Genomic DNA, 40,681 nt, shown 5'->3' on the forward strand with positions numbered 1-40,681 from the left:
ATTGCTTGTATGATATTCCTTGTTTTCGTTTCTTGTAAATTTCGATTTTTTGTTCTCTTGTAAGCTTTCCCATAAAGAAAATGAACCTCCTTAATTGGAAGTCCAATTTTTGGGGTTCATTTCAAAAAAACATATTTCCTTTTATTTTATTTATACAGGGAAATACTTTTACAAAGATAAATTATATAGAATTGATGTGTCAAATCGTGTTTGTCAGGCAGAAAAAGCACAATTGAATTTTACATATTATCCAGTTTATGATGTATTGAAAAAATCTAAATTTCGTGCTTCTTTTCATTTAAAAGAATATGATCAACAATATATAAAAGAAAAGGGAATGGATGTAATGACTAGACATGCCTATGATTTTATTGTTCAGAGATTGAAGTATAAATTGATCAATGATGGAAAACAGACGCCAATGAAAGGGCATCCGGTTTTTATTGCGATGCATGCATGTGCCTGCTGCTGCAGAGGATGCTTACATAAATGGCATCATATTGATTCAAACATGGTTTTAGAAGAAGAACAGATAAATACAATTGTTTCAATTTTAATCAATTGGATCGTTTTAGAATTAGAATGCATATAAAAAATGAGAATATTTGTAGGAAAGGGCTTTAAAAAATTAAAAAAAAACAATATAATTAATTTGTATGTGAAAATAATAAGGAGGAAGTTATTATCATGCCTAGAGCAAGAAAATCGATGGATGGAAATCAGGCTGCGGCTCATGTTGCGTATGCATATACAGAAGTGGCTGCGATTTATCCAATCACTCCATCAAGTCCAATGGCTGACTTTGTGGATCAATGGTCTGCTGCTGGATTAAAAAACATTTTTGGTAATCAGGTTGTTGTCAGTGAATTACAATCTGAAGCCGGAGCTGCTGGTGCCGTACATGGTTCATTGGCAACAGGTGCTTTAACAACTACATTCACTGCATCTCAAGGATTATTATTAATGATTCCTAACATGTATAAAATTGCAGCTGAACAATTACCTTGTGTATTTGATGTATCAGCTCGTACAGTTTCTACACATGCATTAAATATTTTTGGAGATCATTCCGATGTTTATGCTTGTCGTCAGACTGGTTTTGCGATGTTATGTGAAACAAACCCACAGGAAGTTATGGATTTAAGTCCAGTGGCACATTTGGCTGCCTTAGAAGGAAAAGTTCCTTTTATCAACTTCTTTGATGGATTCCGTACATCTCATGAAATTCAGAAAATTGAAGAATGGGATTACCAGGATTTAAAAGAAATGTGTCCAATGGATGCTGTTAAAGCATTCCGTGAACATGCTTTAAACCCAGAACACCCAACAATGCGTGGTTCTCATGAAAATGGAGATATTTTCTTCCAGCACCGTGAAGCATGCAATAGCACATACGATGCTTTACCAGCTGTTGTTGAAAAATACATGGGTAAAATCAATGAAAAATTAGGAACAAATTATGATTTGTTCAATTATTATGGAGCACCAGATGCTGACCGTGTAATCGTTGCAATGGGTTCTATCAATGACGTAATTGAAGAAGTTATTGATTACTTAACAGCTAAAGGTGAAAAAGTTGGTGTGATCAAAGTTCGTTTATATCGTCCTTGGTCATCTAAACACTTGTTGAAAGTATTGCCTGCTACAGCTAAAAAGGTGGCTGTATTAGACCGTACAAAAGAACCTGGTTCATTAGGAGATCCTTTATATCTGGATGTTGCCACAACTTTACGTGAAGCAGGATTAAATGACATCGTATTAAATGGTGGTCGTTATGGATTGGGATCAAAAGATACTCCTCCTTCAAGTGTATTCGCAATTTATGAAGAACTGAAGAAAGACAATCCAAGACCTCGTTTCACAATTGGTATCGTTGACGATGTCACAAACTTATCTTTACCAGAAGTAAAACCAGCTCCAATCACTTCTGCACCTGGAACCGTAGAATGTAAATTCTGGGGATTAGGTGGAGATGGTACAGTTGGTGCCAACAAAAACTCTACAAAGATCATTGGTGACCATACAGATAAATATATCCAGGCTTATTTCCAGTATGACTCTAAGAAAACAGGAGGAATCACAATTTCTCACTTACGTTTTGGAGATAACCCAATTCGTTCACCATATTACATCAATCAGGCTGACTTTGTAGCTTGTCATAACCCTTCTTATGTTGTTAAAGGATATAAGATGGTTCAGGATGTTAAACCTGGTGGGGTATTCATGATCAACTGTCAGTGGTCAGATGAAGAACTGGAAAAGAATTTGAATGCAGAAGCAAAAAAATATATTGCCGACAACAACATTCAGCTGTATACAATCAATGCCATTGATAAAGCCATTGAAATTGGAATGGGTAAACGTACAAATACAATCTTACAGGCTGCATTCTTTAAATTAGCTAATGTAATGCCAATTGATCAGGCTGTAGATTATATGAAACAGGCAGCTAAAAAATCTTATTCGAAAAAAGGTGATGCTGTCGTAGAAATGAACTATCGTGCTATTGATGCCGGTGTTGATGCGACTCATAAAGTGGAAGTACCAGCTTCATGGTCTAATCCAGCTCCAGATGCTGCACCTGCAGAATTAAGCGGACGTCCTAAGACAGTTAAACTGGTAAAAGACATTATGAATCCGGTTGGAATCATGGATGGAGATTCTTTACCAGTATCGGCTTTCGTTGAAAATGCGGATGGACAATGGGAAACAGGAGCTTCTGCTTACGAAAAACGTGGAACAGCCGTTATGGTTCCTGCATGGGATGCTTCTAAATGTATTCAATGTAACCAGTGTGCTTTTGTATGTTCACATGCGACAATTCGTCCATTCTTATTAACAGACCAGGAAGTTGCCAATGGTCCTGAAAATATGGTCGTTGCCGATCTGAAACCAAAAGCTGGTCAATACAAATACATTATGTCTGTTTCACCATTAGACTGTATGGGATGTGGTGAATGTATCACTGTATGTCCTACAAAAGCCATCGAAATGGTACCTCAGGCAGATCAGGCAGATCAGCAACCAGTATTTGATTACTTAGTAGCAAATATTTCTAAGAAAGATTCTGGATTTGCCGATACAACAGTTAAAGGTTCTCAATATAACCAGCCATTGTTAGAATTCTCTGGTTCTTGTGCTGGATGTGCTGAAACTTCATACGCTCGTTTAGTAACACAATTATTTGGTGAACAAATGTATATTTCAAACGCAACTGGATGTTCTTCTATCTGGGGTGGACCAGCTGCAACAAGTCCATATACAGTAAATAAAGACACATTAAAAGGACCTGCATGGTCTAACTCATTGTTCGAAGACAATGCGGAACATGGTTTCGGTATGGCTTTAGGACAAAAAGTATTGCGTGAACAGACAATTGAAAAAGTAGCTGAATTAGCAGAAAACGGTTCTGAAGAATTAAAAGCAGCTTTTGCTAAATTCCTGGAAACAAAAGACGATACAAAAGCCAATACACCAGCTACAGCTGCATTGGTAGCTGAAATTGAAAAAGCAGATTCACCACTGGCAAGTGAAATTCTTGAAAAGAAAGATTACTTAGCTAAGAAATCTGTATGGATCTTTGGTGGAGATGGTTGGGCTTATGACATCGGATTCGGTGGATTAGACCACGTATTAGCTTCTGGTGAAAACGTAAACGTTATGGTATTCGATACAGAAATGTATTCCAATACTGGTGGACAGGCTTCTAAAGCATCTAACGTTGGAGAAGTATGTCAGTTTGCTGCGGCTGGTAAAGAAATGAAGAAAAAATCTTTATCAGAAATCGCAATGAGTTACGGATATGTTTATGTAGCTCAGATTGCATTAGGAGCTAACCCTGCTCAGGCAGTTAAATGTATTGCTGAAGCAGAAGCTTACAATGGACCTTCATTAATCATCGGATACGCTCCATGTGAATTACATGGTATTGCCAAAGGTGGAATGAACCACTGTCAGGATGAAATGAAGAAAGCCGTTGCTGCTGGTTACTGGAACTTATTCTCATTTGACCCAGCTAAGAAAGCACAAGGAAAGAACCCATTCACATTAACTTCTAAAGAAGGTAAGTGGGAAGATTACCGTGCATTCTTAATGAATGAAGCTCGTTACGCTCGTTTAGTAAAACCATTCCCAGAAAGAGCTGAAAGATTGTTCACTAAGAACGAAGAATTAGCTAAAGAACGTTACGAACACTTACAAAAACTTGTTGAATTATATAAATAAAGTTTTATGCCTGTAGATTCTACAGGCTTTTTTTTGTATTATTAAAAAGGTGAGATTATGAAATTTATGTTTGATTGTGATGACACTTTATACAATTGTCAACAGCCATTTATAAATGCTGTTGAAACTGTATTGCCAGAATTGTTAAAAATGGATATTTCTTCTTTATATGATTTATATCGTAAAAAAGGAGATGAAATGTTTGATTCCATTCAGGATGGTTCACTGAATCCTTATACAGCAGGTATTTATCGTATATTGAATACTTTAAAGGATATACAGATTGATATTCCCTATTCAAAAGCAGAAACGTTTCAGAAAATATATAAAGAGAATCAGTATCGTATTCAAATGGATCCAGAATTTAAAGAATATCTTATAAATCATAAACATCAGTATGCGATATTAACCAATGGAGAAAATAATCATCAGAGAAATAAATGTAAAGCTTTGCAGGTGGAAGATTTTGTGGATCCACTAAATATTTTTACTTCTGGTCAGATTGGTTATGCCAAACCGGATGTTAGAGCTTTTCATAAAGTATTGGAAGCAATGAATGAAAAAAGTGAAGACTGGTATTATATAGGAGACAATTATAAAAATGATATGGAGGGTGCTAAAAAAGCAGGACTGAAAACCATTCATTTCAATCGTCATCATACATTAGAAGGTCCATGCAGTGATTATGTTGTATATTCAGAACTTGAATTAATGAAGCTAATGGATACATTCAATCGATTTTAATTATAAAATATGATATATTAATAATCTGAAAGGATAAAATTATGTATATTTCAACCATTCATCAATTTGAATCTATACCGATATTAAAACAAAATGGAATTGATGCGATTATTGTAGGAATTCCAGATTTTTCAATAAGAAACTGTAATACCGTTTCTTTAGAAGATCTGAAGATCTGGAAAAAGGAATGTGATCGAAACAATTTAAAATTATATATCAATTTTCTTAAACTGATTCATGAACAGGAATTAGAAGAAGTAGAATTGACTTTGTCTTATTTAAAGGAAATAAAGGTGGATGGAATCTACTTTGCGGATGAAGGGATTTTGTATATCGCAAAAAAGCTTCATATGGAATCCATTTGTATTTACCAGCCAGAAACATTGATTACCAATTCAAATGATATTTTATTTTATTTAAATGAGGGAATACAAAGTGTCAGTCTGGCTCATGAATTATCTTTAGAAGAAATAAGAAAAATTGCTTCAAAAAATCATTCATTTGAAATATTAATATCTGGATATTATTCCATTTTATATTCCAGAAGACCTTTGATTTCGAATTATTTTAAAGCCATTCAAAAAGAAAAAGAGAAAGAACAATATACCCTTATTGAATCCACTCGTACTGGTAAAATGCCAATAGTGGAAGATGAAAATGGAACATATATTTTTAGTGAACAGCCTGTTGAAAGCTATGATCAGCTTGAAGAATTAAAGAAATTGAATATAGAACGTTTCCGTATCGATTCTATCTTCTTTGATGATCAGTGGACCATTGATGTATTAAGATCTTATCTTGAAAAGAAAAATTATATACCTGGATGTTCAAAATGGTATTACCAGGAATCTATAAAAAAGAAGGAGAAAAAAGATGAATAAAATTGAACTGTTAGCTCCTGCTGGAAACCTGGAAAAAGCGAAAATTGCGATTTTATATGGAGCCGATGCGGTTTATATTGGAGGCAAACAATTCTCTTTGCGTTCCAGGGCTTCTAATTTTTCATTGGGAGAAATTAAAGAACTAGTGGATTTTGCCAATGCACATCATTCACACGTTCATGTTACGGTTAATATGCTGCCTCATGAAGACGATCTGGATGGGTTAGAAGAATATTTAAAAAAATTAGATGAAATTGGTATTCATGCCATTATTGTAGCCAGTCCTTCGATTATGATGCTGGCAAAAAGATTAAATGTGTCTTACCAGGTACATGTCTCTACACAGCATTCATCAACCAATTCCAAAGCGGTATCTTTCTGGAAAGAAAAAGGAATGGATAGAGTGGTACTGGCAAGAGAATGTCAAATGGAACAGATTGAAGAAATCTGTAAAAAAAATATATTGCCAATTGAAGTTTTTATTCATGGAGGTATGTGTATTTCTTATTCAGGTAGATGTGTTTTAAGCAATCATATGACATTAAGAGATGCCAATCGGGGAGGTTGTGCACAAAGCTGTCGATGGAAATATCATTTAATGGATTCAAACAGGGAAGTCAGTGATCCTCATAATTTATTTTCAATGAGTTCAAAAGACTTGCAGGCCGTTGATTTTATTGAATCGTTTATAAAAATGGGCGTTGCTTCTTTAAAAATTGAAGGAAGAATGAAATCCAGTTATTATCTGGCAACTGTTGTTTCTTCTTATCGGCGTTTAATTGATTCCATTTATGAAAATGGCTATGCTTCAAAAGATATTATTGAACAGACAAAAAGAGAAATCGCAAAAGCGGAAAATCGTATGACCGGGCCTGGATTTTATAAAGGAATTCCAGATGAGAAAGTACAGCTTTATCAGGATCATGATGAAACGGTTACACAGGAATATGTGGCCTATGTACTGGATTATGATACAGATTCAAATTTTGCGACTTTACAGGTAAAAAATCATTTTGTTCCGGAGGGAACCTTTGAAATATTTGGACCTCATATTGTATCTACAAAAGTTTATATAGGAAGTGTATACGATGATAAAGATCAGCTTGTGGATATATGTAATAAACCAATGCAGATTGTGAAAACGAAATGGTCAGGTCCAATTGAAAAATATGCGATGATTCGAAAGATTCGATAGAAAGAAGGTAATTATGAAATTAAGCAAAAGTTTTTTTTATACATTAAGAGAAAATGCGAAAGATGAAGACAGCATTTCCAGTAATTTACTGGTGCGTTCGGGTATGATCAAAAAAACATCTAATGGGATCTATATGATTATGCCAATGGGAAAGAAAGTACTTTCTAAAATAGAAAACATAATTCGTGAAGAAATGGATGCCAAAGAGGCACAGGAACTTTTGATGCCTGCTTTAATTCCAGAAGATGTATATATTCAATCTGGAAGAAGAGAAGCTTTTGGTTCCAATATGTTCAGTTTAAACGATCGTTATGATAAACGATATGTATTAGGACCAACACATGAAGAATTGTTTACTTTAGCAGCTTCTATGAATGGAAAAAGCTATAAAGATTTTCCTTATAATTTATATCAGATTCAGACTAAATATCGAGATGAAACAAGACCTCGCTATGGTCTGATACGTGTACGTGAATTCATTATGAAAGATGCATATTCTTTTGATATAGATTCAAATGGACTGGATGAATCTTATGTGAAAATGTACGATGCTTATTGTCGTATTTTTGATCGACTGAGATTAAATTATAAAATTGTAAAGGCCGATACAGGGGCAATGGGTGGATTATTAAGTGAAGAATACCAGGCAATCAGTCAGATTGGAGAAGATGTAGTTGTAGGATGCCAAAACTGTGACTTTTCAAGCAATTTGGAGATTACAGAAGTTTTAGACGTGATGGAAGATGATCCGGCTCAAATGTTAGAAAAAGAAGTTGTATACACACCCGATGCGAAAACCATTGAAGAAGTGGCTGCTTTCTTTGGGAAAAGCACAAAAGATTTTGTCAAGACACTGGTTTATAGTGTGGATGGAAAAACATATGCTTTCTGTATTCCTGGAAATCGCGAATTAAATGAAACAAAAGTATTAAAGGCTTTGCATGCCAATGAAATGGAACTGGCTTCTTTTGAAGAAGTGGAAAGAGTAACGCATGCAAAAGTAGGCTTTGCAGGCCCTGTAGGAATTGATTGTCCAGTTTATATGGATCGTCAGATTACACATATGAAAAACTTTATCGTAGGGGCCAATAAAAGTGACCATCATATGATCAATGTAAACTGTAAAGATTTTGAACCTGTTTCTATTTTGGATTTATGTCAGGTACAGGAAGGAGATATCTGTCCAAAATGTCATAAGAAATTGATTTTTGATCATGGAATTGAAGTGGGAAATTTATTTAAACTAGGTACAAAGTATTCAAAAACAATGAATTTATATTACACTGACCAGAATAACCAGTTACAGCCTGTTTGGATGGGATGTTATGGAATTGGATTGGAAAGATGTATGGCAGCTGTAGTGGAACAGCATCATGATGAAGCAGGAATTATCTGGCCTGAAGAAATTGCTCCTTTTAAAGTTGCCATTGTACAGATTTCAGATAAAGATGAAAATCAGTGTAAAGTAGCCAGTGAAATGTATGATTATTGTATTTCAAAAGGATATGATGTATTATATGATGACCGTAAAGAAAGACCGGGCGTTAAATTCAAAGATATGGAATTAATTGGAATCCCTTATCGTTTTACGGTAGGAAGAAAAGCCAGTGAAGGAATTGTTGAATTTGTTTCTCGTTATGATAATGAGAAAAAAGAAATGACAATTCCGGAAGCTCTTCAATTTTTAGATGAAAAATATAAATAGAAAGAAGTGATTGTATGAATGAGAATACATGGAATTCTCGTGTATCACAACATTCTCTTGTTGTGACTTTTGTCTGGATGGTAATTGGATTGCTGATTAGTGCCATTACATCCATTGTCTTTATTTCATCTGGATTTGTTTATTATTTCTTTACTTCAGGATTTTTAAGTATATTGCTGATGGTTGCTCAGATTGCTATCGTCATTGCCTTTAGTGCGCTTTTATATAGAGCCAGTTCTTCAACTTTAAAAGGACTGTTTATCTTATATTCGTTTACATTAGGAATTTCATTGACTCCAACTTTTCTATATTATGGATTAGGGATGGCTTATATTGCCTTTATTGTTACAGCTATCTATTTTGGATCTCTTGCAATCATTGGTTTTACAACAAAAAAAGATCTGACAAGTCTGGGTGTAATCTGTACCGGTGCTTTGATGGCATTGATTCTTTCCCAATTGATTTTAATGATTTTCCATGTTGCTGCTTTTGAAAGAGTCATCTGTTTTATTGGACTTCTGATATTTACAGGAATCACAATATGGGATATGAAACGTTTAAATCAATTGCTGTATTACAATGGTGGTATGGTTAGTGATGATTCAATTTCCATCTTTATGGCATTGCAGCTGTATTTGGATTTTATCAATATTTTCTTATATGTTTTAAGATTATTGGGAAGTCGAAGAAACAATTAAGCAGAAGAAATTCTGCTTTTTTTAATTTTTTTTGTTGCATTATAGATGGAGTTTGGATATAATAAATAGGCAGTTAATTAACTGTACATGGTTCCGTAGCCAAGTGGCTAAGGCAATAGACTGCAACTCTGTGACCATCGGTTCGAATCCGATCGGAACCTCCATCTTATGGGGTCGTGGCGGAATAGGCAGACGCAACGGACTTAAAATCCGTTGGTGGTAACACCGTGAGGGTTCAAGTCCCTCCGTCCCCACCATTTTAAAATTAAGCTGATAAATAATCAGCTTTTTTTTTTGCGTTTTTTAATACTTTTACGTATATAGTATACAGGAGGTAAGAATTTTGAAATATAAACGACGGTATAAATGTAAGGAGATTTTAAATGAAAAAATATAAATGGATCCTAATGATATGTGTTTTATTATTTGTGACATCCTTGCCAATTGAAGCAAAACAGGGAAATATTGATTTTTCCACTTCGAAAGGATCTATGTCTGTAAGCAAGCAAGAATTGGATATTCTAAACGAATATAAAAATGGAAATACAGATAAATATATCCTTCAAAGAAAAGAAATTGTTTCTCAAATCAATGCCTATTCTTATGTTGATGATCAGTATTTTATTACCGATCGTTATTATGATGACTATGATTCCATTTCTATGCTGATCCCATTACAGGCTGCTATTTTAATACCACCGGATTTTACTTATGAAGAAAGTTTAAACGGCATCCAATTTTACTCTTTAACACCAACGGTAACATATTTCTGGGAAAGTTCGATTGTATCCATTAAAACCCAATATGGAACTCTTACGATGAATGGTGGATTATGGGAAGTGGATGGAAAAAGAGCATTCTGTGGCAATGCCAATTTATCTCCTCCCAGACTGGGATATTCTTTGAATCAGCCAATAGATGTATCCTCCAATGAAAACTTAAGAAAAATCATGTATTATGGATATCTGTGTCCCCGGAGATCGTATTTTAGCTTCTGTTAATAATGATAAAAATAAAGCAGTAGTAATTACAAATGAGCTGGTATCCTATGCGTATTCAAAAACAACGGTTGCAGGAACTGCCACCAATGGAAATCATATGATAGTTAATGAATACAATTGGATTTTTAATTTACCCTCTCCTCCTTCAAATTTCAAAATCTATGCTGCAAGCTGTAATCAGACAGGAACAAACTGGCAAGGAATTACGACAAGTTGTCAGACTTTAATTTATTGGGAAATAGAAAATAAAGGAACAGTCACTTTAGAAAAAAATTCCTTGCTTCCTTCCATCACAGAAAATAACGATTGTTATTTTTTAGAACAAGCTGTATATGGAATATATACCGATGCAGCCTGTACAACTCTATTCACAACCATTTCACCCAATGAAACTCTCTCTTTAGATTCCAATACTTATTATTTAAAAGAAATAGAAGCTGGAAATGGATACGAAATCAATGAAGAAATCCTGTCTTTTACAGTTGAAAATAATACAGATAATAAAGTAAAAGTACACGATAAACCATTCTATCATAATAGTCCCCTTATTTTAAAAAAGAGAGACAGTCAAACTTATAATGGCATCTGTGATACTCAATTTAAAATTCAGTTTTATGGATTTAATTCTTATTCCTTGGAAGAATGTGAACAGATGGAACCTTTAAAAACATGGGTCTTTAAAACCGATTCGAATGGTTGTCTTTATTTTGATGAAGATCATTTTGTGAGTGGAGATGAAATCTATAAAGATGATGAAAACAACCCGATCCTTCCTTTGGGTACTCTCATTCTGGAAGAAAAAAAACCGGCACAAGGTTATCTAAAACAGGAACGAAAAGTACTGAAAAACATTTGTGATACGGAATTCTTTTCTTATTCCATTTTTTATAATGATAAAAATGAATTCACAATTTATAAATATCAGGATCATACTCCGATTCCAATTAAAGATACTGTATTTGTTCATACCTTTAATGAAAAGGAAGAAAGACTGATAACGGATGAAAATGGCTGCATTCATATGGAAGGTTTAGAAATTGGAATGCATAGTTTACAGGAAGAAAAGGCGAATAAGCATTATCAGAATGAAAATATAAAATTAGATTTTGAAGTAAAAGAAGATGGAATCTATTTAGAAGATGAAAAAGTAAACCAGGTAATATTTGAAAATAAAGTCAAAGATTTTTCTTTACAGATTCATAAAACCGATCCATTCCAAATGGATTTAGAAAACGTTACATTCACATTATTTAAAGATGAAGACTGTACACAGATCATGGATATACAAACAACAGATGAAAAGGGAATTTGTACATTTGAAGGTTTAGAAAACAATATGGTCTATTACTGTAAAGAAACACAAGGACTGGATGGTTATGAAGAAAATAATAATATATATGTCATTCGATTGAATTGTGTTCCTGTGTATGATCAATATGATATTACAATCAATACAAATATTACTGATATTGATATAGAGAATCATATTATCCGAATGAATGTACTGAATACACCTGTAAAAAAATTACCAGTAACCGGTAATAATGGACAATTGATGATTTTTTGTACAGGTACATTTTTAATGATTATTGTTTTAAGGAGAAAAAGAAATGAAAAAGAAAAATATAATTAAAAAAATCGCAATTGCCTCTACTCTACAACTTAGTTTAGGTGGTTGTATTCTAAACGCATTGAATACTTATCCGATCTGTGCCTATGAGAATATAAATACAGTCAATGGAATCGTAGACTACAATAATGGACAGGCTAAAATTCGTATTTTACCAAATGGAAATCAGAGCCTTGTTTCAAAGCAGTTTGCCGTCTATAAACTGTTTCAGGCACAAATTTCAAATACTTCTATCAATTATTTCTATAATGAAGAATATAAAGATGTTATAGAGGATGTGGTTTCAAATCGACTTAATAAAGATTCTATCAGTGAATACGAAGTAATTGATTATATTCAGTCATTAGAAGATCATTCCTCCTCATTAAGAGAATTGATTGAAGAAATCCGTGATCAGCTTGTATCCCAGGGCTATTCCAGTGATACATTTACAGTAACGAATACTTTAGAAGATGGTTCGATTGAAATTCAGGGATTGCAGCCAGGTTATTACATGATTGATGAAATTACCAGTGTACAAGATACACACAGTGCAGCTTCTTTAATTTTACTGGATACTGCGGATGATTCTTGTGATATTCAGATTAAATCGGATTATCCTTCTATCATTAAAAAAATAGAAGAGGACGATTTAAATATTGGATGGAATGATATAGGGGATTATGAAATAGGGCAAAGTATTCCTTATAAATATGAAACATACATTCCTGATATCAAAGCCTATAATACGTATAAAATGATTTTCCATGATATCATGGATGAAGCTTTAACTTTTGATTCAGATTCTGTACAGATTCAGATTTCAGATTCTGAAAAAACATATACAGTACCATCCAATCAATACTCAATTGTAGAAAATACAGACAATGAAAGCTTTATTGTTCAGATTTCAGACATTAAGTCCATTATTGATCAGCAGTTTTCTAATGGATATGGACAGAAAGTATTGTTTACCTATAATGCTTATCTGAATGAAAAGGCAAAAGACAGATCTGGAAGAGCTGGATTTGAAAATAAGGTCGCATTGGAATTTTCAAACAATCCAGATACAGATGGAACCAATGATACCGGTATGACACCATGGGATAGTGTTGTATGTTTCACTTACCAGATCAATGCAGTCAAAACCAATGAAGAGAATCAGTCTTTACAAGGTGCAAAATTTCGCTTATATAGAGATGAAAATGGAACGCAGGAAATTAAATTAAAAAAAGTAGAGAATGTTTATGTAGTTATGAATGAAGACTATCTGTCCAATGCGGAATCGGATGAAATGATTTCTGATGAAAATGGTCTGTTTAATATTTCCGGGTTAGATCAGGGAACGTATTATTTAAAAGAAACACAGGCTCCAGATGGATATCGTAAAATTCAGGATTCTATAAAAATTGTAATTACACCAGAATTTACAACCGATCGTAACAGTTATTATGAAAATCAGGGAGCCAGTGACCAGGTATTAGAAACACTCAGTGCAAACTGTGAGATTAAACAATTTTTGAATGGACTGTTAAATAGTGGCAGCAAAGCTTTACAGACGGATGTTCAAACAGGTTCTATCCAACTAAAGATTGTTAACCAGACAGGTTCAAAATTACCTGTAACGGGTTCTAGTATGACACTTATATTATTGGCAGGAGGAAGTTTACTGATGATTGCTGGTCTTTACAATTTGCGAAAACAGAAAAATGAAAAGCTGGATTAATCGTATCCTCATTTTATCTGGTTTTATCCTTTGTATGTTTCCATTTTTCAGTTCTATTTTCCAGAATATAAATCAGTCAAAGGTTATATCTACCTATTTTAAAGAAATTGAAGATTTCGATCCAAATGAAATCGCAAAACAGATTCAAAAAGCCAGAGCGTATAATGAATCTTTTTACAATGGATATAGAATGGATTATGAATCAATCTTGAATTTTACATCAAATGGAATGATGGGGCAGATTGAAATTCCAAAAATACAATTATCTTTACCGATATATCATGGGGTAAATGAAGATGTTCTCTCCATTGGAGCTGGGCATCTTCCATCCTCCTCATTTCCAGTGGGTGGAACCAGTACAAGAAGCATTTTAACAGGTCATACCGGATTGGCCAGTGCAAAATTATTTACCCGACTGGATGAATTAGAGAAGGGAGACCTGTTTTATATTTATGTAGGAAAAGAAGTTCTTGCGTATAAAGTAAAAGATATTCAGGTTATTGAACCAGAACAATTAGATCAGCTGGAAATTATAGAAGGATTTGACATAGTTTCTTTAGTTACATGCACTCCATATGGAATTAATACCCATCGTCTTGTTATCAATGGATATCGTACAGATTATCAGAAGAAACAGAAAGAAAATATAAAAAAGAAATGGATATCCAATCGAGAAACGATATTTGTTCTGATACCTGCTGTTTTACTGCTTTTTTATATAAGGTATGGGAAACATTATGAAAACATTTAAAATTCTGATCGCAAGTTTACTTTGTATTGTATCCATATATGGACAATCCAACTTGTTTCTGTCGGTAGATTTTACTGGTATTGAGTCGAATACTTTTGGTATGTATAAAATCGCATCTTTTCAAAAGAATCAATTTATATCTTTTGAAACCGGTTTGGATCTGAATCAGACTTTTACCAGCAATGAATTAGAAAATCTGGCAAGAGAATTATGGAATCCAGATAAAATAGAATATATTTTTGACAAAAACAATCCCAAATATGCTCTTGAAAAAGGCGTTTATCTTTTTAATTCTATAGAAGGAAAGAATGAACCGATTCTAATTTTTCTAAAAGATCGGGATGTGACCATTCATCCAAAAATAAAACAGGACTATCCTATTTTAAAAGTAATAAAAGTAGATGAAAATGGAAATCGAATAAGGAAATCAGCTGTCTTTTCTTTATGTGATGGAGATATTTGTATAGAATCAAAAAAGACAATTGATGGGATGGCCTCTTTTACGATTCCAAAGGGATCCTATATTCTTAAAGAAGTAAAAGCACCTGATGGTTATGTTTTATGTTCCGATAATATTTCAATTGAATGGGATGGTATCCAGTTTAAAGTGAATGATCAGATACAAAACAGAGAAGCAACCGTTTCTGTAATCAATGAGAGAAATAAAGTATCTACTTCTGTTTTTATTCCTTTCGGTCTCTGGATGTTATATGGCATAGGAAGCATAATATTTTTAATTTCTCTGTCTTTTCTATATAATAAAATCAGGTGATGAATATGGAAAGAATATTTAAATTTGAATCAAAACAGGATGGTCTGGAATTAGAAGGTATTTACATGGAACCTGAAAACAAGAAGAAAGCCATTATTCAGATTGTTCATGGTATGGCAGAACATAAAGAACGATATTTGCCTTTTATGCGGTATCTATGTAATCAGGGATATGTAGTTGTGATTCATGATCATAGAGGACATGGACAAAGTATCAAGCATACAGATGATCTGGGTTATTTTTATGATGAAACAGGTACATACATTTATTTAGATGCTCATGATATAGGGATGAAGTTTAAAAAAGAATACAACCTTCCTCTTTATTTAATGGGGCATTCTATGGGTTCTTTAGTAGTTCGAGAAGTTTGTAAATACTTTGATAAAGACATTGATAAATTGATTGTATGTGGTTCTCCTTCAAAAAATGATGCGATTGAATCGGCAATCACATTAACGAAATTTTTAATGAAACTGTAGGGTAAGAAACACAGAAGTTCATTGATTCAACATATCGCATTTTCTTCTTATTCAAAAAGATTTAATGATTCATTAGAAAATACATGGTTAAGTGAAAATAAAGAAAATGTATATACATACAATGAAGATCCTTTATGTGGTTTTACTTTTACCTTAAATGGATTTTTAAATTTATTTTCATTAATGAATGATGTTTATAATGCCAGTCAGTGGAAATGTGATCATAAAGAACTGCCAATTCTATTTATTGCAGGAGAAAAGGATCCTTGTATTGATACAAAAGAAAAATGGATCGAAGCCCAGAACTTTTTAAAACAGTTGGGATATCAATCCATTCAAAATCATTTATATGAAAATATGAGACATGAAATCTTAAATGAAAAAGAACATGAAATCGTATATAAAGATATACTTGATTTTTTAGAATCAGAATAATCTGATTCTTTTTTTATAGAAGAATCATCAGTATGCCAGATAAGACAGCTGTAATATATAAAATAATAAATACTTTTACTATATTTTCTTTACTGGCACCATATCGAATCAGACATACCAGACCTAAGCCGGCATTCGTGATTAGACCAGCTAGTAGAGATCCAAAGGATATACCGGAAATTGTATAAAGCTGTGCCAGTATAACGGTAATGGCACAATTGGGAATGAATCCAAATAAGGCGGTAATAAAAGGCTGGAAAATCGATTTTGATAAAAGTATCGTCTCCATTTTCTCCACTCCGATTGCTTCAATGCACAGTGTTAATACTAAAGAAGTAATAAATATAAATATATAAATTTTTAAAGATCTTATTAATGCACTGATGTATAAAGGATATTGTGTATAACAGCAGGGACATGCATTACTGGTATCGTCTTCTTCATAGTCTTCTTCCTCTTCCATGGTTTCAAAACGAATAATTTTCTGTTTTCGAACAAGAATAAAGTCCACAATGTATCCTACAGTTACTGCAATCACAAATTTACAGAGAATCAGCTTTATTAGGGATGAAAATAAAGAAGGATTGGATAATAATACCGGAATGGCTTCATCACTGGTTGCGATCATTACAGCAATCAAAGTACCCATAGTGATATTCTTTTGAAGAAAGAGCATACTGGCCAGTATACTGAATCCACACTGGGGAATCAAACCCAATATTGCGCCAAATAAGGGTCCATATTTCTGTAAAGAATAAAACATGGAATCATCACTTGTTTCTTTTCTTTCAAATATTTCAAGTATACAGTATGTTATATATAATAAAGGAAGCATGATCCATGTATCATGGATAATTTCTAAAAATATTTCCAAAATATCACCTCGGATTTATTTTACACAAAACTATAGAAAAATCAAAAATAAAGAATAAAAAAAGAGCTTACGCTCTTAAGAAGAAATGATTTTCTTTTTCTGTTTTAATTTCAGCTCGGTATATTCTTTTATTGTAGTATAAATCAGGGCAAAAACAGGAACACCTAAAAACATTCCTAAAACACCAAATAGACCACCACCAACGGTAACCGAGAATAAGATCCAGAATCCATTGATTCCTAACTGGTCTCCTAAAACAATTGGTTTAATGATATTTCCATCAATTTGCTGTAAGATCACAATAAAAATCATAAATCCAATGGCATAGATTGGTTTGATCAGTAAAAGTAAGAATATAACCGGTATCGCACCTAAAAATGGACCAAACATTGGAATGATATTGGTTACTCCTATAATTAAACCAATCATTGGAGCATATGGAATTTTAAAAATCAGCATACCAATATAACATACCAGTCCAATAATTGTTGAATCAATAATGCTTCCAATAATGAATTTTTCAAAAATATCTTTGGCATCATTGACCCATAAACATAAATAATCTGCTAAACTGTCATTTAATAGAATATAGTTAAATTTTTTAAAGAATTTCTGTAAAGATTCATGATCCAGTAAGATATAGACTCCAGATACAATAGATAAAATAAAATCAAAGGTTCCACTGATAAATGCATAAGAGTAATTGGCAATCTTGGGAATAAATTTTGTGATATATTCTGTAATACGTGCAGTCAGATTTAAATCGGCTAAAATTTTTTCAATTTGGGCTGCATCCAGTTTTAAATAAGTAGAAATTTTGTATATGAATTTTACTAAAGTCTGTCCATATTCACCAATATTCTGTATAAAAATCTGGAAAGAATCCAATATAGCAGGAACTGATATCTGTAAGAAAAAGAAAATAAATAAAATCGCAACAATAAATACAATTAAAGTAGATACTAAACGTATTCTTCGATTGGATAAATGCAAAGATCGCATTTTCATTTTATGTTCAAGCCATGCTTGTGGTTTATGTAAAATAAAAGCAATTCCTAAACCTAAAATGAAAGGGAAGAGTAAATTTAATATAAATTTAAAGACATTCAGTATATTCTGTAATTTCAAAAGTATAAGAAATATTAATGCGACGATCAATAAAGATGAAGAATAAACAATAATTTGTTTTTTCATATCGGGCGTAATTTTTTGTTTCATAATCAAAACCTCGAGTAAATTTTATCACAACTGGAAAAATAATTCTTAAGAAGTTATAATATTTTTATGAAATATTTATATGAAGGAACTATATCCTGTAAAGCTATTTTAGAAAATAAAAATCGAAATTGTAGATGTCTATATGTAGATAGTAAAAAAAGAACCAGAGATTTTCGTTATATTATTCAGCTGGCAAAAAAAAGAAATGTAAAAGTACAGATATGTAATCGAAGTGAACTGGATGCCTTATGCGATGGTACAAAACATGGAGGAATGCTTCTGGAAGCAGATCTTTGTACAAAAAGAAAACTGGAAAACATATCTTCTGGATTTAATGTTTATGTAGATGGAATCGAAGATCCTTATAATTTAGGAAGCATTTGTCGAACTTTATATGCCAGTGGAGCTAAAAGTTTAATATTACCTTTAAGAGACTGGTCTTTTGCGGATAAAACGATAGTAAAAGCCAGTGCAGGAGCTTTTGAAAAGATGGACATTTACTGGATCGAAAAAGAAGAACAACTGATTCATTGCTGCAGGGAAAAGGACATTCCTTTGTACTGTGCACATAGAAAAGATGCAATCTCATTATATGAAATGAATTTTCCAGAAAGTTTTGTACTGGCTTTGGGAGGATCTTTTAGAGGATTGAGCTCTCTTGTCTGTGAAAACAGCAGCCAGAATATTGTGATTCCTTATGGAAATGATTTTAAAAATGCATTGGATGCTCCCAGTGCCATTTCTGTTCTTTCTTTTGAAATATTAAGACAATCAAAATGGCAGTAATGCCATTTTTTTATGATATAATAAGGACTATGAAAATAAATGTATATGTAGAAACACAGGCAATGGAATTAAACAAACCCTTTACTTATTTATGTAATGAACAAGTATATGTAGGGTGTCGTGTAAAGGTTCCATTTGGATATAAAGACTGTATTGGAATTGTAACAGAAATAAACGTTACCTCTTCTGTTCAAAATCTAAAAGAAGTAAAAGAAGTGATCGATCGTACACCCTTACTGAATGAAGAATTGATGAATTTAGCAAAGTGGATGTCAAATTATTATGTGGCACCGCTTATTTCCTGTTATAAAACAATGTTGCCACCGGCTTTAAAACCTTCTTCTACATATGCATCAATCGTATATGAATCATGGGCCTTTAAAAAGGAAAGCCAGATGCCTTTGACAAAACATCAGCAGGAATTGATTCAATCGATTTCTTTTCCCATTAAAGCTAGTGAATTTCGTAAAATCTGTAAATCCTGTGCAAAAGCTTTAATTGATAAAGGATATGTTGAAATCCGTCAACTGGAAAAGAATCCAAAACTGGTATCTTCTTCTGTAGATTCTCAATTTTCCTTAACGAAACAGCAGAAAGATGCCATTGACAAGATTACGCAATCTTCTCAAACTTATTTTTTATTACATGGAGTAACGGGTTCAGGAAAAACAGAAGTCTTTTTACAATTGGCCAGTCAAGCACTGCAGCAGGGAAAACAGGTACTGATACTGGTTCCAGAAATTGGTTTGACACCTATGATGATTGAAAGAGTGAGTGCTCGCTTTGGATCGGATATTGCCATCTATCATTCACAATTAAACAATCAGGAAAAGTATTCTCAGTATAAACTGGTAAAAGAAAATAAAGTAAAAATTGTAGTTGGAACGCGTTCCAGTATTTTTATGCCTTTTTCAAACTTAGGTTATATTCTTATGGATGAAGAACATGATTCTTCTTATAAACAGGATAATAGTCCGCGTTATCAGACAAAGGATATTCTGATTCAAAGAGCCAGAGTGCATCATTGTAAAGTTGTCATGGCTTCAGCTACACCTTCTTTAGAAGCGTATGCACGTGCTTATAAAGGAAATTATGAACTGGTTTCATTGAATCAAAGAGTGAATCAGAAGATGCCAGATATTCATTTAATTGATATGCGAAAAGAAAAATCTATGAATGGTTTATCCAGTACTTTAATTCAGAAAATTGAACAATGTTTATCCAGAAAAGAACAGGTGATTTTATTACTGAATCGAAGAGGATATTTACCAGTTGTTAAATGCAGTACATGCAATGAAGTGATGACTTGTCCAGATTGTGGAATAGCTTTAACGTATCATAAAGATTCACAGTCTTTGATCTGTCATTGTTGTGGAAGAAGCTTTTATTTCAAATCGGAATGTCCCAAATGCCATGGGCATCAGTTTTATCAGCTGGGTATGGGAACCGAAAAACTAGAAGAAAAAATATCGGAATTGTTTCCAGAAGCTCGAATCATTCGAATGGATGCAGACAGTACTCGAAAAAAAGGGGCACATGAGAAGATTCTAAAAGAATTTGAAACCAGAGGGGACATTTTAATTGGAACCCAGATGGTGGCCAAGGGGCTGGATTTTGCCCGTGTGACTTGCGTTGGAATTCTACAGGCAGATCTGGCAATGGTCCGAAATGATTTTTCCTCTTCTGAAATTGCTTATCAGCTGCTTGAACAAGCCTCTGGTCGAGCTGGAAGAAGCGATAAAGCTGGAAATGTATACATTCAGACTTTTGAACCCGATCATTTTGTGATGAAATGTGTACTATCCCATAATTATCTTTCTTTTTTTCAACAGGAGATGAAATATCGCCATTTAGGTCATTATCCACCTTATGTTTATTTATGTACTTTAATATATATTCACAAAGATCTTAATAAAGCTTTTGAAATCGCAAATAAAGAAAAAGAATTTCTGAATTCATTAAAAGTATTAGGTCCAATAGAAATTCATTCTCGAAAAGATGGAAAAAGAGTTCGTCTGGTCATAAAATCAAATACAAAAGAAGAATTAAATCAGAAAATTAAAGAATGTTTTACATATCATTCTTCTTTAAAAACAAATGTAAAACTGGATATTAATATGTATCCAAACCGATTGGAGGATTAATATGCGCTATTGGGTATATCGTGCATTATATGAAGTGATTGTGCATCAGGTTTATTCAAATCTGTATTTAAAAAACAATCTGTATCAAGTTGATTGTAAAGATCAGGCTCTGGCAACCAATATATTTTATGGAACCATTCAGAATTACAGTTTTTGTCAATATGTATGGAAACAGTATGCTCACTATAAAGTCAGTGATAAAATAGATGTATTATTGTCAATGAGTGTTTATCAGCTTATATTTTTAGATAAAGTACCATCTTATGCCATTGTCAATGAAGCTATTGAAATTGCGAAAAAAGAAGAGCCAAGATCTAAAGGATTTGTGAATGCGATCTTAAGAAAAATTAATAAAAATAAAATTAACTATCCAGAAAATGAATTTAATCGTTTAAGTATTCAATATTCTTTACCAGTATGGTTATTAAAAATGTGGGATAAACAATATGGATCGATGCAGATGAGAAATATGCTTCCATACTGCAATCAAATCATGCCTCTGTATATACGATACAATCCCAATTATACATTTGAAACAACTTATGAACACATATGTGGAACTTTATATAAAACAAATTTAAATCAGATTGCGAACAATCAATTGTATAAAGATGGAAAAATTTCTGTACAGGATGAAGGATCGTATCAGATCTGTTTATTTTTAGATATAAAAGAAAATATGAATGTGCTAGACTGTTGTGCTGCTCCAGGTACAAAATCTATGGCAATTGCAGAAATGCTGCATCATAGTGGACATGTGGACTGTATTGAACTGCATGAACATAGAAAAGAATTAATTGAAAAAGACATACAAAGACTTTCTTTAAACAATGTCTCCTGTTTCTGTCAGGATGCCAGAGATTTAAGTTCTTTTTTAGAATACGATCGAGTCTTATGCGATGTACCTTGTAGTGGATATGGTGTATTATCCAGAAAACCGGATATCAAATTAAAAATGAAGCCAGAAGATATGGATACATTGATTCCTTTACAGTATGAAATACTGGAAAGTGCATCAAAACATGTAAAAAAAGGTGGCATTCTTGTTTATTCCACTTGTACAATAAATAAGAAGGAAAATGAAAAACAGATAGAAAAATTTATAGAGAATCATTCCAATTATGAATGTTTAGAAATGAAAACCATTTTTCCTCAAAAAGAAAAAGATGGATTTTATATGGCAAAATTAAAACGAATAGATTAGAGGGTTAGAATGAAAAGCTTATACGATTTAAATTATGAACAAATGCAGAATATGGCTCTTGAACATGGATGGAAAGCCTTTCGTGGACATCAGATCTTTCAATGGCTGTATCGCTCAAGAGTATCCGAGATAGATGAAATGTCAAATCTGAGCAAAGAAACAAGAGAAGTTTTAAAAGAAGAATTTGAAATGAATCCATTGACATTGATTCGTAAACAGGTCAGTCATGATGGAACCACTAAATTTCTGTTTCAGACAAAAGATGGAAGTTTACTGGAAAGCGTTATGATGATTTTTGATTATGGACGAAGTGTATGTGTTTCTTCTCAGGTGGGCTGTAATATGGGATGTGCTTTTTGTGCTAGTGGATTGACTAAGAAAAAAAGAAATCTGACCAGTGGAGAAATGTGTGCACAGGTTGTTTATGTTCAAAAAGAGCTGGATCAAAGAAACGAGAGACTGTCTCATATTGTGGTAATGGGAACGGGGGAACCATTTGACAATTACGATGAAGTGATGAATTTTTTATCCACTGTCAATCATGATAGAGGACTGGGAATTGGCTCAAGACATATTACCATTTCAACCTGTGGTGTGGTGAATCGAATCTATGATTTTTCAAATGAACATACTCAGTACAATCTTGCCATTAGTTTACATGCACCCAATGATGAATTGCGAAGTCAATTGATGCCCATTAATAAAGCTTATCCTTTAGATGAATTGATGAAAGCACTGGATTATTATTCAAAAGAAAACAATCGAAGATTAACTTTTGAATATATATTATTAAAGGGAGTCAACGATCAGCCAATTCATGCGAAACAATTATCAAAATTATTAAAAAATCGGAATGCTTATGTCAATCTGATACCATACAATAATGTGGATGAAAAACAGTTTAAAAGTGTAAGTTATCAGGAAGCGATGGTTTTTTATGATTATTTAATGAAAAACAATGTTCGCTGTACAATACGGAAAGAACATGGAAACGATATAGATGCTGCCTGTGGTCAGCTAAGAATAAAAGAAATGAGAAAGGGACAGTAAGATGAAAGTATTTGCGAATTCCGATGTTGGATTGGTCCGAAAAGTAAATGAAGATGATTATTGTGTTTTTCAAAACAACAATCAAGACTGGCTGGCAGTTGTCTGTGATGGAATTGGTGGAAATGCGGCAGGTGAAATCGCAAGTCACATTGTGATTTCGGTATTAAGAGATGCTTTCTTACAGGCTCCTGTTTTTCAAAAAGATGTACAGGTCAATCAATGGCTTCATAAAAATTTAAATAAAGCCAATGATAAGATTTTTTCGGAAAGTATAGAACATGAAGAATATAAGGGAATGGGAACCACATGTGTCGGTATTTTAATCACAAAAATTGGGAGTTATATTTTTAATGTTGGGGATTCTCGTATATATGCGGATTATTCCGATGGTCTGATTCAGATGAGCGAAGACCATAGTGTCATTGCTCAACTTTTAAGAGAAGGGAAAATTACCATCGAACAGGCAAAAACTCATTTACAGAAAAATACATTAACCAATGCATTAGGCATCTGGCACTTATTTCGAATCGATATTAATAAAATACAGTCAAATTATAAATATGTACTGGTCTGCAGCGATGGTTTACATGGTTATGTAGAACACAAAGTTATACAGAATATTGTAGAAAGCGAAAAATACAGTCTGCAGGATAAAGTAAACAGTTTAATTCTGGAAGCTCGTTTAGCTGGTGGACTGGACAACTGTACGGTTATTCTGTTTGATAATAGATTGGATGAGCCATATGATTAAAACTATATCCAATCGCTATGAAATATTATCCTTGATTGGTCAGGGAGGGATGGCCGATGTTTATATGGCAAAAGATACGATACTGAATCGTGTTGTTGCTATTAAAATCTTAAGAGAAAAATTAAGCGAAGATGCGATGACTCTGGTTCGCTTTCAAAGGGAAGCCAGTGCTGCCAGTCGCATTTCTCATCCCAATGTCGTAGATATATATGATGTAGGCGAATACAATGGCATGCATTATATTGTCATGGAATATATAAAAGGACATACATTAAAACAGCTGATTGCCAAAAGAGGAGCTTTATCTCAGCAGGAAGCTTTATATATCATGAAACAGCTGACCAGTGCGGTTTTATGTGCTCACCAGGCGAATATTATTCATCGAGATATTAAGCCACAAAATGTGATTTTAAAAGATGATGGAACGGTAAAGATTACCGATTTTGGAATTGCGATTGCCAGCAATTCGGTACAGTTAACATCAAATAATACAGTAATGGGTTCAGCTCACTATCTGGCACCTGAAACGGCACAGGGAAAAGAACCCAATCCACAGGTGGATATTTATTCATTGGGAATTGTGTTTTTTGAATTGTTGAGTGGTTCAGTTCCGTTTCGAGGAAGTACACCAACCGAAATTGCGATACGTCATTTAAAAGATCCAATGCCATGCATAAGAGATTATAATCCACAAATTGCTCAATCGGTTGAAAATATCATTTTAAAAGCAACCGCAAAAGATCCTGATGATCGATACAAAAATTGTGCTGAAATGTTATACGATCTGGAACATTGTCTGGATCCAGAATATCGCAATGTGAAACGTTTAAATCTGAATAAAAAAGTAACGAATTTAGATTTACATAATGGTAAAGTAGAAGTTGAATACGAAGCGAAAAAAAGAAATTTAAGACCTGTAATTGCAGGTGTACTGATTGCCAGTCTTTGTGTTGCGTTAATTGTTCTGATCCTGCTGGTCAGTGGAATTGTTCGTATTCCTGGATTTTTAAATTATGAAGTCATGCCCGATATTTTAGGTTTAAGTCAGCAGGATGCCATCGATATATTGAAGGAAGAAAATTTTGATACCGAGTTAATTGTATTCAAATACGATGTCAGTGATGAATATAATAAAGGAGAAGTAATCTCTTCAAGTTATAAAACGGGTGATATCGTTAAGAACAATAAAAAATTTACCATTACTTTATCTAAAGGACCTAGTTTCTTAGTGGAAGACTATACCGGTTTATATATTACAGATGTTTTGAATGAGTTTGAAAAAGAAGGAGTTCAATTAAATATTAAAATTGAATACGAAGGAAAAAAAGATACCAATCCAGGTATTATTCTTCAGCAGAAAGATTTAAAAGTAGGACAGAGAATTGATCCGGATGCCAATGAAACAATTACATTTATAGTATGTGAATATCCAACGATTAAAATTTCAAAAGATTATATTGGTAAAGATGTTCAGCAGGTAAAAGAAGAATTGAATGAATTAGGAATTGCGGTTGTGTTAAAACCAGCTGTAAGCAATCCCGTTTATTATACCGTTGTACAAATTGATCCAGATGTAGGAAGTACTTATACACAGGAAGGGACAGATAGTGTAGTAACACTTTATTATGATTAATATGGAAACAGGAACAATCATTAAAATGATTTCAAACCAGTATACAATTGATACAGGAAATGGAGAAATCATCGCAAAACCAAGAGGAAAAATGAGATTGAATCAGTCTCCTGTAGTAGGAGATGTTGTACAATTTGAAAAAGTGGATGATTCGTATCGGATTCATTCCATTGAACCAAGAAAGAATAAACTATTACGGCCTTCCATTTCCAATGTAGATCAGGCTTTAATAGTGACCAGTCTAAAAGATCCTGATTTTTCAGATCATTTATTGAATCGTTTAATTTTTCTGGTTTCTTTATCTCATGTAAAACCAGTTATTGTCATCACAAAAATGGATCTGATAGAAGATTGTAAACCTTATGAAGATGAATTAAAAAAATATGAAAAAGCGGGGTATCCGATCTTTTATTCTTATCCAGGCTATAATGAACAGGCATTGATGGAATTGATTGATGGAAAAATCAGCGTTTTATGTGGTCAGTCTGGAGCAGGAAAAAGTTCTTTATTAAATCGTTTAGATCCTTCTTTCCAGCTTCAGACACAGGAAATATCAAAAGCTTTAGGTAGAGGAAAACACACAACCAGACATTGTCAGCTTCATAAAATTCGCAATGGATGGGTAGCGGATACCCCAGGATTTTCCAGCCTGGATTTTAATTATATGGATACATCCCATTTAGATGAAGTAATCCTGGATTTTCAGCCTTTTTTGAATCAGTGTCGATTTAAAGACTGTATTCATATAAATGAACCTGATTGTGCCATCAAAAATGCAGTATCCGAAAAATTGATCAATGCTTCTATTTATGAAGATTATAAGCAGATAAAGGAGAATAAAAAATGAATGAATGTATTATAGCCCCTTCTGTATTGTCTATGGATTTTTCAAAAATGCAGAAACAGACACAAATTTTAAATCAATCACAGGCGAAATGGCTTCATTTTGATGTGATGGATGGACATTTTGTGCCGAATATTACATTTGGTGCATCTATCTTAAAAGGATTTAAAGAATCCAGTTCTCTTTATCTGGATGTACATCTGATGATCAGTGATCCAGTAAAATATTTGTCCGATTTTAAAAAAGCAGGGGCCAATCAGATTACTGTACATGTGGAATCATTCTCAAATGATATAAAAAAGATAGAAGAAGCCATCCGCTTGATTCACGAACTAGGATGTGATGCAGGTATTACATGTAGACCCAATACACAAATAGAATCATTTGAATGTTTATTGGACTGTATTGAAACATTCCTTGTGATGAGTGTGGAACCTGGTTTTGGTGGACAGACTTTTATGGAAAATCAACTGGAGAAAGTCAGATGGCTGAAACAAAAAAGAGAAGAAAAAGGGTTATCGTATCGAATTGAAATTGATGGAGGAATCAATTCTGAAACGGCGAAAAAATCAAAAGAAGCTGGATGTGATACATTAGTGGCTGGTTCTTATATATTTAAAAATGACATTGAAGAAACAATAAGGGAGCTATTAAAATGAGCACTGCATATTTGATTACTCCTTTATCAAAAAAAATTCCTGTAGATGAAAATGCACACTATATAGGAGTGGATGCGGGAAGTTATCGTATTCTGGAACAGAATCTGAAAATTGAATATGCGATAGGGGATTTTGATTCTATGTCTGAAAAAGAACTGCAAGGATTAAAAAAAATATGTCCAGTTTATCAATATCCTGTGATGAAAGATGAAACCGATAGTGAACTGGCGGTATTAAAAACTTTTGAAAAATATGACACTGTGATATTATATGGTGCTTTAAGTGGAAGATTGGATCATACAGTATTAAATATAAGCTTAATGATTCAAAAATATCCCAGTATTATTTTAATGGATGAAACACAGAAAGTAAGGGTGTTAAAAAAAGGAAGGTATGAATTGAAAAAAGATTATAAAAATATTTCTTTTTTTGCACTGGAAGAATCAGAAATTTCATATTCTGGATTTTTATATTCTTTAGATCATAGAAAAGTATCAATCAGTGATTTATATTTAACTTCAAATTCATTGATTCAGGAAAAAGGAATTGTAGAAATTCATTCAGGTTCTTTATTATGTATACAAACAAATGAAAAATAAAAAAAACAGCTTAAACAGCTGTTTTTATGTGTGAATTAAATTAATCCCTTTTTCTTTAAGGTTCTTAATGTACGAGCACTCACACGTTTCTTTTCTCCATTAATAGTAACTTGTTGTAAGTTAACATTCCATTTACGGCGTGTTGCACGTAAAGAGTGAGAACGTCTATTTCCAGTTAAAGGACCCTTACCAGATACTTCACATACTCTTGACATCTTTCCTGTCCTCCTTTTTTTTCATATTACGCAATCGCTTATTAATAATATCATTCTCAATCTATTTTTTCAAGAATAAATTTCAGTTTGTTCAATGCTTATTATAGTGTTATAATACAGTGAAAAGGAGTCTGAGAGTATGGTCTATATTATAGGATTTTTCACAACATTATTATGTGTTATTTTAATTATGCCAAAAACCATTGATTTTTTACATAAAATAAAATTTGGTCAGACCGAAAGAGAAGAAGGACTGGATTCTCATAAAAAAAAGAATGGTACCCCTACAATGGGTGGTATTGTCTTTATTCTTATACCGGTTATTATTTATTTAATTACTTATTTTGCTGGATTTATACCAATGGATCTGAATGCTGTGATTTTATTGCTGGCCTTTATAGGATATGGTCTGATTGGATTTATTGATGATTATATAATTGTTGTTAAAAAAGATAATCAGGGATTAAAACCAAAAACTAAATTTCTGATGCAGTCTATTTTAGCCATTGTATTCTTTCTGTTATACAGAACCAATTCGTCTTTATCTTTATGGATTCCTATCTGGGATAAAACCATACCACTAGGATTCTTATATTTTTTCCTGATTTTTATTATGTTTACAGCAGAAACCAATGCCGTTAATCTGACTGATGGATTGGATGGATTGTGTGCTGGTCAAATGATCATTGCACTGGTTCCTTTTGTAGTCTTTGCCTTTTTACAGGGACTTACTCAAATTGCTTATATTCTGATCCTTGTCATAGCAGCCTTGCTGGGATATTTAAAATTTAATAAACATCCAGCTAAAATATTTATGGGGGATACTGGATCTCTAGCATTAGGTGGAATTTTTGCGGCTACAGGAATGGTATTAAAACAGGAAATCCTGCTGGTTCTGATAGGTCTTGTATTTGTAGTGGAAACGTTAAGTGTTATTATTCAGGTTACTTATTACCGAAAAACGAAAAAACGTATTTTTAAAATGGCACCGCTTCATCATCATTTTGAAATGTGTGGATGGAACGAAACCCAGGTCGTACATCGTTTCTGGCTGGCTGGATTGATTTGTGCGATTGCTGGATTGTTGATAGGAGTTATATAATATGTCAAATGTACTGGTTATTGGAGCGGCTCGTAGTGGTATTGCCGTAAGTAAATTATTAAATTCTAAAGGATATCATGTGCTGTTAACAGACATGAAAGAAATCAAAGAAAAAGAGGAACTGATTCTAAATGGAATCGAAGTCTTTGATGGTGGACATCCAGATACATTAAAAGAATTGGATTATGAATTTGTAGTGAAAAATCCAGGAATTCCTTATCGTGTAGAATTCATTCAGTTTTTTCTAAAAAAACAGATTCCAATCTATACAGAAATTGAAATCGGATATCGTTTTGCCCCAGAATTTCAATATGGAGCGATTACAGGAACCGATGGTAAAACGACAATTACTACATTACTGTATGAAATGTTAAAGAAAAAAGGAAATGCACTGGTTGCCGGAAACATAGGTACACCTTTATCCGAACTTGTTTTCGAACATGGAAATGAAAAAAGAGATGTTGCCATAGAATTGAGCAATTTTCAACTGTTAGGAATGTCTACCTTTAAACCAGTTGTTTCCACTGTTTCCAATTTAGCACCCGATCATTTAGATTATATGGATTCTTTAGAAGAATATTATATTTCTAAAATGAAGATTTATGAAAATTGTGACAATAATGATTATTTTATACGGAATGTAGATGATGAAAATATCATGAAATACGCAAAAGACATTCCTTGTCAGATCATTGATTTCTCATTAAAGAGAAAAGATGTAGACTTATATATAAAGGATCATTATGCGTATTATAAAGAAATTCAATTATTTGATATAGACGATTTAAAAATAGTAGGAGATTTCAATTGTGGAAATGCGATGATGGCAAGCTGTATGGCTTATATAATGGGAGTTTCATTAACTGACATTCAGGATGTGATTTCTTTCTTTAAAGGAGTGGAGCATCGAATTGAATATGTTGCAACCATAAATAATGTACGTTATTATAATGATACAAAAGCCACTAATACGCATGCTGCCTGTGCAGCCTTATCGGCTTTTCATAACAATTTAATTTTATTGTGTGGGGGAAAAGATAAACATATTTCTTTTGATGATATGAAAGCATTCGATCATCAAATAAAACATTGTTTTTCATTTGGTCAGACAAAAGATAAGTTTAAAGATATTTTTACTCATCAGACTTCATGTGAAACGATGCAAGAAGCTTTTGAAAATGCAGTGGCATTGGCAAAACCAGGGGATGTAATCTTGTTGAGTCCTGCTTGTTCAAGTTTCGATCAATTTAAAAACTATGAAGTGCGTGGAGAAATCTATAAACAGCTGGTTTTAGATTACGCTAAGAAAAGGAGTCAGGAATGAGTTTCATTATTGATTTAATTAAAACTATCATTTTAGGAATCGTCCAGGGAATTACAGAATGGTTGCCCGTAAGCAGTACAGGGCACTTAATTCTATTTGATAGTTTATGGCCGCTTACACCTCCTGAATTTTTTAATGTATTTAAAGTGGTTATACAATTTGGAAGTATATTAGCGGTTCTGTTCTTATACTTTAAAAAATTAAATCCATTTGATCCTTCAAAATCAAATAAACAGAAGAAAGATACATTTAGTTTATGGGGTAAAGTCATTGTTGGAGTGATTCCTGCTGGGATTATTGGATTGTTGCTGGATGATATTATTGATGGATATTTATCCGCAAATTTTGTGATTGCTATCACTTTAATTGCTTATGGTATTATCTTTATTATAGTGGAAAAAAATCCAAAACCTGTGACCATTAATAAATTGGAGCAAGTGGATTATCTAACCTCTTTAAAAATAGGATTTTTCCAATGTCTTGCATTGATACCAGGAACATCTCGATCCGGAGCCACTATTTTAGGGGGCCTGCATTGTGGGTGTTCAAGATACGTAGCCAGTGAATTTTCTTTCTTTATTGCCATTCCAGTAATGGCAGGAGCCAGCTTATTAAAAATAGTTAAATATATTATGGGATTTGGTTTCTTTAGTTTCAGTCAATTGGTTTTATTAATTATAGGAACATTCATCAGTTTTATTGTCAGCATATTTGCGATACGAACTTTATTGAATTATGTACGTAAACATAATTTTACAGTTTTTGGATATTATCGCATCGCATTAGGTATATTTGTCTTATTATTTTTCTATATATTATAAAAGAGTCTATTCAATCGAATAGATTTTTTTATTTCAAAATGGAATATATCATGTAATAATTAACATAAATAATAATTTATCAGTATGATAAAATTGAAGAAAGAAAAGGAGAATCTGATATGTTTAAAGTCCGGCGGTATTCATTCATAAACTAAATTTAAAAAAAGGAGATGAAAGAATGAACCCGCGGAAAAGAAACAATATTTAGACGCCATTAAAAAATTCAGACCCATTGATGATACTTTTATGAGAATTCTATTTCGCAAGAATACTTCTTTAGTACAAAGAATATTAAATATAGTATTTCAAACCAAAGATATCGAAATAGAAAGATTGGATACTCAGGTAGACCTGATCAAAAGTCATGATTCTAAATCCATAAGACCGGATGTACTGGCAATCGATCAAAATAAAAATTATTATGATATAGAAATTCAAAGAGATTCAAAAGAAGCCAGTTCAAAAAGATGTCGATACTATACATCTATTCTGGATGTAGAATTTATGAAACCTGGAATGGATTATGAAAAGCTTCCTAAGATATATATGATCTTTATTACTGAAAAAGACTATTACCAAAAAGGAAGAGGCTTATATAAAATCCAGAAAGGTATAGAAAATCATCCGGATCTAAAATATGAGGATGAAGTATATATTTTATATATAAATGGTCAATATACAGGAGAAGATGAATTAGGTTATTTAATGCACGATTTTAATTGCAGTGACTATAGAGATATGATTCTTGAAGAAATGAGAGAATCGGTTAAAAAACTTAAGACAAATGAAAGTGAGGTTGAAAATATGTGTCAGATCATGGAAGAACTGGTAGAAAATGGAAGACTTCAAGGTTTAAACGAAGGAATTATTACTGGAAGAAAGGAAGGAATTCTTTTAGGAAAAACAGAAGGAATTCTTTTGGGAAAAATAGAAGAAAAAAAAGCCACAGCCCACAATTTATATGAAATGGGATTAGATTTGGATAAAATCGCAAAGGCTTTAGACAGTACTATCAATCAGGTCAAAGAATGGCTTTCAATTCACTGATAGTAAAAAAGGCAAGGATCTAAAAGATGATCCTTGCTTAATTTTTATAGAGTAAATCCAACTTTTTTATAAACTTTACGAATTTTTTTATTCGCAATGTAATTTGCTTTTTCTGCACCTTGTTTCAATACTTCGTCAATTTTTCCACTTTCAATAATCGCTTTATATTTAGATTGTAAATCGGTTAAGAAATCAAAAATAGTTTGTCCAATTTCTTTCTTTAATTCACCATATCCTTTTCCCTGATAGCGAGATACGATACTTTCAATTGGTTCATTTGTAAGAACGGATTGAATTGTTAATAAATTTGATATTCCTGGCTGATTTTCAGGATCGTATTGAATGATTCCGATAGAATCGGTAACTGCAGACATAATCTTTTTACGAGCTACATTTGGATCGTCTAATAAATCGATGGTTCCTTTTGGATCGGTTACGGATTTTGACATCTTTTTTGTTGGATCCTGTAAAGAACATATTTTTTGACCTACACTTGTTGTGAGTGGTTTAGGGATTTTGAATGTGTCCGAATAACGATTGTTAAAACGTTCTGCCAGATCACGAGTCAATTCAACATGCTGTGTCTGATCTTTACCTACCGGAACATAATCTGCATCGTAAAGTATAATATCACCAGCCATTAAAGGTGGATAAGTAAACAATCCAGCTGTGATTCCGGATTCTCCTTTAGCTGTTTTATCTTTGTATTGTGTCATACGCTGTAATTCTCCAACATAAGAAGTACAAGTCATGACCCATCCTAATTTTGCATGTGCATCTACATCACTTTGTAAAAACAGAGTGGTTTTTTCTGGATCCAATCCACAGGCTAAATATAAAGCAATCAGATCTTTAGTATTTTTTCTTAATTCTTTTGCTTCAATGGGAACTGTAATGGCATGTAAATTGGCAATAAAGATAAACAATTCATATTCTTCCTGATATTTAATAAATTGAGAAATCGCTCCAATATAATTTCCTAAATGTAATCGACCGGTAGGTTTTATTCCACTAACCATTCTTTCCATAATACAACCTCCTCTTATCTAAAAGATTATAGCACCTAATTGATATTATTCAAAGTCTATATTGACACTAGTAGAAAAGAATGTTATGATTAGCACGCAGAGAAGAAGAGTGCTAATTTCGTCGAAAGGAGTGGTCTTATGGTTCTATTGTATACATCTCCAGGGTGTGCAAGCTGTCGTAAAGCAAAACAATGGTTAAAAGACAATAACATTGAGTTTGTTGAAAAAAATATATTTACTACCTTATTAAATAAAGAGGAAATTAAATATATTTTGTCTCGATGTGAAAATGGTACAGAAGATATCATTTCTGTTCGTTCAAAAGCATTTATGGCTTTAAAGAAAGATATTAATGATTTATCTTTAAATGAATTAGTGGAACTGATTCAGAAAAACCCATCGATTTTAAAACGGCCTATTTTAATTTCTAAACAAAATTTAGTAGTAGGATATGATTCAGATGAAATAACGACAATGATTCCTTCTGAATTAAGAAATATTATTTCAAATGCCTGTACAGGAGAATGTCCTAGTTTTGAATTGTGTGGAAATGTTTCAAAAGAAGTAAGTGCTAGACCTTAAAAACAAAAGTAATACGGTTTGAACTGTATTACTTTTTTTTGTATATATTGTTTATTTAAGTTTGTAAATCTTCGAAAACGCTTACTTTTCATTGAGAATGTTTACTTTTAATGTTATATTATTTCTATGAAGAATAACAAGGAGGAAGTTATGTCAAAGAAATATGTATATCTCTTCAGTGAAGGTAATGCATCTATGCGTGAACTTTTAGGAGGGAAAGGTGCCAATTTAGCGGAAATGACAAATATTGGTTTACCTGTTCCACAAGGATTTACAATAACAACTGAAGCATGTACACAGTATTATGAGGATGGAAAAATTAACGATGAAATCATGAATCAGATTGAAGAAGGAATCGTTAAAATGGAAGAAATCACTGGAAAGAAATTTGGTGATTTAGAAAATCCTCTATTAGTATCTGTTCGTTCAGGAGCACGTGCAAGTATGCCTGGAATGATGGATACTATCCTGAATTTAGGATTAAACGAAGAAGTTGTTGAAGTTATTGCGAAAAAAACTGGAAATGAAAGATGGGCAAGAGACTGTTACCGTCGTTTTATTCAAATGTATTCAGATGTTGTCATGGAAGTAGGAAAGAAATATTTTGAAGCTTTGATTGACAAAATGAAAGAAGAACGTGGTGTTACACAGGATATCGAATTAACTGCAGGTGATTTAAAAGAATTAGCCGATCAGTTTAAGGCTGAATATAAAGCTAAAATTGGGGTGGATTTCCCAGATGATCCAAAAGAACAGTTATATGGTGCCATTAAAGCCGTATTCCGTTCATGGGATAATCCTCGTGCCAATGTATATCGTAGAGATAATGATATCCCATTCTCCTGGGGAACAGCTGTTAACGTACAGGAAATGGCATTCGGTAACTGGTCCGATGAATCTGGTACGGGTGTGGCCTTTACAAGAGATCCAGCAACTGGTGAAAAGAAATTGATGGGTGAATTCCTGATCAATGCACAAGGAGAAGACGTTGTAGCTGGTGTTCGTACACCACAGCCTATTTCGGCACTAAAAGATGTAATGCCAGAAGTATTTGAACAGTTTGAAAAAGTCTGCAGCATTCTGGAAAATCATTATCATGATATGCAGGATATGGAATTTACAATCCAGGACCGTAAATTGTATATGTTACAGACTCGTAATGGGAAACGTACTGCAAAAGCCGCTTTAAAAGTTGCTTGTGATTTAGTGGATGAAGGAATGATCACTCCAAAAGAAGCCGTATTAATGATCGATCCTCGTAACTTAGATACTCTATTGCATCCTACTTTTGATCAGAAAGTATTAAAAGAAACACCTGTTTTATCAAAGGCATTAGGAGCTTCTCCTGGGGCAGCAGCTGGTAAAATCGTCTTTACAGCAGAAGATGCCAAAGAATGGGCAGCTCGTGGAGAAAAAGTTGTACTGGTTCGTTTAGAAACTTCTCCTGAAGATATCGAAGGTATGAAATCCGCTCAAGGTATTTTAACAGTACGTGGTGGTATGACATCTCATGCAGCCGTTGTAGCTCGTGGTATGGGTACTTGTTGTGTATCTGGTTGTGGAGATATCACAATGGATGAAGAAAATAAACGCTTTACTTTAAAAGGAAAAGAATATAGAGAAGGAGATCCAATTTCATTAGATGGATCCACTGGTAATATTTATGATGGTATCATTCCTACAGTGGATGCGACAATTGGTGGAGAATTCGGCCGTATTATGGCATGGGCCGATGAATATCGTACTATGAATGTACGTACCAATGCGGATACTCCAAAAGATGCTGCTAAAGCCATTGAATTAGGAGCACAGGGAATTGGTTTATGTCGTACTGAACATATGTTCTTTGAAGCCGATCGTATTGCTGCCTTTAGAGAAATGATTTGTGCGGATACTTTAGAAGAAAGAGAAAACGCACTGGATAAAATCTTACCAATGCAGCAGAAAGATTTTGAAGGATTGTTTAAGGCTTGTAAAGGATATCCAGTTACTATTCGTTTCTTGGATCCACCTCTACATGAATTCGTACCAACGGAAGAAGAAGACATTGCTTTATTAGCTGAGTCACAAAGAAAAACAGTGGAACAGATCAAAGCCATTATTGATAGTCTACATGAATTCAACCCAATGATGGGCCATCGTGGTCTAAGACTTGCCGTAACTTATCCAGAAATTGCTAAAATGCAGACTCGTGCGGTGATTCGTGCAGCTATTAATGTAAATAAAGAAAATCCAGAACTGAACATTTCTCCAGAAATTATGATTCCACTTGCAGGAGATGCAACAGAATTAAAATATGTAAAAGATATCGTTGTTGCTGTAGCGGATGAAGAAATTAAGAATGCAGGTGTTAAACTGGATTATGAAGTTGGAACAATGATTGAAATTCCAAGAGCAGCCTTAACAGCGGATGACATTGCCAAAAATGCAGACTTCTTCTGTTTTGGAACAAACGATTTAACACAGATGACATATGGATTCTCAAGAGATGATGCTGGTAAGTTCTTAAATGCTTATTACGATCGTAAGATCTTTGAACAGGATCCATTCGCAAAACTAGACCAGATTGGTGTTGGTAAATTGATGAAGATTGCCATTCAATTAGGAAAAGAAAGCAATCCAAACCTTCATTTAGGTATCTGTGGAGAACATGGTGGAGATCCAACATCTATTGAATTCTGTAATAAGATTGGATTGGATTATGTATCTTGTTCACCTTATCGTGTACCAATTGCCAGATTGGCTGCCGCACAAGCTGCAATCAAACAAACAAAATAATTTAAAAAACGGAGATTTTAAATAATCCTGTGGATGAGCTCTAAACGATTTGTGGATATGCTTTAACCAGTTGTGTTGATAGCTTTAAATAATTGTGTGGATGAGCTTTAAAATATAGTGTGATATTGTGATAAAAAGACGGTTTTGAACCGTCCAGTCACAAATCACACTTTTTTACATTGTATAACTGTCTTTTTTGTTTAAACAATACATGATTCTGTTTTTTGCTCTTTTTGAATTTGTGTATCCATATGCGTTATAGATTAAACGTTCGATCTGATTGTTCCTTGATTCTATGAAGCTGTTGTTGATTCTTCTGCTGTTTATAATTGTAAACGAATTGATAATTTCTTTGTTCCAGTTTATAAGTAGATTATAGAATTCATGATATTCTTCAATTCCTGAGTCTCCAAATTCCAAAATCAAACCTGCCAGGCCTTTTTCTGCTTCTTCAAGTGAAGTGTTTCTGTTAAAGAAAATATATTTTTCTTTTAGTTCATAAGCCGTTTTTAAGTCAGGAAATCTGTCGAATAGAATAGTAAGGATATCTCTGTAATTTAAATACCGCTTGAATCTTTTGTTGTATTTGGCTTTGTTGTCCAGGTCGAACCACTCTTGAAGATATTTTTGAATTTGGTCAGCAGATACTGAATGTCTTCGTCCTGTGTTTCTCTTCGGCATCTTAAACGTACTTGATTAAAACCTTCGATGAGATGTTTTAGAACATGAAATGGATCCGCACATACGATGGCTTTTGGAAAATAGATATGGGCAATATCTCTGTAGTTATCGTACAAATCTATTGAAACATATTTTACGTTATGCAATTCAGACTTATTTGTGTACTTATTCAATGTCTGAGCTCTTATTGCGGATAGGTAATTGGCAATATAGGCTTTTTTTCTATCAGGTAATACATCAACAATCTCACCGGTAATAAAATCCATAAATATGCACATATAAAGAGAATCGTAATTTGACTGAGGAAAGAAGTGTTCATCGATAGAGAGTACTTCGGGAAGTGGTTTTCTTTTGATGTCTACATGTTTATCGAAAATCTGAATAACTTTTGTCACTGAAATATTGTATCTGGCAGCTACAGCAGAATATGTATTGGCTACAAATTTAAGATCTTTTAATACGTTTATTTTTGTTTCCAGAGTAACAGATTCTCCTGTATTGATAAAAGGGTTCTTTTCACTGAAAGAAGAACTGCAATCTTTGCATAGATACCGGCGACGCTTGTAAAAGATTAAACATTTTCGATTAACCAGGGTTGAATGAATAAGTTTCCGCTTGGTAAAACCATTACCAACAATATGACAAGAATCACAATAAGGGCACTTAAGGTTAGATAATGGTTTCAACTTCACGAAGAAATTTAGTGAGTGATCAGAATTTTTGATAGAATCAATAGATTCAATTTGATCGTAATTGATATTTAATATATCTGTGATAAACTTTTGATTGGATATTATAAAAATCCATCCTAGCATTATGATTTGTGACAATTTCATTCTATACTAGGAGGGATATTTTTATGAATATATCCACACAAATATTTAAAGGAAAACCACACTAATTGTGAAAGCTAATTTCAAGCTTCAAAATGCCAGATTTGTCCGCACAAATCTTTAAAGCCCATCTACAACACAAAATTATTTATAGTGCTAGGTTTTTTTATTTTCTGATAGATATGTACTTACAGGCTGCTTAATGTAACAAGAGATATTTATTACTAAAGGAGACCAACTACATAGACTTATCCAACTATAAATAAAAAATAGGAACTGGATAATACTCATCTTTAAAAGGATAAAGTCTTAAATTTAATAATTAGAATAAGGTTCTATTTTATTTTTACAGAATGAGAAAGGAGCGTATGATATTTTATCACAGATTTGCTTAATATAAGGGAAGGTTAACAAATATAAGAGCAAATGATATTGTGGACGTTTTTGAAGTTAGTGTAGATTGGATTTTATATGTTGATGAAGAAAAAATCCAATCAATAAAAAAGTGATTGACTGGTTATAAAATCACTCAGAATATAGAAAAGAAATTTGGGATAGAATTCATAATGAATTTAAAGATTGAATTATATGAAAGGAATGCGAAATGATGTATAAAAACATATATTTACCGTAAAAGTAAGAAAATAAAATTAATTTATTTTTATAGTTTTTCCTGTTTTTTACGAATATAAATAACAGGAGGAATTAAAATGATAGACTTAAAAAAAGATATTAATTTTCGTTATGTATTTGGAAAAAATGAAGAAAAAAATAGAATGGCTCTTTCTGCAATGATACAGGCCTTTATTGGAGAAAAAGTAGAACATCTGCAGATTTAATCCAGTGAACTGAAAATGGATATGGAAAATGCCAAGGAAACAAGAATGGATATTCTGGCAAGCTTTGGTAAGGGAGAAAAAATCGATATTGAGATGCAGATGTGCAACAATAAGTATGAACTGGCACAGAGAATGACATTTTATGCCGGACAGCTGATTAGTTCACAGCTGGTAAAGGGAGAAGACTATTCCAAGGTGAAGAAAAGCTATATACTGTTTATACTGGATTTTAAATGGATTCAAAACGATGACCAGCTAGTACATATCTTTTTAAAGAAAGACAAGTGGAACAATGTATTATTTGAAACCGACTACTGTCCCTTTGTGATCGTAGAACTTCCAAAAGTAGAATATAAAAAAGAAATGAGCGTATCGGAAGAATATGCCTTTGTACTGAAATACAATCAGGATGAAAGATATCGTGATATAATAGAAGCGATAAAGAAGAAAGATAAAGGTATATGGAATATGTTGGAATGTGCAGATCAGATCAGACAGGATGAAAAAGAATGGCTGAAAAAGATAGAAGAAGAAAGAAATGAACTGGATCGAAACCAGAAAATTACGAATGCCAGACTGGAAGGTTATGAAAAAGGCAAGAGTGAAGGTGAAACGATTGGAGAATCACGTGGAAAAGCTATGGGTGAAGCCATTGGAGAAACTCGTGGTAAAGAAGAAACAATGAACAAAAACATCCAATCCATGTATAAAAATGGTTGTGATATTGAATTTATCGCAAGAGTGTTGGAACAAGATATTGAATATATAGAACAAATCATTAAATCAAATTTACATGACAAGGTTTAGAAGCCTTGTTTTTCTTTTTAAAAATTATACATTTTTTAGTCATTTTTATTTTTTATTACGTATATAAAATAAAGGAGGTATTAAAAAATGTATTATGAAAATGAAAAAGAATGGCTGAAGAAGATAGAAGAACGAAATGAACTGGATCGAAACCAGAAAATCACAAATGCCAGATTGGAAGGTTATGAAAAAGGCAAGAGTGAAGGTGAAGCGATTGGCGAATCACGTGGAAAAGCAATAGGAGAAACTAATAATTTACGTAAAAACGTCCGATCTATGTATAAAAATGGTTGTGATATCGAATTTATCGCAAAAGTATTGGAACAAAACATTGAATGTGTAGAACAAATCATTAAATCCAATTTATATGACAAGGTTTAGAAGCCTTGTTTTTTTTAAAAACTTTTTATAATTTTCATTTGAATTCCGCATATAAAATACAGAAAAATTATAAATGGATTAAAAAATGAATGGCCTAGAAAGATTATAAAAACCCATAAGCAATACAAAGTCTTTGATATGTACCCTCCAAACTGGACAATAAGCCAGTAAGGAGGGTTTTTATATGAAGTATACATGGCAGTTTAAACTTGAATGTGTAAAGAATTATAAGAAAGGCATTACTACACCTGTACCTGAATA

At 33.0% G+C, this 40,681-nt stretch carries 36 protein-coding genes, 2 tRNA genes and 1 pseudogene; 33 read left to right on the top strand and 6 right to left on the bottom strand.

Annotated elements, in window-relative coordinates; all coding sequences use genetic code 11:
- The first annotated feature begins 196 nt into the window (after positions 1-196).
- The 15 genes and pseudogenes from FYJ50_RS07825 to FYJ50_RS07895 all read left to right on the top strand — a co-directional run bounded on the left by FYJ50_RS07825 (position 197) and on the right by FYJ50_RS07895 (position 16,220).
- Complete coding sequence (locus tag FYJ50_RS07825; protein ID WP_338083006.1) at positions 197-592, top strand: DUF4186 domain-containing protein; 396 nt, start codon at positions 197-199, stop codon at positions 590-592.
- 95 nt (positions 593-687) lie between these two features.
- Entirely contained in the window at positions 688-4,224 is a 3,537-nt protein-coding gene (gene nifJ, locus FYJ50_RS07830) for a pyruvate:ferredoxin (flavodoxin) oxidoreductase (RefSeq protein WP_154460768.1), read from the top strand.
- A gap of 57 nt (positions 4,225-4,281) precedes the next feature.
- Complete coding sequence (locus FYJ50_RS07835; protein ID WP_154460770.1) at positions 4,282-4,968, top strand: HAD family hydrolase; 687 nt, start codon at positions 4,282-4,284, stop codon at positions 4,966-4,968.
- A 41-nt stretch (positions 4,969-5,009) separates the two neighbouring features.
- Entirely contained in the window at positions 5,010-5,849 is an 840-nt protein-coding gene (locus FYJ50_RS07840; protein ID WP_154460772.1) for a peptidase U32 family protein, read from the top strand.
- On the top strand, positions 5,842-7,044 hold the full coding sequence (locus FYJ50_RS07845; protein WP_154460774.1) for a peptidase U32 family protein: 1,203 nt from the start codon (positions 5,842-5,844) through the stop codon (positions 7,042-7,044). The genes FYJ50_RS07840 and FYJ50_RS07845 overlap by 8 nt, the downstream gene beginning before the upstream one ends.
- Positions 7,045-7,057: 13 nt before the next feature.
- Positions 7,058-8,749 (top strand): proline--tRNA ligase, encoded by a 1,692-nt coding sequence (locus tag FYJ50_RS07850; protein ID WP_154460776.1) that lies wholly within the window; start codon positions 7,058-7,060, stop codon positions 8,747-8,749.
- A 14-nt stretch (positions 8,750-8,763) separates the two neighbouring features.
- Complete coding sequence (locus FYJ50_RS07855; RefSeq protein WP_154460778.1) at positions 8,764-9,447, top strand: Bax inhibitor-1/YccA family protein; 684 nt, start codon at positions 8,764-8,766, stop codon at positions 9,445-9,447.
- Between the two features lie 89 nt (positions 9,448-9,536).
- Positions 9,537-9,611: transfer RNA gene (locus FYJ50_RS07860), tRNA-Cys, on the top strand.
- A 6-nt stretch (positions 9,612-9,617) separates the two neighbouring features.
- Positions 9,618-9,704, top strand: a tRNA-Leu gene (locus FYJ50_RS07865).
- Positions 9,705-9,830: 126 nt separating this feature from the next.
- Positions 9,831-10,448: a hypothetical protein gene (locus FYJ50_RS07870; RefSeq protein ID WP_154460780.1), complete on the top strand. Its 618-nt coding sequence runs from the start codon at positions 9,831-9,833 to the stop codon at positions 10,446-10,448.
- On the top strand, positions 10,405-12,081 hold the full coding sequence (locus FYJ50_RS07875; protein WP_154460782.1) for an MSCRAMM family protein: 1,677 nt from the start codon (positions 10,405-10,407) through the stop codon (positions 12,079-12,081). The genes FYJ50_RS07870 and FYJ50_RS07875 overlap by 44 nt, the downstream gene beginning before the upstream one ends.
- Positions 12,059-13,783: a SpaA isopeptide-forming pilin-related protein gene (locus FYJ50_RS07880; protein WP_154460784.1), complete on the top strand. Its 1,725-nt coding sequence runs from the start codon at positions 12,059-12,061 to the stop codon at positions 13,781-13,783. The genes FYJ50_RS07875 and FYJ50_RS07880 overlap by 23 nt, the downstream gene beginning before the upstream one ends.
- Positions 13,767-14,534 carry a class C sortase gene (locus FYJ50_RS07885; RefSeq protein WP_154460786.1) on the top strand — a complete coding sequence of 256 codons (768 nt, stop codon included), beginning with the start codon at positions 13,767-13,769 and terminating at the stop codon, positions 14,532-14,534. The genes FYJ50_RS07880 and FYJ50_RS07885 overlap by 17 nt, the downstream gene beginning before the upstream one ends.
- Entirely contained in the window at positions 14,521-15,306 is a 786-nt protein-coding gene (locus FYJ50_RS07890; RefSeq protein ID WP_154460788.1) for an MSCRAMM family protein, read from the top strand. Before FYJ50_RS07885 ends, FYJ50_RS07890 begins: the two co-directional genes overlap by 14 nt.
- A 65-nt stretch (positions 15,307-15,371) precedes the next feature.
- Positions 15,372-16,220: pseudogene (locus FYJ50_RS07895) on the top strand (alpha/beta fold hydrolase).
- A gap of 13 nt (positions 16,221-16,233) precedes the next feature.
- On the opposite strand, the gene FYJ50_RS07900 reads toward FYJ50_RS07895, so the two are convergent.
- Both FYJ50_RS07900 and FYJ50_RS07905 read right to left on the bottom strand, forming a co-directional pair.
- The gene (locus FYJ50_RS07900; RefSeq protein WP_235900948.1) at positions 16,234-17,094 is read right to left on the bottom strand and encodes a putative manganese transporter; all 861 of its coding nucleotides are present in this window, start codon (positions 17,092-17,094) and stop codon (positions 16,234-16,236) included.
- Between the two features lie 75 nt (positions 17,095-17,169).
- Positions 17,170-18,312: an AI-2E family transporter gene (locus FYJ50_RS07905; protein ID WP_154460790.1), complete on the bottom strand. Its 1,143-nt coding sequence runs from the start codon at positions 18,310-18,312 to the stop codon at positions 17,170-17,172.
- Between the two features lie 66 nt (positions 18,313-18,378).
- On the opposite strand from FYJ50_RS07905, the gene FYJ50_RS07910 reads away from it, so the two are divergent.
- Genes FYJ50_RS07910 through FYJ50_RS07950 form a run of 9 tightly spaced genes read left to right on the top strand, consistent with a single transcriptional unit; the run spans position 18,379 to position 27,982 of the window.
- Positions 18,379-19,098 (top strand): RNA methyltransferase, encoded by a 720-nt coding sequence (locus tag FYJ50_RS07910; RefSeq protein WP_154460792.1) that lies wholly within the window; start codon positions 18,379-18,381, stop codon positions 19,096-19,098.
- 29 nt (positions 19,099-19,127) lie between these two features.
- The gene (gene priA / locus FYJ50_RS07915; protein ID WP_205946479.1) at positions 19,128-21,242 is read left to right on the top strand and encodes a replication restart helicase PriA; all 2,115 of its coding nucleotides are present in this window, start codon (positions 19,128-19,130) and stop codon (positions 21,240-21,242) included.
- A 1-nt stretch (position 21,243) separates the two neighbouring features.
- The gene (gene rsmB / locus FYJ50_RS07920; RefSeq protein ID WP_154460796.1) at positions 21,244-22,446 is read left to right on the top strand and encodes a 16S rRNA (cytosine(967)-C(5))-methyltransferase RsmB; all 1,203 of its coding nucleotides are present in this window, start codon (positions 21,244-21,246) and stop codon (positions 22,444-22,446) included.
- Between the two features lie 9 nt (positions 22,447-22,455).
- Positions 22,456-23,496 carry a dual-specificity RNA methyltransferase RlmN gene (gene rlmN / locus FYJ50_RS07925; protein ID WP_154460798.1) on the top strand — a complete coding sequence of 347 codons (1,041 nt, stop codon included), beginning with the start codon at positions 22,456-22,458 and terminating at the stop codon, positions 23,494-23,496.
- Position 23,497: 1 nt separating this feature from the next.
- Positions 23,498-24,247 (top strand): Stp1/IreP family PP2C-type Ser/Thr phosphatase, encoded by a 750-nt coding sequence (locus FYJ50_RS07930; protein WP_154460800.1) that lies wholly within the window; start codon positions 23,498-23,500, stop codon positions 24,245-24,247.
- Positions 24,240-25,880, top strand: coding sequence for a Stk1 family PASTA domain-containing Ser/Thr kinase (gene pknB, locus FYJ50_RS07935; RefSeq protein WP_205946480.1), 1,641 nt, complete (start codon positions 24,240-24,242; stop codon positions 25,878-25,880). The genes FYJ50_RS07930 and pknB overlap by 8 nt, the downstream gene beginning before the upstream one ends.
- 1 nt (position 25,881) lies before the next feature.
- Positions 25,882-26,727, top strand: coding sequence for a ribosome small subunit-dependent GTPase A (gene rsgA / locus FYJ50_RS07940; RefSeq protein WP_235900949.1), 846 nt, complete (start codon positions 25,882-25,884; stop codon positions 26,725-26,727).
- On the top strand, positions 26,724-27,383 hold the full coding sequence (gene rpe, locus FYJ50_RS07945; protein ID WP_154460806.1) for a ribulose-phosphate 3-epimerase: 660 nt from the start codon (positions 26,724-26,726) through the stop codon (positions 27,381-27,383). The genes rsgA and rpe overlap by 4 nt, the downstream gene beginning before the upstream one ends.
- Positions 27,380-27,982 carry a thiamine diphosphokinase gene (locus FYJ50_RS07950; RefSeq protein ID WP_154460808.1) on the top strand — a complete coding sequence of 201 codons (603 nt, stop codon included), beginning with the start codon at positions 27,380-27,382 and terminating at the stop codon, positions 27,980-27,982. Before rpe ends, FYJ50_RS07950 begins: the two co-directional genes overlap by 4 nt.
- A gap of 35 nt (positions 27,983-28,017) precedes the next feature.
- Here the strand turns inward: FYJ50_RS07950 and rpmB are convergent, their stop codons facing one another.
- The gene (gene rpmB, locus FYJ50_RS07955; protein ID WP_154460810.1) at positions 28,018-28,197 is read right to left on the bottom strand and encodes a 50S ribosomal protein L28; all 180 of its coding nucleotides are present in this window, start codon (positions 28,195-28,197) and stop codon (positions 28,018-28,020) included.
- Positions 28,198-28,336: 139 nt separating this feature from the next.
- Here rpmB and mraY point away from each other — a divergent pair, with 139 nt between their 5' ends.
- The 4 genes from mraY (at position 28,337) to FYJ50_RS07975 (ending at position 32,491) form a co-directional block, all read left to right on the top strand.
- A complete protein-coding gene (gene mraY / locus FYJ50_RS07960; RefSeq protein WP_154460812.1) occupies positions 28,337-29,299 on the top strand; it encodes a phospho-N-acetylmuramoyl-pentapeptide-transferase in 963 nt (320 codons plus the stop codon).
- A gap of 1 nt (position 29,300) precedes the next feature.
- The gene (murD, locus tag FYJ50_RS07965; protein WP_154460814.1) at positions 29,301-30,623 is read left to right on the top strand and encodes a UDP-N-acetylmuramoyl-L-alanine--D-glutamate ligase; all 1,323 of its coding nucleotides are present in this window, start codon (positions 29,301-29,303) and stop codon (positions 30,621-30,623) included.
- A complete protein-coding gene (locus tag FYJ50_RS07970) occupies positions 30,620-31,444 on the top strand; it encodes an undecaprenyl-diphosphate phosphatase (RefSeq protein WP_154460816.1) in 825 nt (274 codons plus the stop codon). The genes murD and FYJ50_RS07970 overlap by 4 nt, the downstream gene beginning before the upstream one ends.
- Positions 31,445-31,675: 231 nt before the next feature.
- Positions 31,676-32,491: an Rpn family recombination-promoting nuclease/putative transposase gene (locus FYJ50_RS07975; protein ID WP_338083007.1), complete on the top strand. Its 816-nt coding sequence runs from the start codon at positions 31,676-31,678 to the stop codon at positions 32,489-32,491.
- A gap of 44 nt (positions 32,492-32,535) precedes the next feature.
- Here the strand turns inward: FYJ50_RS07975 and trpS are convergent, their stop codons facing one another.
- A complete protein-coding gene (trpS, locus tag FYJ50_RS07980; protein WP_154460820.1) occupies positions 32,536-33,519 on the bottom strand; it encodes a tryptophan--tRNA ligase in 984 nt (327 codons plus the stop codon).
- A gap of 138 nt (positions 33,520-33,657) precedes the next feature.
- Here trpS and FYJ50_RS07985 point away from each other — a divergent pair, with 138 nt between their 5' ends.
- Positions 33,658-34,101, top strand: a complete 444-nt coding sequence (locus FYJ50_RS07985; RefSeq protein ID WP_154460822.1) for a Spx/MgsR family RNA polymerase-binding regulatory protein — start codon at positions 33,658-33,660, stop codon at positions 34,099-34,101.
- A gap of 150 nt (positions 34,102-34,251) precedes the next feature.
- A complete protein-coding gene (ppdK, locus tag FYJ50_RS07990; protein WP_154460824.1) occupies positions 34,252-36,879 on the top strand; it encodes a pyruvate, phosphate dikinase in 2,628 nt (875 codons plus the stop codon).
- Positions 36,880-37,053: 174 nt separating this feature from the next.
- Here the strand turns inward: ppdK and FYJ50_RS10930 are convergent, their stop codons facing one another.
- Together FYJ50_RS10930 and FYJ50_RS08000 are read right to left on the bottom strand one after the other, a co-directional pair.
- Positions 37,054-37,512, bottom strand: a complete 459-nt coding sequence (locus FYJ50_RS10930; protein WP_420841797.1) for a transposase — start codon at positions 37,510-37,512, stop codon at positions 37,054-37,056.
- Entirely contained in the window at positions 37,437-38,396 is a 960-nt protein-coding gene (locus tag FYJ50_RS08000) for a transposase (RefSeq protein WP_154460828.1), read from the bottom strand. Before FYJ50_RS08000 ends, FYJ50_RS10930 begins: the two co-directional genes overlap by 76 nt.
- A 707-nt stretch (positions 38,397-39,103) precedes the next feature.
- On the opposite strand from FYJ50_RS08000, the gene FYJ50_RS10760 reads away from it, so the two are divergent.
- From FYJ50_RS10760 to FYJ50_RS08010, 3 genes are all read left to right on the top strand, one after another.
- Entirely contained in the window at positions 39,104-39,232 is a 129-nt protein-coding gene (locus FYJ50_RS10760; RefSeq protein WP_268891882.1) for a hypothetical protein, read from the top strand.
- Positions 39,233-39,247: 15 nt separating this feature from the next.
- On the top strand, positions 39,248-40,039 hold the full coding sequence (locus FYJ50_RS08005) for an Rpn family recombination-promoting nuclease/putative transposase (RefSeq protein ID WP_154460830.1): 792 nt from the start codon (positions 39,248-39,250) through the stop codon (positions 40,037-40,039).
- Positions 40,040-40,126: 87 nt separating this feature from the next.
- Complete coding sequence (locus FYJ50_RS08010; RefSeq protein WP_154460832.1) at positions 40,127-40,420, top strand: hypothetical protein; 294 nt, start codon at positions 40,127-40,129, stop codon at positions 40,418-40,420.
- Positions 40,421-40,681: the final 261 nt, after the last annotated feature.

Origin of the sequence: Floccifex porci, assembly GCF_009696175.1 — a bacterium.
Taxonomy (GTDB): Bacteria; Bacillota_I; Bacilli_A; order Erysipelotrichales; family Erysipelotrichaceae; genus Floccifex; species Floccifex porci.

Excerpts from the sequence above, each read along its gene's own strand:
- FYJ50_RS07950 (WP_154460808.1), top strand. The coding sequence starts at position 27,380 with ATGAGCACTGCATATTTGATTACTCCTTTATCAAAAAAAATTCCTGTA.
- rlmN (WP_154460798.1), top strand. The coding sequence starts at position 22,456 with ATGAAAAGCTTATACGATTTAAATTATGAACAAATGCAGAATATGGCT.
- rsmB (WP_154460796.1), top strand. The coding sequence starts at position 21,244 with ATGCGCTATTGGGTATATCGTGCATTATATGAAGTGATTGTGCATCAG.
- FYJ50_RS07970 (WP_154460816.1), top strand. The coding sequence starts at position 30,620 with ATGAGTTTCATTATTGATTTAATTAAAACTATCATTTTAGGAATCGTC.
- rpe (WP_154460806.1), top strand. The coding sequence starts at position 26,724 with ATGAATGAATGTATTATAGCCCCTTCTGTATTGTCTATGGATTTTTCA.
- mraY (WP_154460812.1), top strand. The coding sequence starts at position 28,337 with ATGGTCTATATTATAGGATTTTTCACAACATTATTATGTGTTATTTTA.
- rpmB (WP_154460810.1), bottom strand. The coding sequence starts at position 28,197 with ATGTCAAGAGTATGTGAAGTATCTGGTAAGGGTCCTTTAACTGGAAAT.
- FYJ50_RS08010 (WP_154460832.1), top strand. The coding sequence starts at position 40,127 with ATGTATTATGAAAATGAAAAAGAATGGCTGAAGAAGATAGAAGAACGA.
- priA (WP_205946479.1), top strand. The coding sequence starts at position 19,128 with ATGAAAATAAATGTATATGTAGAAACACAGGCAATGGAATTAAACAAA.
- FYJ50_RS08000 (WP_154460828.1), bottom strand. The coding sequence starts at position 38,396 with ATGAAATTGTCACAAATCATAATGCTAGGATGGATTTTTATAATATCC.
- FYJ50_RS07845 (WP_154460774.1), top strand. The coding sequence starts at position 5,842 with ATGAATAAAATTGAACTGTTAGCTCCTGCTGGAAACCTGGAAAAAGCG.
- FYJ50_RS07840 (WP_154460772.1), top strand. The coding sequence starts at position 5,010 with ATGTATATTTCAACCATTCATCAATTTGAATCTATACCGATATTAAAA.
- FYJ50_RS07855 (WP_154460778.1), top strand. The coding sequence starts at position 8,764 with ATGAATGAGAATACATGGAATTCTCGTGTATCACAACATTCTCTTGTT.
- FYJ50_RS07985 (WP_154460822.1), top strand. The coding sequence starts at position 33,658 with ATGGTTCTATTGTATACATCTCCAGGGTGTGCAAGCTGTCGTAAAGCA.
- FYJ50_RS08005 (WP_154460830.1), top strand. The coding sequence starts at position 39,248 with ATGGATATGGAAAATGCCAAGGAAACAAGAATGGATATTCTGGCAAGC.
- FYJ50_RS07850 (WP_154460776.1), top strand. The coding sequence starts at position 7,058 with ATGAAATTAAGCAAAAGTTTTTTTTATACATTAAGAGAAAATGCGAAA.
- nifJ (WP_154460768.1), top strand. The coding sequence starts at position 688 with ATGCCTAGAGCAAGAAAATCGATGGATGGAAATCAGGCTGCGGCTCAT.
- rsgA (WP_235900949.1), top strand. The coding sequence starts at position 25,882 with ATGGAAACAGGAACAATCATTAAAATGATTTCAAACCAGTATACAATT.
- FYJ50_RS10760 (WP_268891882.1), top strand. The coding sequence starts at position 39,104 with ATGATAGACTTAAAAAAAGATATTAATTTTCGTTATGTATTTGGAAAA.
- FYJ50_RS07880 (WP_154460784.1), top strand. The coding sequence starts at position 12,059 with ATGAAAAAGAAAAATATAATTAAAAAAATCGCAATTGCCTCTACTCTA.
- pknB (WP_205946480.1), top strand. The coding sequence starts at position 24,240 with ATGATTAAAACTATATCCAATCGCTATGAAATATTATCCTTGATTGGT.
- murD (WP_154460814.1), top strand. The coding sequence starts at position 29,301 with ATGTCAAATGTACTGGTTATTGGAGCGGCTCGTAGTGGTATTGCCGTA.
- FYJ50_RS07835 (WP_154460770.1), top strand. The coding sequence starts at position 4,282 with ATGAAATTTATGTTTGATTGTGATGACACTTTATACAATTGTCAACAG.
- FYJ50_RS07885 (WP_154460786.1), top strand. The coding sequence starts at position 13,767 with ATGAAAAGCTGGATTAATCGTATCCTCATTTTATCTGGTTTTATCCTT.
- FYJ50_RS07905 (WP_154460790.1), bottom strand. The coding sequence starts at position 18,312 with ATGAAACAAAAAATTACGCCCGATATGAAAAAACAAATTATTGTTTAT.
- trpS (WP_154460820.1), bottom strand. The coding sequence starts at position 33,519 with ATGGAAAGAATGGTTAGTGGAATAAAACCTACCGGTCGATTACATTTA.
- FYJ50_RS07870 (WP_154460780.1), top strand. The coding sequence starts at position 9,831 with ATGAAAAAATATAAATGGATCCTAATGATATGTGTTTTATTATTTGTG.
- FYJ50_RS07875 (WP_154460782.1), top strand. The coding sequence starts at position 10,405 with ATGGATATCTGTGTCCCCGGAGATCGTATTTTAGCTTCTGTTAATAAT.
- ppdK (WP_154460824.1), top strand. The coding sequence starts at position 34,252 with ATGTCAAAGAAATATGTATATCTCTTCAGTGAAGGTAATGCATCTATG.
- FYJ50_RS07930 (WP_154460800.1), top strand. The coding sequence starts at position 23,498 with ATGAAAGTATTTGCGAATTCCGATGTTGGATTGGTCCGAAAAGTAAAT.
- FYJ50_RS07910 (WP_154460792.1), top strand. The coding sequence starts at position 18,379 with ATGAAATATTTATATGAAGGAACTATATCCTGTAAAGCTATTTTAGAA.
- FYJ50_RS07890 (WP_154460788.1), top strand. The coding sequence starts at position 14,521 with ATGAAAACATTTAAAATTCTGATCGCAAGTTTACTTTGTATTGTATCC.